Here is a 57,671-nt window from a genome sequence, read left to right on the forward strand (position 1 = left end):
GAAGGCGACGACCCGCAGCCGGTTCGGCGAATCGCTCAGCTCCAGGGCCCCGCGCGCGGCCTTCCGTAGCACCCCGAGCATCCGGTACGACCCCTTCGCGCGGGCCACGGCCGGGGAGTCGTACAGGGTGGCCTCGGCGCCGTCGACGAGCGAACCGATCGCCCGGATGGCGACCTGGCCCTCCTCGCCGAGCGACGGCAGGACGCCCTCGGTGTACGCCACGAGCAGCGGGGTGGGCGAGACGATGAGGATGCCGCCCGCGTACCGGCGCCTGTCCTGGTAGAGCAGGTAGGCGGCGCGGTGCAGCGCGACGGCGGTCTTCCCCGTCCCCGGGCCGCCCTCGACGTACGTCACCGAGGCGGCGGGGGCGCGGATCACCAGGTCCTGCTCGGCCTGGATCGACGCCACGATGTCGCGCATGGTGTGGCTGCGGGCCTGGCCGAGCGCGGCCATGAGGGCGCCGTCGCCGATGACGGCCAGCTGCTCGCCGTCGAGGAAGGCGGTCAGCTGGGGCCGCATCAGGTCGTCCTCGACCCCGAGCACCCGCCGTCCCTTGGACCGGATGACGCGCCTGCGCACGACCCGCCCCGGATCGACCGGCGTCGACCGGTAGAAGGGCGCGGCGGCGGGCGCCCGCCAGTCGATGACGAGGGGCGCGTACTCGGAGTCGAGGACTCCGATACGGCCGATGTGCAGCGTCTCGGCGATATCCGCGGTGCTGTCCTCCCGGACGGCGCCTTCGGCCGGCTCCACGGCGGTGTAGGCGCCGTCGGGCCCCTTCTTGCCGTCTTCTCCGAGCAGGAGGTCGATCCTGCCGAAGAGGAAGTCCTCGAACTCGTTGTTGAGCCGGTTGAGGTGGATACCGGCGCGGAACACCTGCGCGTCCCGTTCGGCGAGCGCGCCGGGCGTGCCGACCTGGCCGCGCTTGGCCGCGTCGTTCATGAGGAACTCGGCCTCGTGGATCTTCTCTTCGAGCCGCCGGTACACCCGGTCCAGGTGTGCCTGTTCGACGCTGATCTCCCGGTCCCGTAGTGAATCCTGGGCGGATTTGTCGGACACCGTGTCGAGCGCGGTCTCCTGTTGAGCCTGTGCGGCCACCGGGCCCCCTTCTGACGTGCTGGGCAGCCGTCAACCGTACGCGAAAAAAGGCCTCGGTAGTGAGGGGCCTGCCCGGTGGATCTTGACAAAGACGCGGGGCCCGGCACGCGCACCTTCCGCGTTCCGGGCCCCACACACCACAACCGGCCGGTTGTACCGGTGCTTACGCGTCCACTGCCACGAGCTTCTTGCCGTCGAAGGTCATGACCTCGAAGTGGTCGATCTCGTTCGGTGTGAAGGCCGCGCCGCCCTGGGCGTAGAGCGGGTTCTTGGCCTCGGCCTTGGTGGCGTTCGCGATGCCGTAACCCCAGGCCGGGACCGACCAGGAGCTCATGGTCTCGCGTTCGCCGTTCTTGCCGACGGCGATCAGGGAGCACTTCAGCGGGCCCTTGACGTTCTTGAGCTCCACGACCCCGAGGGTGCCCCAGTCCTTCTTGGACATCGCCACGGTCGCGGTGACCTTGGTGCTCGCGTCCGTCGCCGTGACCTTGTCGGACAAAGTGTCGAAGGTGGTCTTGGCGGGCGACGCGGCCACGCTGCCCTTCTGGCCCGAGCTGTCGCCACCGTTGGCCGCGATGACGGCCAGCGGTCCCGCGATGATCAGGGCCGCCGCGGCGGCGATCATGTAGAAACTGCGCCGGCGCTTCAGGGCCCGCCGTTCACCGACGTCGTCGACCAGCCGCTCCACCAGCCGTGGACTGGGTTTCGCGGCCAGGGACTCGGCGATCGCAGGGGTGCCGGTGCCCGGCAGATCCGCGAGCGCCGCCAGCATCGGTTCCATCCCGGCCAGCTCGTCGAGCTGCTGGGCACACCATTCGCAGGTGGCGAGATGGGCCTCGAAAGCGGTTGCTTCGGCGTCATCGAGAATCCCGAGGGCGTAGGCGCCGACGGTCTCGTGTTCGTTCGAGCCCTGAGATCCCTGCATGGAACCAGGACTACCCGTTCCGTATCCCCCGTAAATGCTCATGCCGTCACCCCCCGCTCCTCCAGAGCAAGCTTCATCGATCGAAGGGCGTAGAACACCCTTGAGCGCACCGTGCCACTGGGGATGCCAAGCGTCTCGGCCGCCTCATTGACGGTACGTCCCTTGAAGTACGTCTCGACGAGCACCTCCCGGTGGGCCGGGGTCAGGTCGTCCAGCGCGTCCGACAGTGTCATCAGCCACAACGCCTTGTCGATCTCGTCCTCCGCGGGGATGACCTCCAGCGGCGACGGGTCCACCTCCTGCGGCCGGGCCTGCCGGCTGCGGTGACCGTCGATGACGATGCGCCGTGCCACCGTCACAAGCCAGGGTCGTACCGATCCGGTCGCCCGGTTGAGCTGGCCGGCGTTCTTCCAGGCCCGGATGAGCGTCTCCTGCACCACGTCCTCGGCACGTTGCCGGTCACCGGCGACGAGCCGCAGCACATAGGCGAGCAAGGGTCCGGCGTGCTCTCGGTACAGGGCACGCATCAGCTCCTCATCAGGTTCCGAGGACTGGGACATGCGATGTCGGGCCCTCGGTGCGTGTTCATTGGCCACGACGGAATCCTTGCGCACGCCCACCTCCGGTGTCCGGGGGTTCCCCCGGTCGGTCGCTCAGGGAGAGGTACGCGGGCGGGTGGGCGAGTGTTCAACGTGAGGCGACAGTTTTCTGTGGAGTGACGTGACGAGCGGGACATGAGTGCACATTCCCACCGTACGATCTTTACATTTCCACCACACGAGCAAGATCACGAGAGCTGCCCGGGCCTCGCCGAAGTGAAACGCACTGTTGTCGAAATCACTTCGGCAATTGACGCCCCCTCACGTCACAGAAGCCGCATAAGGGATTCTCAGGCTCGCGCGAGTGCGGCGCGCCGCCGATGCCGGGCCACTCTTTCGCGGTTCCCGCAGACCTCGCTGGAGCACCAGCGCCGCCGACGCCCACGGGACGAATCCAGATAAACGATCGGGCAGTTGTCCCCCGCGCACTCCCTCAGCGAGGCCCGCGCGACGGGATCGGTGAGCAGTTCCACGGCGTCCCGCGCGATGACCGCGAGCAGCGCACCGCACCCCGGAGTCCCGTCCAACTGCCGCACCAGCACGCCCTCTTCATCGCGTACGGCACGGGGGGCGGGGGGTGCGGCGCGGGCGAGGTCGTTGACGCGGGCGAGGGCGAGGTCGTAGGCCCGGGTGTCGGAACCGGTGCTCCTGCGCACCAACTGGCCTACTTGCCCCCGTAGTTCACGAAACCCGACAAGCCAGCCGGAATCGACGTGCGTGAGCGGGGTGGCCGCGGGGACGAGCCCCGATCGGACGATCCACGCGCGGAGCGGCTCCGGTGCGTCGAGCCGTTCCTCGGGATGGGTGGTCGCGAGGAGATCCAGACAGATCCGCCCGGCGTCGAAACGCAGCTCGTACGGGGCCATGGTGGAACCCAGTGCCATGTGCCTGTCACCGCCTAGGGATTACCCCGGTCGTCGGGTCGGTCGGTGGGGGGGTGAGTGGGGGTGGGTGAGTGGGGCGAGGAGGGGTGCCGGGTGCGATTGCGGTTGCGGGGCGCGGTTGCGGTTGCGGTTGCGGGAAACCGTTCTCTCTACAGTGCCTGCCCGCTCGCGTGGCCGTAACCCCTTGTGCGGGGCGCTCGTGGACATCGGCGTGGACGGTCGCGTATGCGGTCGCGCGTCTCGGCGATGTCCGGCGGGGTGCCCTGTCCGTTGACTGGAGGGCATGACAGAGAAACAGGGCACGAGCGGTACGGGTTGGGTACTGGGTGCGGCCACCGTCGCGATGGGGTTGATCGCCGGGGTCTTCTACGTGTTCGCCTGCGCGATCATGCCGGCGTTGGCGCGCAGCGACGACCGGGTCTTCGTGGAGGTGATGCGCAACATCAACGACGTGATCCAGAACCCGGTGTTCTTCCTGAGCTTCATGGGGGCGTTGGTGTTGGCGGGGGTGTCGGCGTGGCAGGCGCGCGGGAGGCCGTACCGGGGGTGGGTGTGGGCGGGGTCGGTCGCGTACGCGTTGGCGTTTCTGGTGACGGTTGCCTTCAATATTCCGCTGAACGACGGGTTGGCGGACACGGGGGATGTGGGGGTGGCGCGGGAGCGGTTCGAGGGGGCGTGGGTGGGGTGGAACGTGGTGCGGGCGGTGTTGTCGACGGTGGGGGTGGGGTGTTTGGTGCGGGGGCTGGTGTTGTACGGGGGGTTTCGGCGTGGGGGCGCTTCTTAGCGCGGGACGAGCCTTCAGCGCAGGGGGTTTGTCGGTGCGGGGAGGGGGCTTGGTGTGGGGTGGCGGGTTCGGTGCGGGGTGGGCTCTTGGCGCGGAGTAGCGCCTTCGGTGCCGGGTGGGCGCTCGGTGCGGGGTAGCGCCTTCGGCGCCGGGCGGTCTCTCGGTGCAGGGCGGGGTCATTCAGCCTGCGGGGGCTCGCCTCTTGGCGCAGGGCGGCGCCTTCAGTGCCGGGTAAGCGCTCGGTGCAGGGCGGCGGCATCCAGTCTGCGGAGCCTCGCTTCTCGGTGCAGGGCTGTGGCATCCGGGTCAGCTCGTGGTGGCTCGCTCGCTTTTTAGTGCAGGCCCGCACAATCCAGCCCGTCCGGCGTTTGAGGACGAGGCCCGTTCAGGGCCGACGGGGGGGGTCTGGGGGCGCAGCCCCCAGTTACGCCCGCCCTCGCGCAGGCCCGCCCTCGCGCCGGTTCACTCGTCGGCGTACTTGGAGTCGGCCGCCGGATCCAACGCCAGCCTGTACCCCCGTTTCACCACCGTCTGGATCAGCTTCGGGGAACCAAGTGCTGTGCGGAGGCGGGCCATCGCTGTTTCTACGGCGTGTTCGTCGCGGCCGGCGCCGGGGAGAGCGCGGAGGAGTTCCGCGCGGGCGACGACCCAACCCGGGCGGCGGGACAGCGCGCGGAGGAGTGACATGCCGGCCGGTGGGACGGGTCGTAGCGCGCCGTCCACCAGAACCGCGTGGCCGCGGATCTCCACGCGGTGGCCCGCGATGGGCAACGCGCGGGCGCGGCCGGGGAGTTCCTGGCAGAGGAGTTGGACGAGGGGGCCGAGGCGGAAGCGTTCGGGCTGGACGGTGGCGATGCCGTGGTTCTGGAGCGGGAGGGCGGTGACGGGGCCGACGCAGGCCGCCAGGACCTCGTGGTGCAGGGCGGCGAGGAGTTCGGGGAGCAGGCCCCGGGTCTCGGCGCGGGAGAGGAGCGACGCGGCGGCCGGTGCGCTGGTGAACGTCAGCGCGTCCAGGCCGCGGGAGACCGTGGCGTCGAGGAGCCGGTCCAGCGGGGCGATGTCCTCGGGCGGCATCCACCGGTAGACGGGGACCACGACCACGTCCGCTCCCCCGGCCCGCAACGATTCCACGAACCCGGGCAACGGTTCCCCGTGCAGCTGGATCGCGACCCGGCGCCCCTCGACACCCTCCTCCAGCAGCCGGTCCAGCACCTCCGCCATGGACTCGGACGACGGCGACCACTCCTCCGTCAACCCTGCCGCACGCACCGCCCCTTTGACCTTGGGCCCGCGCGCGAGCAGTTCCACCCCGCGCAACCGTTCCAGGAGCGCCTCCCCGAGCCCCCACCCGTCGGCGGCCTCGATCCACCCCCGGAACCCGATCGCGGTCGTAGCCACCACGACGTCGGGTGCCTGGTCGATCAACTCCTTGGTCGCGGCGAGCAGTTCGCTGTCGTCGGCGAGGGGCACGATGCGCAGCGCGGGCGCGTGCACGACCACCGCGCCGCGCCGCTGGAGCAGTACCCCCAGCTCGTCGGCACGGCGCGCGGCGGTGACGCCCACGGTGAACCCGGAGAGGGGCCCGTGTTGCGCGCGCTCCGCTGGCTGCTGTTCCTCGTGCATGGCTCTCGTCCCGAACGTAGTCGTACACGCGGTCGTGTATGGAATGACCCGGTGCCTACATGCCGAACGAGCCTGTCAACGGTGCGTGACAGGCTCGGTTCGGCTTTGTGTCGCCGGCGTTACGTCACACCTCGGCATAGCTGAGCTGCGACTTCGCCTCCGATGCGGAAGCTTTGGCCTGAGCCTGGGCGGTCGGGCGGCGAAGGTATACGGCCCAAGTCACCCCGAAGCAGAGGCCGTAGAAGACGAGGAAGGCGACGAACGCGCCGGTCCCCGAGCCGGAGGAGAGGAACGACTGCCGGAAGGCGAGGTTGATGCCGACCCCGCCGAGCGCGCCCACGGCCCCGATGAGCCCCATGGAGGCCCCGGAGAGCCGACGCCCGTAAGCCGCGGCCTCGTCCCCTTCGAGCCCCTTCGCGAGGGCCTTGGTCTGGAAGATGCCGGGGATCATCTTGTACGTCGACCCGTTGCCGAGCCCGCTGAGCACGAACAGCACGATGAACACGGTGACGAACAGCGGCAGCGACTTCTGCATGCTGGCGACGACCAGGATCGCGGTGGCGGCGGCCATGGCGACGAAGTTCCACAGCGTGATCTTCGCGCCGCCGTAACGGTCGGCGAGCCACCCGCCGACCGGGCGGATGAGCGAGCCGAGCAGCGGGCCGATGAAGGTGAGATACGCGGCCTGCAACGGCGTACGGCCGAACTGGACCTGAAGCACCTGCCCGAACGCGAACGCGTACCCGATGAACGACCCGAACGTGCCGATGTACAGGAACGCCATGATCCAGGTGTGCCAGTCGCGCGCGGCGTCCTTGGCGGCGCCGGTGTCGTTCTTGACGGAGGTGAGGTTGTCCATGAAGAGGGCGGCGAGGACGGCGGCGACGAGGATGAGCGGGATGTAGATCCCGAGCAGCACGCGCGGCCCGCCGCTCGCCCCGATGATCGCGAGGGCGACGAGCTGGATGACGGGGACGCCGATGTTGCCCCCACCGGCGTTCAGCCCAAGAGCCCAACCCTTCTTCCTCAACGGGAAGAAGGCGTTGATGTTGGTCATGGAGGAGGCGAAGTTGCCGCCGCCGATGCCGGCCAGCAGGCCGATCCAGAGGAAGGTGTCGAAGGAGGTCCCCGGCTTCATCACCACGAACGCGGCGATGGTGGGGATGAGGAGCAGGCTGGCCGAGACGATCGTCCAGTTCCGCCCGCCGAAGACGGCGACCGCGAAGGTGTACGGCACCCGGACGACCGCGCCGACCAGCGTGACCATCGACGTCAGCAGGAACTTGTCGGCCGGGGTCAGCCCGTACTCCGGGCCCATGAAGAGCACCAGCACGGACCACAGGGTCCAGATCGAGAAGCCGATGTGCTCGGAGAGCACGGAGAACACGAGATTGCGCCGGGCGACCTTCTCGCCGGTCTCCCGCCAGAAGGTCTCGTCCTCCGGGTCCCAGTGCTCGATCCACTTGCCGGGGGCGGGAGTTGGAGCTGGGGCGGGCGCGGGGACTGGGGCTGTCATGACGCCTCCACGGTGGTCCGGGGCTCGGGGGTGCCCCTACGACGGGGTAACGAGCGGTGCTGAGTCCCGAAGGTATGGAGGGTGCGTTTCCGCGCTGTGGCTGTGAGTGACCAGAAGGGAACGTTGCTCTCACGGGCGGGAGGTGGGCGCGGTGAGGTGACGGCACCCCTGCCCCCCTGCCCCCCCCCCCCCCCGCCTACGACAAGTGCTGCTTGAGGAACGCGTCGATCCTGGCGATGGCGGGGCCGACGTACTCGGGGCGGTCGTAGAGGTCGAAGTGGGTGCCGCCCTCGATCAGGAACAGTTCCTTGGGCTCGTGGGCCTTGGCGAAGGCGGCCTCGCTCTGGGCCAGGGTCTCGGCCGCGGTCCCGGCGATCAGCAACAGTGGTGTGGGGGCGAGGAGTTCGATGGTGTCCAGCGCGGAGAACTGGACCATCTTGTCGTAGGACCACAGCAGGGTCTCGTTGCGCCAGTTCGGGTCCTGGTTGCGGTCGCTGAGGTAGAACTTCTTGCCGTTCTCCCGCCACGGGTCGAGCGGACCGTCCGCCAGGAACGGGACGTGGACGGGTCGGCCGGTGGCCCGGTAGGACTCCCGGGCGCCCTGGGCAGCGCCCATGATCGCCCGCCAGTCGCCCGCGGCCAGGACGGTGGCCCGCAGGTCGGGCAGGCCGCTGGCGGTGGCCACGGCCTTGACGCGCCGGTCGGCCACGGCGGCGGCGGGCGCGTAACCGCCGCCCGCGCAGACACCGACCGCCGCGATCCGGGCGGCGTCCACCTCGGCGCGCGAGGTCAGGAACGTGACAGCGTTCTTGACGTCCTCGATCTTGGCGAACGGGTCCTCGTCGCTGCGCGGGTAGCCCTCGCTCTCGCCGTAACCGGTGTGGTCGAAGGCGAGGGCGGCGTACCCGAGTGCGCTCAGCCGCTCGGCGTAGACCGCCGGGACCTGGTCCTTGGTGCTGGAGGCCGGGCCGACGACCACGACGGCCGGCAGCCGCTCGCCCGCGGTGTGCTCGTCGGGCAGGTACAGATGGCCGAGCAGGTGGCGGCCGTTGCTGCGGAAGCCGATGTCCTGACGCATGGTGACTCCTCTGGTCCAGGGCTCCGGGGATCCGGGGATCCAGTGATCCGGGGAGGGAAGCGGGGGGATTTCCTCCATCGTTGCTCCACTCCACACCGCTGACCAGGGCGGACTCTTTCCTGGGAAGGATTCTTCCTAGGAAGGAATTGGCCCAGGTTGCTCACTCGTCCGCGGGAGAGAATGGCGGGTATGAGCACGAGCGGCCACCGTCCCGAGGAGCCGGGGACGGAGTTGGGGGCCTTCCTCAGGGCCCGCCGCAGCAAGCTCGACCCCGGCACGGTCGGCCTCGCCGAGACCGGCGGTCCGCGCCGGGTGCCGGGGCTGCGGCGCGAGGAGGTGGCCCAGCTCGCGACGATCAGCACCGACTACTACACGCGCCTGGAACAGGGCCGCCTGCCCGGCGCCTCGCCCGCGGTCCTCGACGCGCTCGCCACCGCGCTGCGCCTGGGACCGGACGAGCGCAGCTACCTCTACCGGCTGGCCAACAAGAGCGACCGGCAGCCGCCGAGCGGCCCGCGCACCGAGCAGGTCCTCCCGCACACGCGGATGCTGCTGGACAACCTGCGCGACAGCCCCGCCGTACTGCTCGGCCCCTACCTCGACGTCCTCGCCTGGAACCGGCCGGCCGCCGCGGTCTTCACCGACTTCGCCGCCGTCCCCCGGCGCGAGCGCAACTTCCTGCGCCTGCTCTTCCTCGACCCCACCGTGCGGGGGCGCTACGTGGACTGGTCGGGCATCGCCCGGATCTGCGTCGCATACGTCCGCACCGCGGCCGAGGGCCGCGACGAGCCCCGCCTGTCAGCACTGATCGGCGAACTGTCGCTGCGCGACCCCGACTTCCGCACCTGGTGGGCCGAGCGCCACGCCACGTACCAGAGCCACGGCACCAAGACCTTCGTCCACCCCGCGGCCGGCCGCTACACCCTCCACTGGCAGACCCTCCGCATCCCCGACACCCAACAGACCCTCATGGTGATGACGGCTCCGGCCGACAGCGAGGACCTCGCGGTGCTACGGCGGATCGAACGCCTGGATACTCCCACCCCCACCGATGCGCCGTGACACAGCACCCGCCGACCTCGAAGGCGGTGCGCGGGGACGCCCGGTGTCAGGAGGGCTAGGCGCGGAAATGTGACACTCGGCGCTGAAGTGTCACATTTTCTCGGCGAGGGTCCCCTCCGGGGGCATCGGCGAAGGACCGCACCGCTCAGGTCCGAAGACCCCGTTGCTGTGGCAGGGCCTCCCACTCGGCACGTACCGCACGAGGCAATCGATGAGTTCCTGTGCACGGACCTGTCGCCGTCTAAGAAGACGCCGCCTTCCGCCGACTCCGGCCCCGCACCACCCCGTTGGGCCACAGCCTCGGACTCCGCTTGGCGGCGATGTCCTCGATCCACCCGAACGCGAGGATCGCCACCGCGATGAGCGGCCAGATCAGCAGGAACATCAGGAACGTGTCCGCCTTGTCGAGGAGCGACGTCGCCGCGTCGCTCTCCATGAACGGCAGGTTGTACAGCTGGTCGATGATCGGGACCGTGGCCATGATGAGGAGGTTGTGCCACAAGTAGATCGTGACGGCACGGTTGTTGGACAGGGTCACCAGCTTGTCCCACTTCGCCAGCCTGCCCGGCAACGTCTGCCACGACGGCGCGTACTGGAGCAGGATCACCACGACGCCGAAGGACCAGGCCGCCTGCGCGAGCGGGATGTCGTTCAAGTCCCAGCCGTCCGGGCCCAGATGACCCGACGCCCACCACAGCCCGAAGCCCATGATCAGGGTCGCGCCCGACACCGCGAGGTAGCGCGGGACCTTCTTCAGTACGCCCTCGTGGTGCGCGAAGCCCAGGACCCAACAGCCGCCGTACACCGCGAAGTCGGAGACCGCGTTGCCCGTCTCGCCGGGGATGGTCACCAGGCCCGTGCCCACAACCGCCGTCAGTGCCAAGGGCGCCAGCAGCGTCGCCCAGGGGATCCTGCGGAACGCCCACAGCAGCAACGGCGACGCGATCACGAACCACAGATACGCCCGCAAGTACCACAACGGGCCCGCCGCCTGGTCCGCCCACGTGCTCTCCAACAGACCCGACTCCGAACCCAGATGCTCGGGATACGGCGGCGCACCGAACGGCACGAGGTAGTCGAAGAGCTTCAGCACACCCCAACTGCCGCCCAGGTCAGGGTCCTTGAGCGGGTTCCAGCCGTTCGCGAACATCATCACCAGCACGACCGCGCTGAACGCCCAGAGCGGGGGCAGCAGTCGCCGTAGCCGACCCCTGATCACACCCAGCGCGGGACGGTTCAGCGAGCGGGCCATCAGCGAACCCGCAAGCGCGAACATCACGCCCATGGACGGGAACAGGACCGACAGCCACGCCCAGCCGAAGAGGTGGTAGATGACGACCCGGACGAGGGCGATCGAGCGGAGGAGGTCGAGGTAGCGGTCCCGGCCGCCCGCCCCCTTGGCCTTCTTCGGCTCCGGTGCCAACTCCCGTTCCTGCTGCCGCTGTTGGGGAATCCCGTACGCCGGCGTCGACTCGGGATCCGGGTTCGTGCCCGTCCCCGCCGTGTATCCATGGGTCATGCCACAGTCCTCCGGTCACTACTGCTACCGCTGCGCGCCCCCGGGACCGCACCCCCCGGCGTCCCCACGACCCCCGTCCGCCGCAGCTTCTGCCAGCGCAGGCGGCCTCCGGTGAGCGCGGTGATCCAGGACTGGAGCAGTACGACGTACATGAGTTGGCGGTAGAGGATCTGTTGCAGGGGCAGGGAGACGAGGTGGGTCATGCGTTCGCGGTCGAGGCGGAAGGCGTAGGCCGCGCAGAACGCCTGGATCGCCAACACGCCCAGCCAGGCCAGGAACGTCTTCTCCGTCGGGCCGAACACCAGGCCGTAGAGCAGGAACACGTCGATCAGCGGGGCCAGGATCGGGGCGATCACCATGAACAGGGCCACCAGCGGGAGGCCTACGCGGCCGAAGCGGCCGGACGGGCCCCGGTCCAGCAAGGCGCCGCGGTGCTTCCAGATCGCCTGCATCGTGCCGTAGGACCAGCGGTAGCGCTGGGACCACAACTGCTGGACCGTCTCCGGGGCTTCCGTCCACGCCCGCGCCTTCTCGGCGTAGACCACCCGCCAGCCGTCGCGGTGCATCGCCATCGTGATGTCGGTGTCCTCGGCGAGCGTGTCGTCGCTCATGCCGCCGACCCGCTCCAGCGCGCTTCTCCTGAAGGCCCCCACGGCGCCCGGGATCGTCGGCATGCAGCGGAGCATGTCGTACATGCGGCGGTCGAGGTTGAAGCCCATCACGTACTCGATGTGCTGCCAGGCTCCGATGAGGGAATCCCGGTTGCCGACCTTGGCGTTGCCCGCGACGGCGCCGACGCGCGGGTCGCCGAAGGGCTGGACCAGCTCGCGTACGGTGGCCGGTTCGAAGACCGTGTCGCCGTCCATCATGACGATGAGGTCGTGACTGGCGTTCGCCAGGCCGCGGTTGAGGGCGGCCGGTTTGCCCGCGTTGACCTGGCGTACGACGCGGACGTTCGGCAGGAACATCGCCTCCACGAGTCTCGCCGTACCGTCCGCCGAGCCGTCGTCGATGACGATCACCTCGACGGGATGCTCGCTCGCCATGAGGGAACGGACCGTGTTCTCAATGCACTTGGCCTCGTTGTACGCCGGGACGAGGACCGTGACCGGTTCGGTGACCGGTGGGCCCCACGCGAAGTCCTTGCGGCGCACCCGGCGGGCGTGGATGCCGGAGAGCAGGAGCATCAGCGCGAAGCGGGCGATGACGAGCGAGCCGGTGATCGCCAGGCCCACCACCAGGACGCCCATGATGTCGTCCGCGGCCTGGACCAGGAAGATCCACGCCTTGCCCTTCCACAGGTTGACGCCGGTCACCGGGGTGAGCGCGCTGCGCGCGCCGAGTGCCTGGGTGAGGTTGTCGAACCTGTAGCCCTTGGCCTGCATCTCCGGCAGGAACTTGTCCAGCGCCTGCACGGTCTCGTGGCGGTCGCCGCCCGAGTCGTGCATCAGGACAATGGCGCCCTTGCCGCCGCGCGGGGTCGCGTTGCTGATGATCTTCGCGACGCCCGGCTTCTGCCAGTCCTCGCTGTCCGTGTTGTTGACGACCGTGATGTAGCCGCGCGTGCCGATGTACTCGGTCACCGGCCAGGACAGGTTGTCCATCGCGTCGGCGGACGACGAGTACGGCGGGCGGAAGAGCGAGGTACGGATGCCCGCCGCGCCGGTGATCGCCAGCTGGGTCTGGGACAGCTCCCAGTCGATGCGCTTCTTGGACTGGAAGGACAGGTCGGGGTGGCTGAAGGTGTGCACGCCGACCTCGTTGCCCTCGTCCACGATGCGTTTGACCAGCTCCGGGTAGCGCGAGGTCATCGTGCCGGTGACGAAGAAGACGGCGTGCGCGTTGTGCTTCTTGAGCACGTCCAGGACCTTGGGCGTCCAGGTCGGGTCGGGGCCGTCGTCGAAGGTCAGCACGATGTCGTGGTCGGGCACGTCCAGGCTGGTCGTACGGCCGCTGCGGGTGTCGATGACCGGGCCGCCGTCGAGGATCCTGTCCGGCACCTTGTTGGTCGCCGCCTCGGGGCGGATGCGGTGGTCGGCCAGGATCTCGCTGTGCACATAGCCGCGCAGCATCATCATCGCCAGCAGCGCGACGAGGAGCAGCATCGGCAGCAGGAACCGCATGGACAGCCGGCGGCGCCGGGGATCGCGCGCGGCGCGAGGCGCGACAGCGGGCGCGACACCGGGCGCGGCACCGGGCGCGGCACCGGGCTGGTCTCCGTTCCGGGCGCCGGTCCCAACTCCCGTGGATATAACCGGAGTTGTTCCGTGACGGCCGCCCGGGGCCTGCTTCGTGACCTTGGGGCGGCGATTGTGCGATGCCATCAGACGATGTGCTCCGGGGTCTTGGACGGGGCCGGTTCCGAGGGCGCGACCGGCCCCTGCGCCACGGGCGACGGGGTGCTCGGCGCGTCGGCCACCGTGCCGGTGCCCGTCGTGGCGCTCGGGGTCGGTGTCGGATCGACCGGCGTACTCACGCTGGCGGACGGGGACGGGTCGGACGACGGCGCGGTCGACGACCGCGAGGGCTGGACGACCGGGTTGCTCGCACCGCCGTTCGTCGGCGCCGAGGCGCTCCCGCTCGCGGACGCCCCGGGCGACGCGGACGCGCTCGTCTTGCCGCCGGGCTTCGCGGACGCGCCGCCCGTGCCGCTCGCGCTCGCGCCCGGCGACGGGGTCGTACCGTCGCTCGCCGTCGGGATGTTCCCCGGCGCCACGCTGTCGCTGCCGCCGGACGGTTGCCCCGACCGGTCGGGCGACGGCGAGGTGTCGACCTTGCCCGCGGGCGCGTCGTCCTTCTGCCCCGGCACCGGCAGCCACGGCGCGTCCGAACTGCCGGACAGCAACGTGATGACGATGACGACGGCGTACACCGCGCACGCGATGCCGACGGCCATACCGAACCGCCGGTACCTACGGCTGCGACGCCCGGACTCGTCGACGAAGACGGGCCGGTCGGAACCGTCCTGGCCGGCACCGGTGCCGGTCTTGCCCCCGGCCTCCGCGTGCATGGCGCGCCCGTCGAGCTGGACGGTCACCTCGTCGGGATCGGCCGCTCCCCCTTCAGCCCCGGCCCCCGTCCCGGTCCCGGTTCCCGTCCCCGTCTCCGGTGACGCGCCCCAGGGATCGGCGAGGATTCCCGCACCGATGGCGGATACGTCCTTGCCGGCGGGCGGCTCGGGCCACCCGGTCCGTATACGACGACCGTCCTTGGCCGCACGACGGCTGTCCTTGCCCGCATGACGACCATCCGCGCCGCCATGCCGACCGTCTGTGCCGATATTTCGACCGACCTTGGCGGCATGCCGGCCGCCCTCCAGGATTTCTGGTCCTCTGGTTCCTCCGGCTGATCCGGTCACTTCGGTGTCCGGGAACGCCTCCTCGGCCTCTCCGCCTATGACCGGTACGTCTCTGGTCGCGGATGCAGCTTGGGGCCATTCCGGTTGGGCGTCTTCTCGCCACTTTTCCATGCGCACGCACATCCCCCCACGGGACTGTTCCGGGTGCGCAGACGACCCTGAGCACACGCCGCCGAACCGGGCCCCCACCCGGTCCTCGCGCCCCCCTTACCACACCGTGCTCAGGCCCTGAAGGTAGCGCACGGGGAGCACTTCATGTGACGGGATGCGTCACTTTCTCCTTTTTAGCATGTCCACGTCGATGGCTGGAACCCATCCATCAACCGGCCGACGCAGCCATCCATCGGCGTTGCCGATCTCCACCGCAGCACGTCGAAGCGCATCGAATCCGGGGTGCACCAGCCCCTTTCGCCACACGAGCGACACGGCGGACAACGGCACCGGGTCCACCAGTGGCCGCAGCACTGTCCGGGGCATGGCCGGAAAATCCACCACGGCCAGAATCGGCGTCCCCGTCTTCGCCATGACCCGTTCGAACTCCTCTTCGCCCACGGCCATGGGTGCGGGCGCCGCAACCTCGATGTCACGCCCCTCGAACAATCGACGCGCGAGATCCGTCCACTCCGGAGTACGCGGATTCCCGGCCCCCGCGTACACGACCTCCCCCGCGAGCGCGTCCACCGGCACCGCGTCGAGCGACGCCAGCCGATGCCCCTCGGGCAACAGCACCGCCATCGGCTCGTACCGCACGAGCCGATGATCGAGCCCGGCCCGCAACCCCGGCTCCAGCCCGGCGAACCGCCCGAACGACACATCGAGCCGCCCTGCCGTCAACTCCCTTACCGCGCCAGTCAGTCCGCTCTCGTAGCGAGCCATCAGCTCCTGCTCCGGGGCGAGTTCACGGGCCCGGTGCAGCACGCGGCGCCCGGTGAGGAGACCCGGCAGGTTCAGATCGACGAGCAGCGGCCGGGGCCCGGCCTCCCGGAACGCGGCAAGCAACTCCTCCTGCGCCCCGAGCACCCGCCGCGCATACGGCACCAACCGCTCACCGTCCGCCGTCAACGTCACCCGCCGAGTGGTCCGCACGAACAACTCGACCCCCAACTCCCGCTCCAGCCGCCGCACATCACGACTGAGCGCCTGCTGGGCGACATACATACGGGCGGCGGCACGGGTGAAGTGCAGTTCCTCGGCTACGACGAGAAAGGCACGGAGGAGCCGGGGGTCCAGGTGGGCAGGCATCCGGCGAACCTACAACGCGGGTGCGTGAATCGACCCGGACCAGGTGTTGGACCCGGTGATCCACTCCGGACGACGCTTGCCCCATGCCACGTCGTACGCCCCAACAGCCCACCTACGGCCGCCTGTTCACCCTCCCCGGCACCCGAGCCTTCACCGCCGGCAACCTCATCGCCCGCCTCCCCGCGGGCATGCTCAGCGTGAGCGCGGTCGTGATGATCGCCGGCACACGGGGCTCGTACGCCCTGGCCGGCGCGGTGACGGCAACGGGCTTGGCGGCGACCGCGACAACCGCCCCCTGGATCGCCCGACTCACCGACAGACACGGCCAGTCCCGAACGGCCTTACCCGCAACGGCAGTTGCGGCACTGGGCTCCCTCTCCCTCCTCCTCTGCGTCCACTACGGCGCCCCCGACTGGACCCTGTTCGCCGCGTACACGGCCACCGCGACGACCCCCAACACCGGCGGCATGTCCCGCGCCCGCTGGGCCCACCTCCTCGCCGACGACCCCGAGGCCCTCCACATGGCCAACTCCTTCGAGCAGGCGGCCGACGAACTCTGCTTCATGCTGGGCCCGGCGCTAGCGGCCTTCCTCTGCGGCACGTTCTTCCCGGAGGCGGGAACGCTGGTGGGGGCGGTCCTGCTCGTGACAGGCATCCTGATCTTCACGGCCCAGCGCGCCACGGAACCACCACCAAGCCCAACCCCAAAGGGCAGTTCACCTCTCCGCGCCCCGGGCATCCCACCCCTGATCGCCGGCTTCATCGCGACCGGTGCGGTGTTCGGCGCGATGGAGGTAGCGACGCTCGCCTACGCGGACGCGGCGGGCCACCGCACGGCGGGCGGCGCGGTGCTGGCCCTCCAGGCGGCCGGCTCCTGCGCGGCGGGCCTGCTGTACGGCAGGCTGAAACCGGCGGGCTCACCACAACACCGCCTGCGGTGGTGCCTGTTGGCGATGAGCACCCTGATGTCCCTGCCCCTGCTGGCGGCAAGCACGCTGGACTCCCTCCCCGCACTGGCGACGGCCCTACTGCCGGCAGGCATGGCAACGGCCCCCACCATGATCACCGCAATGACGCTCGTCCAACACCGCACCCCCGAGGGCAGGTTGAACGAAGGCATGAGCCTGGCGGTGACGGGCTTGCTACTGGGAATCGCGTGCGGCTCGGCGGCAGCGGGCTGGACAACGGACCATGCCTCACCAACGGCGGCATTCTGGCTGCCAGTTGCGGCAGCAACAAGCGCCCTGCTGGTTGGAGTTCAGGGCAGGACAACCCCTTAGGGGCGCGGGGAACTGCGCGACCAGCCCCCACCGGACCCGCACCCACCCACAAACCCATCGAACCGCTTGCCCCAATCCCTGCCGCACCCATTGACGCCCTCACAGCCCCTACATACCTTCCTTCATCGAAGCGCTTCGACACTCCTCGTCGAATCGATTCGATCCCCTCCGACTCCCCTGGAGGCACTGGATGCTGACGACACAACGGCGAGCAACGACAGCCGCACTGATCCTCACCGGATCCCTGCTCCTCACCTCCTGCGGCGGCTCCGACAGCAACTCCTCGGACAGCAAAACCCTCAAGCTCTGGCACTACGAGGGCCCCGACAGCGCGATGGGCGTGGCCTGGAACGAGGCCATCAAGGAGTTCGAGGCCCAACACCCGGGCGTCAAGGTGAAGTTCGAGGAAAAGGGCTTCGAGCAGATCCAGAAGACGGCGCCCATGGTCCTCAACTCCTCCGACGCCCCGGACATCATGGAGTACAACAAGGGCAACGCGACGGCAGGCCTGCTCTCGAAACAAGGCCTGCTCACAGACCTCACCGCCGAGGCGAAGAAACGCGGCTGGGACAAGAAGATCCCGGCGAGCGTAGGCACGACAGACGTCTACAACACCGACGGAGTGATGGGCTCCGGCAAGTGGTACGGCGTCACCGACTACGGCGAGTACACGATGGTCTACTACAACAAGGCCCTCTTCAAGAAGTACAAGATCGCCGAACCGAAGACGTTCGACGAACTGACCGCCGCCCTGGGCGAGTTCAAGGCGAAGGGCATCACCCCCCTCGCCAACGCCGGCGCCGAGTACGTGGCCCAGCAGTACCTCTACCAACTGGCCCTCTCGAAGGCCGACCGCGCCTGGGTCGACAAGTACGAGCTGTACAAGGGCAAGACGGACTTCCACGACCCGGCCTGGACGTACGCGGCGACCACCTTCGCCGACTGGGTGAAGAAGGGCTACATCGCCAAGACCTCCAGCGGCACCAAGGCCGAGGACGCCGGCGTCTCCTGGATCCAGGGCAAGGCCCCGATCCTCTTCTCCGGCAGCTGGTGGTACGGCCGCTTCCAGACGGAGGCCAAGTTCGACTGGGACACGACGCTTTGGCCCGGCTCGAACCTCACCCTCGGCTCCGGCGGCAACATCTGGGTCGTCCCCAAGGGCGCCAAGAACAAGCAACTCGCCTACGACTTCATCGACATCACCCTGTCGAAGAAGATCCAGAACCTGATGGGCAACAAGGGCGGCATCCCGGTCGCGGCCGACACCTCCGCGATCACCGACCCCAAGTCCAAGGAACTCATCGCCAACTTCAACACCGTCTCCGCCCGTGACGGCCTGGCCTTCTACCCGGACTGGCCGGTCCCCGGCTTCTACGACGTCCTCGTCTCCGAGACCCAGAAGCTGATCACGAACAGCGAGAAGCCGGACGCCTATCTCAGCAACCTGCAGAAGGCGTACGACAAGGGCGTCCCGTCGACATGACGGTCGCCGTCGAGAAGGGCGCGCGGGCCACCCGCAGGAACCGGCACCCCGGCCCGCGCAACCCTCACAGCCCCCACCCCCGCAACTCCTACGCCCTCTTCCTCCTCCCCGGTGCCCTCGCCGCCCTCGCCGTGATCGTCATCCCCTTCCTGATGAACACGGCTGTGAGCTTCACGAGTTGGCAGGGCGTCGGCGACCCCAAGTGGACCGGCCTCGCCAACTACCGTGACCTGCTGGACGATGCGGAGTTCTGGGCGTCGTTCCGCCACAGCCTGTTCATGGTCGTGGCAATGGCAGCCGTACCCACGATCGTCGGACTCGTCCTGGCCGCCGCCCTGTTCGACTACATAGCCAAACACTTCGGCACCCGCATCGCCGCGATCCTCCGCGCCTGCTTCTACCTCCCCCAGGTGCTCCCGATCGCGGTGGCCGGCATCGTCTGGAGCTGGATCCTCGCCCCCGACAACGGTTCACTCAACGCCCTTTTGAAAGCAGTCGGGTTGGGCTCCTGGCAGCAGGACTGGCTCGGCGACCCCGACATCGCGCTCTACAGCGTCATGGGCGTCATGGTCTGGGTCCAACTCGGCTTCCCGCTCGTGGTGTTCATGGCCGGCCTGCAACGCGTGGACCCGCAGCTCTACGAGGCGGCCGAGCTGGACGGCGCCGGCTGGTGGCGCCGCTTCTGGCACATCACGCTGCCGCAGATCCGCCCGGAGATCTACGTCGTCCTCACCTGGTGCACGATCGCCGCGCTCAAGGTGTTCGGCGCGGTGTACGTCCTCACGAAGGGCGGCCCGGGCGGCGCGACCGACGTCCCGTCCTACTTCTCCTTCACCACGTTCTTCGAGAAGACCCAGGTCGGCTACGGAGCCGCGATATCAACGGTGTTGACGGTGATCATCCTGGTGCTCTCCATCGCCTTCCTGAAACTCCAGACCCGCGCGGAGGACGCCGAGGAAGGGGCCCGAACATGACGACCGCCCTGCGCCGCTACCCCGTACTGATCGCCCTGTGCCTCGCGGCCCTCTTCATGGTCGTGCCGTTCCTGATCGTCGTCGTCAACGCCGTGAAGTCACCGGCCGAGTACTCGGAACACGGCCCTCTGAGCCTCCCCAACGGCGTCTACCTGGACGGCCTCAAGGACTTCTGGCAGCGCGTCGACTACGGCCAGAAACTCTTCAACTCGGCCCTGATCAGCGGCTCGGTGGCCCTCCTCGCCGCCGCCCTCTCCGTCCTCAACGCGTACGCGATCGGCATCGGCCGTATCCGGGGCCGTACTTGGGTCCTGGCCTTCTTCGTCCTCGCCAACATGCTGCCGCAGGAGGCGCTGGTCTACCCGATCTACTACCTGAGCAAGCAAGTCGGCCTGTACGACACGAGGTTGAGCGTCATCATCGTCTTCACGGTGATCCAGGCGGCGTTCGGCACGTATCTCCTCTCCTCCGTGCTGGGCCAGTTCCCGCGCGAGATCCTCGAAGCGGCCCGGATCGACGGCGCCAACAAGTGGCAGGTGCTGTGGCGGATCGTGGTCCCGGTCAGCCGCCCCACGATCGGCGTCCTGCTGGTCTTCTTCTTCATCTGGACCTGGAACGAGTTCCTGCTCCCCCTGGTCATGCTGATCTCCAACGACAACCAGACCGTGTCGGTGGCCCTCGGCGTCCTCCAGGGCCAGCGCCTGATGGACGCCACGATGACCAACGCGGCTGCCCTGCTCGGTGTGTTGCCCGCCATCGTCTTCTTCCTCGTCTTCCAGCGGACCCTCACACGCGGCATCGCCGTGGGTGCCGTCAAGTAGTAAGGGGACCCCCACATGAAGTTCACCGACGGCTACTGGCTGCTGCGCGAGGGCGTCACCGCCGCCCACCCGGTCGAGGTCCTCGATGTCACCGCTCCTGGGGGTACCCCCTCCGGGGGAGGTTCGTTGGAGATCCACGCCCCGACCATGCCGATCCGCCACCGCGGCGACCTGCTGAAGGGACCGGTCGTGACGATCAGCGCCCACGCCCCGATGCCCGACGTCATCGGCGTCACCTTCACCCACTTCGAGGGCGAACAGCCGCGCGGCCCCCAATTCGACGTGCGGACAGAGGAGTTCGCGATTCATACGTCCTACGACGACGAGCACGCGACCCTCACCTCCGGCGCGCTCTCGGTCAGGGTGGCCCGCACCGGCCCCTGGCACGTCGACTTCCTCGCCCACGGCCGCACCCTCACCAGCAGCGGCCCCAAGGGCATGGGCATCATGCGCGACGCGACCGGCGCCCACTACCTCCGCGAGCAGCTCGGGCTCCAAGTGGGCACCTCGGTCTACGGACTTGGCGAACGCTTCGGCCCGCTCGTCAAGAACGGCCAGGTCGTCGACATGTGGAACGCCGACGGCGGCACCGCCACCGAACAGGCCTACAAGAACGTCCCCTTCTACCTGACCGACGCGGGCTACGGCGTCTTCGTCGACCACCCCGGCCGGGTCTCCTTCGAGGTCGGCTCGGAGGCGGTGTCCCGGGTCCAGTTCAGCGTGGAGAGCCAGCAGTTGACGTACTACGTCATCTACGGCCCCACCCCCAAGGACATCCTCCGCAAGTACACCGCCCTCACCGGCCGCCCGGTCCTCCCGCCCGCCTGGTCGTTCGGCCTGTGGCTGTCGACGTCCTTCACCACCTCCTACGACGAGGAGACGGTGACGTCGTTCATCGAGGGCATGCGGGAGCGCGAACTCCCGCTCTCCGTCTTCCACTTCGACTGCTTCTGGATGCGCGAGTTCAACTGGTGCGACTTCCAGTGGGACCCGAGGGTCTTCCCCGACCCGGAGGGCATGCTCACCCGGCTCAAGTCCAAAGGCCTCCACATCAGCGTCTGGATCAACCCGTACATCGCCCAGCGCTCCCCACTCTTCGCCGAGGGCAAGGCACTTGGGCACCTCCTCCGCCGACCGGACGGCAGCGTCTGGCAGTGGGACCTGTGGCAACCGGGCATGGCCCTGGTCGACTTCACCAGCCCGGCCGCCCGCGACTGGTACGCCGGAAAGCTGGAGGCACTCCTCGCGCAGGGCGTCGACTGCTTCAAGACCGACTTCGGCGAGCGCGTCCCGGTCGACGTGGCCTACGCGGACGGCGCCGACCCCGAGCGGATGCACAACTACTACACCTACCTCTACAACCGCACCGTCTTCGACGTCCTGCGCAAACACCGGGGCGAGGGAGAGGCCGTCGTCTTCGCCCGCTCGGCCACAACCGGCAGCCAGAAGTACCCCGTTCACTGGGGCGGCGACTGCGAGGCGACGTACGAGTCGATGGCCGAGTCCCTGCGCGGCGGGCTCTCCCTCGGCCTGTCCGGCTTCGGCTACTGGAGCCACGACATCGGCGGCTTCGAGGGCACCCCGACCCCCGCACTCTTCAAACGCTGGCTGGCCTTCGGCCTGTTGTCCTCCCACAGCCGCCTGCACGGCAGCTCGTCGTACCGCGTCCCGTGGCTCTTCGACGAGGAATCCGTGGACGTACTACGGCAGTTCACCCGCCTGAAGCTGAGCCTCATGCCGTACCTCTACGAGACCGCGCGCACCGCCTCCGCCGAGGGCGTGCCGATGATGCGCGCGATGGTCCTCGAATTCCCGGACGACCCCGGCTGCGCGCACCTGGAACGGCAGTACATGCTCGGCCCGGATCTCCTGGTCGCGCCGGTGTTCAGCGACGACGGGGACGTCTCGTACTACGTCCCCGAGGGCACCTGGACCCACTACCTCACCGGCCGCACGGTCACCGGACCGCGCTGGGTGCGCGAGAAGCACGGCTTCGACAGCGTGCCGCTCCTGGTCCGGCCGGGCGCGGTGATCCCGGTGGGCGCGGTGTCCGACCGGCCCGACTACGACTACACGGACGGCGTCACCCTGCGGGCGTACGACCTGGGGCGGGGCGCGCAGGTGACGGTGTCGGTCGGTGAGGTGGCCTTCACCGTCGTACGGGAAGGGGACACGCTCCGGGCGTCCTGCAGTGATCCGTCCATCTCGTGGGCGCTGGCCGCCGGTTCGCGGTCGAAGTCGGGCAGCGGGTTCCTGACCCTGGAGCTGGGCTGATGGTGAAGATCACGGACGTGGCCCGGCACGCCGGCGTCTCCCCCAGCACCGTGTCGTACGCCCTGAGCGGCAAGCGCCCGATCTCCGAGGAGACCCGGCTGCGCGTCGAGGCGTCCATCCGCGAGCTGGGCTACCGGCCGCACGCCGGCGCCCGCGCCCTGGCCAGCAGCCGGTCCAACGTCCTGGCCCTGGTGATCCCCTTACGGACCGGCATCCACGTCCCGGTCGTCATGCAGTTCGCGGTGTCCGTGGTGACCACCGCCCGCCGCCACGACCACGACGTCCTGCTGCTCACCCAGGAGGAGGGCGAGGAGGGACTGCGGCGGGTCGCGGACACGGCACTCGTCGACGCGATGATCGTGATGGACGTCCAACTCGACGACCCCCGGCTGCCGTTGCTGCGTTCCCTGGACCGGCCGTCCGTGATGATCGGCTTCCCCGCCGAGGCGGACGGGCTGACCTGTATCGACCTCGACTTCAAGGCGGCCGGCGAGCTGTGCGTGGAACGGCTCGCGGGCCTCGGGCACCGGGTCGTCGCCCTCGTCGGCTCACCGCCCGAGGTGTACGTCCGCGGAACCGCCTTCGCCCAGCGGGTCGTTCAGGGCTTCACGGCCGCCGCCGACCGCAACCGGCTCGCCTCCTCCGTCCACCCCTGCGAGGCGGCACCGGGCGCCGCAGCTGCCGTAGCGGAGCAACTACTGCGTGAACAGCCCGCGTTGACCGGAGTCGTCGTCCACAACGAACCGCTCCTGGAACCCCTCATCGACGTCTTCGAGCACCTCGGACTGCGCGTCCCCGGCGATCTGTCGATCACCGCGATCTGCCCTGACGAACTCGCCGAGTCCGTACGGGTCCCGGTCACGTCGGTCGCGCTGCCGACCGCTGAACTCGGTTCCAGGGCCGTCGAGTTGCTGATGCGGAAACTGGGCGGCAAGACCGTTCCCGACGCGACGCTCCTGTCCCCCCGGCTGACGGAACGCGCGAGCACGGCACCGCGCGACGCGCCCTGAGGTCTCCGATTTCCGTAATGCCCGCATGCAAGGCCCTACTTGAGGAGCCGCGACATGAAAGGCAAGAGAAGAAGACACAGCACGAGAAGACACAGAACCACGCTCGTCGTCGCCTTCGCCCTGATCGCCGGCCTGGGAGCGACGGTCCCGGCGACGGCCGACACCCCGTACCCCTTCCGCGACCCGACTCTCCCGGTGGCCAAGCGCGTTGACGACCTCCTCGGCCGCCTGACCCTCGACGAGAAGATCTCCCTCCTCCACCAGTACGAGCCCGCGATCCCCCGCCTCGGCATCCAGTCCTTCCGCACCGGCACCGAGGCCCTGCACGGCGTCGCCTGGCTCGGCAAGGCCACCGTCTTCCCGCAGGCCATCGGACTCGCCTCGACCTGGGACCCGGCGCTGATGCGGCAGGTCGGTTCGGCGGTCGGCGACGAGGCCCGCGGCTTCCAGCAACAGCGCCCGGACGGCTGGGGGTTGAACCTCTGGGCCCCGGTGGTGAACCTCCTCCGCGACCCGCGCTGGGGCCGCAACGAGGAGGGCTACAGCGAGGACCCGGAACTCACCGGCGCCCTCTCGACGGCCTACGGCGAGGGCCTGACCGGCGGCGACCCGAACCACCTCAAGACGGCCCCCACCCTCAAGCACTACCTCGCCTACAACAACGAGGCCGACCGCGCGACCACGTCCTCCGATCTCCGCCCCCGGGTGGAGAAGGAGTACGACGAGGCGGCCTTCAAACCGGCGATCGAGGCGGACGCGGCCACGGGCGTGATGACGTCGTACAACCTGGTCAACGGCCGCCCCAGCACGGTGAATCCGGACCTGAACGACGTCGTACGCAAGTGGACCGACCAGAGCCTGCTGAACGTCACCGACGCCTTCGCCCCGGGCAACCTCGTCACTCCCCAGCAGTACTACCCCACGATCGCGGAGGGCGACGCGGCGGCGTTGAAGTCCGGCATCGACAGCTTCACGGACAACAGCGCGGACCCGGGCCCGACGACAACGGCCATCAACTCAGCGCTCCAGCAAGGCCTGTTGAAACCCTCGGACATCGACACGGCCGTCTCCCACATCCTCTCCGTCCGCGTCCGACTCGGTGAGTTCGACCCGGGCGGCGGCAAGTACGGCTCGATCGACGCGTCGGTCATCAACAGCCCGGCGCATCAGCGGTTGGCGCGCAAGGCGGCGGCCGAGGGAATGGTGCTGCTCAAAAGAAATGTGACACTTCCGCTGAAAGTGTCACAGAAAAACGTAGCAGTGGTCGGCCCCCTCGCCGACACCCTCTACACCGACTGGTACTCGGGCACCCTCCCCTACGCCGTCACCCCCACACAGGGCATCGCCACGAAACTCGGCACCGGTGTCACGACCAGCGAGGGCGTGGACCGCATCGCCCTGCGCGACACGGCGACCGGCAAGTACGTCACGGCAGGCACCAGCGACACAGGCGCCCCCTTGCGGGAGACCGCGAACACCCCCACAGCAACTGCCCAGTTCGACGCGTTCGACTGGGGCTCCGGCATCGTGACCCTGCGCTCGGCCGCCAACGGCAAATACGTCGGCTACAACTGGTCCAACTTCGTCAACGACCAGACGCAGCCCAATGGTTGGTACGTCCAGCAGCAGTTCAAGCTGGAACAGCAGGACGACGGAACGTACTTGATGAAGTACGCGGGCTACGAGACGTCGGAGTCCTGGTGGTCGAGCCCCCTCTACCTCGGCCCGACCGACACGAACGGCACCCTCGGCCTGGTCCCCAAGGACCAGGCCGCGCACTACGCGAAGGACGTGGTCCGCAGCGGAGTCGCCGACGCGGTGGCAGCGGTCAAGGGCAAGGACACGGCGGTCGTCGTCATCGGCTCCATGCCGTCGATCAACGGCCGCGAGGCCCACGACCGCAGCGACATGGCCCTGGCCCCGGCCCAGGAGGCCCTGGTCAAGGCGGTCCACGCGGCCAACCCGAAGACGGTGGTGGTGGTCGAGAACAGCTACCCCACCACGCTGGGCGCGTTGCGGAAGGAAGTCCCGGCCCTCCTCTGGACCTCCCACGCGGGCCAGGAAACGGGCAACGCCCTCGCCGACGTCCTCTACGGCGACGTCAACCCGTCCGGCCGCCTCACCCAGACCTGGTACCGCTCGGAGTCGGACCTCCCGTCGATCCTCGACTACGACATCATCAAGTCCGACCGCACGTACGAGTACTTCCAGGGCACCCCGCTCTACCCCTTCGGCTACGGCCTCTCGTACACGACCTTCCGCTACGGCGCCCTGAAGCCCGTCCCCGGCGGCTACGAGATCCCGGTGACGAACACGGGAACGCGGTCGGGCGACGAGGTCGTACAGCTCTACACTCACCAGCGAACGTCCCGCGACAAAGAACCCCTGAAGCAATTGAAAGCCTTCCAGCGGGTTTCCTTGAAACCGGGCGAGACAAAAACGGTCCGCCTGGAAATCCAGCGGAAAGACCTCGCGCACTGGGACGTCACCCGCTCGAAATGGGCGGTGGAAAGCGGCACGTACGACGTCATGGCCGGAGCGTCGTCGGCGGACATCCGCGCCCGTACGACCTGGCGCGTCCACGGGGAGACCATTCCACCCCGGAACCTGTCCCGAACGACCCGCGCCGAGAACTTCGACGACTACTCCGGCATTCACCTCGTGGACGAGTCGAAGGCGAGCGGTACGGCGGTGGGCGCGGCTGCGGACGGGGCGTGGCTGAAGTTCGCGGACACGCAACTGGGTGCGGGGGCAGGGAAGTTCACGGCCCGGGTGGCGGGTACGGGTGCCGGCACGGTCGAGGTCCGGCTCGGCTCTCCGACCGGCAGGCTCGTCGGTACGGCACACGCGGGCGGGACGGCGTCGTCGTACGACTATGAGACGGTGACCGCCGGCCTGTCGGGTGCGGCGAAGGGTCGTACGGACGTGTATCTGGTCCTGAGCAATGGGTTGCGAATGGCGGCCTTCACTGTCCGGTGACAGGAAAAAGCCCCCGCTGCCGAAGCAGCGGGGGCTTTGCCGTTGTGCTCAATTACAAACATGGGATGAGTGGAGATGGCGGGAATCGAACCCGCGTCCACCGGTGCAGAATCAGGGCTTCTCCGTGTGCAGTTCGCTGTGATTTTCTCGGCCCCGGTGATCACGCGAACAAGTCGCCGACGGGCCCAGTCACTGTTTGATTTCCCATCGAACCCCGTGACCGGGCTCGATGGTTTAGTTCCCTAGATTATGCCAGGGTCCGGGTCGGGAACACTCCCGGGCTGACACCCTTTTAGGGTCCTTCAGTCGCTGTTATTAGGCAGCGAGGGCGAAGGACTGGGAATCGCTCTTGGAATTGGCGATTATTGGTTGCGACATATGGTTAACGAGATCATTGCCGCTTCCTCGACACGCTTCACCTGCTTCGACATCCGCTGTCGAAACCGATCATCCCCATGTTGTTTTTTCAAACCGCTACACACCCGCTGTGGGGTGCAGTAGCCATCGTACGTGACCAACGCTCGGCGATGCCACCGTATTCCTGGTGGCTACTCGCCGCGCTGCTTCCGCTTCGCCGCCGCGATCGCGCGGTCCGACTCCCGGCGGTCCTGCTTCTCGCGCAGGGTCTGCCGCTTGTCGTACTCCTTCTTGCCTCGGGCGAGGGCGATCTCGGCCTTGGCCCGGCCGTTGCTGAAGTACAGGGCGAGGGGCACGATCGTGTGGCCCGTCTCCTGGATCTTGGACTCCAGCTTGTCGATCTCCTCGCGGTGCAGCAGCAGCTTGCGCTTGCGGCGCACGGAGTGGTTGGTCCAGGTGCCCTGGTGGTACTCGGGGATGTGGGCGTTGTGCAGCCACGCCTCGCCCCCGTCGATCTGGACGAAGCCGTCGGTCAGCGAGGTCCGGCCCTCGCGCAGCGACTTGACCTCGGTGCCGGAGAGGACGATCCCGGCCTCGTAGGTGTCGATGATCGCGTAGTCGTGCCGGGCCTTCTTGTTCTGGGCGACGATCTTGCGCTTGCCGCCCTTCTCGCCGTCCCTGGCCTTGCCTGCGGCAGCCCCACCGCCCTGCTTGGGCTGGGACTCCTTGGGTACGTACATTCCCTTGCTCATAGTGCTGCCCATTTTCGCACTACAGGGGGGTCCGAGGGAAAGGCGATTACAGACGGGCGCCGGAAACGCCTACGACGCGTCCCCGAGCCCGCTCAACACCGTCTCGGCGCGCTCCACGGCGGCCTGTCCCTGTGCGGTGACGTCGAGGTCGGGGGTGATGCCCCGGCCGTCGACGGTATGGCCGGAGGGGGTGCGGTAGTGGCCGACGGTCAGTTCGGCGACGACGCCGTCGGGAAGTTTGCTCGGCATCTGGACCGAGCCCTTGCCGAAGGTCCTGGAGCCCACGACGACCGCACGGCCGCGGTCCTGGAGGGCGCCGGTGAGCATCTCGGCGGCGCTCATCGTGCCGCCGTCGACCAGCGCGACCAGGGGTCTGGTGGTGTCGCCGCCGGTGGCCGCGTGCAGGGCGCACTGCCAGCCGTCGACGTCGTACGTGGCGACGAGGCCGCCGTCGAGGAAGGCGGAGGCGGTGGTGACGGCCTCGGTGACCAGTCCGCCGGAGTTGCCGCGCAGGTCGAGGATGAACGCGGAGTCGGCGGGCGCCTGCCGTACGGCGGTGCGGACGAGGTCGCCGACGCCCTTGGTGAACGCGGCGATCTTGATGACGGTGACCTCACCGGCGAGCTTGCGGACGGTCACGGAGTCGGTGGAGAGGCGGGCGCGCCGTACGGTCTCGCTCCACGCGTGCGTGCCGCGTTCCAGGCCGAGGGTGACGGCGGTGCCGGCGGCGGCGTCCTGGGCGTCGCCCCGTAGTAAGGACACGACCTCGGTGACGGGCTGCCCGTCGACGTTCTCCCCGTCGACGCTGCGCAGCCGGTCGCCCTTGCGGACCCCGGCGGTGGCGGCGGGCGACCCGGACTGCACACGGGTCACCTCGATCCGGCCGTCCCGCTCCCGGCGGGCCCAGAGCCCGACGCCGGTGTACTGGCCGTCGAGGGCCTCCTCGAACTCCTCGTACTCCCCTTGGGAGTACACGGCACCCCACCGGTCCCCGCTGCGGCTGACGGCACGCTCGGCGGCCTCCATGGGCGACTTGCCGTCGGCCTTGGCCTCGGCGGCGGCCTTCGCGACCTCTTCGGTACGTCCGAGGTGCGCCGAACGCGCCGTACCGGAAGCCGATTTCCGGTCGGCCCGCCCGGGTTCGTCGAACGACCCGGCCGCCGCACCGGCCACCAGCACACTCGCGAACACCAATGTCAGGGCGGCCCCGCGGCGGATGCGGCGGGGCTGACAGAACAGGTCACGACCTGACATGGCGGTGAGTCTAGGACAACGCGAAGGACCGCACGGGCGGTTGCCCGTACGGCCGTCGTGGCATGCGTCACCGAGGCGCCTGGGGCGGGGCGCTGTGAAATCGCCCGGAAGTGATCAGACGTACGGGCATTCGCTCGTCGGTATGAAGCGGACGGGATGCGGCCCAGGTGTTCGAGCATCGTGCGTACGGTCTGCCGTGAACGGGGGTGAGGACTTGAACGGGGGTGAGGACTTGGTCGCAACGCGGGATGCCGCCCGGGTCGGGCGTGCCCGGTTCACGTACCGGTTGCGGGTCTCATCCACCGCCCGCGGGGCGCTGTTGGCCGAGTGGGGGCGCTGCCGGTGGGTGTGGAACGAGTGCGTCGCCCGTTCCAAGAGGGCGTTCCGGAATGGGGAGTTGTGCGGTCCAGGTCGTCTGGACAAGATGCTGACAGCGAGCCGCGCGGTCACGCCGTGGCTGGCCGAGGGCGCATCCGTCCCGCAGCAGCAAGTGATCCGCGACTTCGGCACCTCCCGTGCGAAGGCCCTGAAGGACATCGAGGAACGCCTGTCGGCGACGCGACGGGCGGGAATGCCCGGCTACAAGAAGAAGCACGACAGCCGTCCGAGTCTGAGCTGCACACGGCGCGGTTTCCGGTTGAGGGACGGGCGGCTGCACTTGGCAGGCGGGGTCGTCCTGACCGTGGTGTGGTCGCGTCACCTGCCCGCCGAACCCTCGTCGGTGCGCGTGTACCGGGAGAGTGCCGGCGACCGGTACGCCTCCTTCGTCGTCCCCGCCGAGATCGCGCCGCTGCCCGCGACCGGCCGGGTGCTCGGCGTGGACTGGGGTGTGCGGGAGATCGCGACCACCACCTCGGACGCCCACGACCTCCCGCATCCCGGACACGGCAGGAAAGCGAAGCCGTCGCGGTACGACCGGATGATGGCCCGCCGCAGGCCGAAGCGGGGTCAGGCTGCGTCCAAGGGCTACCAGGAGGCCAAGAAGTGGCGCGCCAGGACGTACCGGAAGATCGCGCGGCAACGGCAGGACACCGCACACAAGTGGGCCAAGAAGGTCGTGCGGGATCATGACGCGATCGCGGTGGAGGACTTCAGGCCGAAGTTCCTCGCGAAGACGTCCATGGCACGCAAGGCGGCGGACGCCGCGATCGGAGCGACGAAGACGGCCCTGATCGAGATGGGGCGCAAGCACGCGCGGGAGGTACGCCTGGTGCATCCCGCGCACACCACCATGGACTGCGGCCGGTGTGGAGCGAGAACCAAGCACGCCCTCCCGCTGTCGGAACGTACCTACACCTGCACCACGTGCGGAATGGTGTCCCCCAGGGACAAGAACTCCGCGCGCGTGATGCTGGTCCGGGCTGGTCTGAACCCGGCTGGTGTCGAAGGCACAAGACCTCCTGGAGCACTGCTCCAGGAGGCGGCCTGAGCCAGGAATCCCCTCCCCCGCAGGGGAGGGGAGCTGTCAAACCTTCAGGTACTTGCGCAGCGCGAAGAACGCCGCGAGCGCGGGCATCAGGAGGCTCGTCGCGAGGATGAGCGGGAGCTTCGTCAGGACGGCGTCCCAGCCGATGAAGTTGATCAGATTCAGCTTGTGGGACAGGTCCAGGCCGTGGTCGATGATGAAGTACCGGCCGACCACCAGGAATCCGCAGGCGACCGTGCCGCCGATGAGGCCGGCGACCGCGGCCTCCATGATGAACGGGGCCTGGATGTAGAAGCCGGAGGCGCCGACCAGGCGCATGATGCCGGTCTCGCGGCGGCGGCTGAACGCCGAGACGCGCACCGTGTTGACGATCAGCATCAGGGCGACGACCAGCATCAGGGCCATGACCGCGCGGGCGGCCCAGTTCATGCCGTTCAGGAGGCCGAAGAGGTTGTCCAGGATGCCCTTCTGGTCCTGCACCGACTGGACGCCGCCGCGGCCGTCGAAAGCCGTCGCGATGACCTGGTACTTCTCCGGGTCCTTGAGCTTGATGCGGTACGACTCCTGCATCTGGTCCGGTGTGAGCGAACTGGCCAGCGGGGAGTCGCCGAACTGCTGCTTGTAGTGCTTGTACGCCTCGTCCTGGGACTCGAACACGACCTTCTGGACGACGGCCATCTTGTCGAGGTCGGAGACGATCGACTTCTTCTGGTCGTCGGTCACCGCGCCCTTGGCGCAGTTGGGGTCGGACTCGGCGTCGCTCTTGTTGCAGAGGAAGATCGAGACGTTGACCTTGTCGTACCAGTAGCCCTTCATCGTGGTCACCTGGTCGCTCATCAGGAGCGAGCCGCCGAAGAGGGCCAGGGACAGGGCTACGGAGACGACGACCGCGAAGGTCATCGTCAGGTTGCGGCGGAGACCGACACCGATCTCGGAGAGTACGAACTGGGCGCGCATGGCGGCTTCTTCAGGCCTTTCCGTGGACGGACATCAGACGGCGGTCGGTCGGCTGTCAGTGCTGGTAGCCGTAGACGCCACGCGCCTGGTCACGGACGAGGCGGCCGCCCTCCAGCTCGATGACGCGCTTGCGCATCTGGTCCACGATGTTCTGGTCGTGCGTCGCCATCACCACAGTGGTGCCCGTCCGGTTGATCCGGTCGAGCAGCTTCATGATGCCGACGGAGGTCTGCGGGTCGAGGTTGCCGGTCGGCTCGTCCGCGATGAGGAGCTTGGGGCGGTTCACGAAGGCTCTCGCGATGGCCACGCGCTGCTGCTCACCGCCGGAGAGTTCACCCGGCCTGCGGTCCTCCTTGCCGCCGAGCCCGACGAGGTCGAGCACCTGCGGCACCGACTTGCGGATCTCGCCCTTGGACTTGCCGATGACCTCCTGCGCGAAGGCCACGTTCTCGGCGACCGTCTTGTTCGGCAGCAGGCGGAAGTCCTGGAAGACGGTCCCCAGCTGGCGGCGCATCTGCGGCACCTTCCAGTTGGAGATGCGGGCGAGGTCCTTGCCCAGCACGTGCACCTGGCCCTGACTGCACCGCTCCTCGCGGAGGACCAGCCTCAGGAAGGTGGACTTTCCGGAGCCGGAGGACCCCACGAGGAACACGAACTCGCCCTTCTCCACTTCCAGGGAGACGTCCCTGAGGGCGGGGCGGGTCTGCTTGGGGTAGACCTTGGAGACACTGTCGAATCGGATCACGGGTGCACCACGGGTAGCCGGGGGTAGGTGAGCGTGACCATACGCGACCCGGGTGTGCCCGCGCAGTCGGCGTCCGGGGTTGTGCGAGGCTTGCACGTTTTGTCGCCGATTTGAAGGGCTGGAACGCACAAGGTCGGGGCAGGATAAGGCGAGCCGCGCCGAATCCCGCGGAACCTGGCACAGTGGAGGGGAACGTTCGGGAACGTTCTCGTATCCCGCGGCGTTGTGTCTGTGATAGCCGGTGCAAGGAGGGCGAGCGCATGACGTACGACCGGTTGGTGTGCGCGAACTGCGCGGCGCCCGTGAACGAGGGCCGCTGTCCCGTCTGCCGCGCGAGCCGCGAGCGGCTGCAGCAGGAGAACAACCCGTGGGGCAATCTGAACCCCATGGCGCTGATCGCCCTGCTCGCGGTGTTGATCGCGGCGCTGGCGCTGGTGGCGCACCAGACCGCGTAAGCGGCCTGTCACCGCGTGGGCGGCCTGTACAAGGACATGCAGAAGGGCCCGGAGCGACACGCTCCGGGCCCTTCGTCGTACGACGTGCGCACGGTCCGTACAGGGACGGCTACCGTCAGGCGATCGTGCCGCCGCGGTTGCTGCTCCCGAGGCGCGGGAGCACGCGGAAGGCGATGCCGCCGGCGATCATCGTCGCGGCGCCGAGCAGCAGGAACGTGGTCTGGCCGGCACCGGTCTCGGCGAGCTCACCGCCCTTGCCCTGGGCCGACGTGTCGGAACCGGTGTCGGTGAGCGCGGAGGTGCCCGCCTCCTGGGCGGAGGAGCCGCCGTCGGGGTCGGCGTTGTTGCCGCCGGTGGAGCCGGAGCCGCTGGTGCTGCCGTCCGACGGGGTGTCGGTGGGCTCGTCCGTCGGCTCGGTGGGGTTGCCGGTGGGCTCGGTCGGCTCGTCGCTCGGCGGCGTCGAGACCGGAGGCGTCGGGGTGGGCGGCTGGGAGGTCGGCGGCTGAGAGGTCGGCGGCTCGCTCGTCGGCGAGTTCGGAGCGGTCGGGAGACTGGTGTCGGTCGGGGTCGGGGTGCCGGTCCCGTCGCCGGGCGCGTCATCGGTGGTGGTGCTGGCGCTCAGCGTCACGCCCAGGTCGAGCGCCGATGCGGCACCCGCGGCGGTCAGCGAGGCACCGGCGGCGATGATCGCGCCGGCCGCTATGCGCGCGACACGGATCCGCGTCTTCTTGGTCATCAGGTTGCTACCCCCAGTAGCTCGTCATCAGAGTGGCGCGTCGGTGCCCGGGGCCGTGATCGACGGGGGTGGCGGCTGGCGAAAGCTGAGATCCCCCGGTTCACATGCGCCCCGCAGACACGCATGCCACGCTTCAGCCTTCCCAGTTTTCACAGCAACGTCAAGGCCGTTGCGAGCGCAATGTCCACCTACGGGTTCTTTGCTGGGGGATGGAACCTGTGAGTGTGATGCAAAACCCAGACATCCGGATACACGAATGGCAACTGCCGCCCGGTGGGCGGCAGTTGCCATGTCGACAAAGTAACCCTTGAAGCTACTTCTCCTGCTGCTTGCGCCAGCGAATTCCGGCCTCCAGGAAGCCGTCGATCTCGCCGTTGAACACAGCCTCGGGGTTACCGACCTCGTACTCGGTGCGCAGGTCCTTGACCATTTGGTACGGGTGCAGGACGTACGAACGCATCTGGTTGCCCCAGGAGTTGCCGCCGTCGCCCTTGAGGGCGTCCATCCGGGCCTGCTCCTCCTGACGGCGGCGCTCCAGCAGCTTGGCCTGGAGCACGTTCATCGCGCTGGCCTTGTTCTGGATCTGCGAGCGCTCGTTCTGGCAGGAGACGACGATGCCGGTGGGGAGGTGGGTCAGGCGCACCGCGGAGTCGGTGGTGTTGACGCCCTGGCCGCCGGGGCCCGAGGAGCGGTACACGTCGACGCGCAGCTCGGACTCGTCGATCTCCAAGTGGTCGGTCTGCTCGACGACCGGGAGGATCTCGACACCGGCGAAGGAGGTCTGACGGCGCCCCTGGTTGTCGAACGGCGAGATCCGCACCAGCCGGTGGGTGCCCTGCTCGACGGAGAGCGTTCCGTAGGCGTACGGCACGTGCACGGCGAAGGTGGTCGACTTGATGCCGGCCTCTTCGGCGTACGACGTCTCGTAGAGCTCCGTCTTGTAGCCGTGGCGCTCGGCCCAGCGCAGGTACATGCGCTGGAGCTTCTCGGTGAAGTCGGAGGCGTCGACGCCGCCGGCCTCGGCGCGGATGGTGACGACGGCCTCGCGGGAGTCGTACTCGCCGGAGAGGAGGGTGCGGACCTCCATCTCGTCCAGTGCCTTCTTGACGGCGGTCAGTTCGTTCTCCGCCTCGGCGCGGGTGTCCGGGTCGTCCTCCTCCTCGGCCATCTCGAAGAGGACCGAGAGGTCGTCGATCCGGCTGCGCAGGGCCTCCGTCTTGCGGATCTCGGCCTGGAGGTGGCTCAGCTTGCTGGTGACCTTCTGCGCCGCCTCCGGGTCGTCCCACAGGGAGGGCGCTGCCGCCTGCTCCTCAAGGACGACGACTTCTGCCCTCAGCGTGTCCAGGTCCAGGACGGCCTCGATCGACTCCATGGTCGAGGAGAGGGACTTGAGCTCTTCGGATACATCGACGACTGCCACGCCTCCAGCGTAACGGCTCCGCCAAGCGGGGAGCGCCGGGCCTGAACCCGGCCCTCTCAAGCGCCGGTCCGCGTCACCCGGCCCGTCCGGCGTTCGAGGACGAGGCCGTTCAGGCCGACCGGGGGTCCAGAGGGCGGAGCCCCCTGGGACGGGACGGGCAGGGGCGGCGGGGGCGAGAACCCTTACGGCGAAGCCGGTGCCGAGTTCTTCGTGTCCGGGGAGTCCCCGCCGGAGTCGCCCGACGTCGCCGCCCACGTGCCGACCCCGACCGCCGCGACCAGCACCACGCCCGCCGCCGCCAGCGTCAGCCGCCGGCGGCGCGTGGCCGCCCGGTGCCGGGCCGAGCCGGGGCGCGGGGCGCCCGCCGGGCGCGGGGCGCGGGCCGTGCCGCGGGGGCCGCCCGCCAGTTCATCGGGGGCCGGGACCCGCATCGACGTGTGGGTGTCCCGGTTGGAGTCGGCGGGCTTGGCGCCCGGTACGAGGGGCACGGCGCCCCGGCGTACCCGCTCGCTGCGCGCGGGCGTGGCCGCCGGGGTCTCCTCCCGCTCCGCCTCCTCCTGCTCGGTGTCCGGCTCGTCGACGTCCAGCGGGGGCATGCCGGCCAGCAGGGGCAGTTGTTCGCGGAGGCGGGCGGCGAGTTCGGAGGCGCGGAGGCGGGAGGCCGGGGCCTTCGCCAGGCACTGGACCATCAGCTGCCACAGCTCGTCGGGGATCCCGGGCAGCGGTACGACGGTCTCGGTGACGTGCCGCCGTAGGACCGCGCCGGGGTGGCCGCCGCCGAACGGGGTGAATCCCGCGAGGAGTTCGTACAGGACGGTCGCCAGGGCGTAGATGTCGACGGCCGCGCGCGGGGGCAGGCCCTCGACGATCTCGGGGGCGAGGTAGTCGGGTGTGCCGATGATCTTCGTGGCGCGGGTGCGGCGCGGGGAGTCGATGAGTTTGGCGACCCCGAAGTCGGTCAGCAGGGCGGGGTGCGCGCCGCCGGGGCCGAGCGGGCCCTGCATGTCGAGGAGCACGTTCTCCGGTTTGACGTCCCGGTGGACGACGCCTGCCGCGTGGGCCGCCGCGAGTCCGTCCGCGATGTCGGCGACGATCGCGACCGCCGCCTCGGGGGAGAGCCGGCGTTCCCGGTCGAGGCGGGTGCGCAGATCCGTGCCCCGGACCAGGTCCATGACGAGGGCGAGGTCGTTGCCGTCGACGACCAGGTCCCGTACGGACACGATGTTCGGGTGCTCCAGGCCGAGCAGGGCCGTGCGCTCCTGCACGAAGCGTCCGACGAGTTCCTGGTCGGACGCGAGGTCCTCGCGCAGCAGCTTGACGGCGACGGGCCCCTCGGGTCCCTCGCCCAGCCACACCGTGCCGGCACTGCCCCGCCCCAGGATCTGGTTGGCGGTGTACCGGCTGCCGATCTTCCGTGCCAAGGCTGCTCCTACCGACGCGTGTGTCGCTAAAACTACGCGTCGGATGAGCCAACCTTCACCGCCGAGGCGGAAATCACCCACTGGGTGTCGACAAATCCCCAACCCGGCGTCCGACAAGGGCGATTCGGGGCTCAGTTGCCGACCGCGTGGAGGGTCAGTTGCCGGTCGCGGAACTCAGATCCTTGACCCAGCCGCTCACCTGTCCGGCGACATGGCTGATCTCGTGCCAGTAGCTCCTGCCCGTGCCGATCCAGTCCTGAAGCGGGGTCAGCTCCCAGACCAGCCAGCCCGCGACGAAGAGCAGGACGATCGTGAACAGGCAGCCCTTGAGGCAGCCCAGTCCGGGGATCTTCATCGGGTTGGCGCTGCGCTGCCGCGGCTGGCGGGGCTCGCGGGCGGGCTCCGGCTGCCGCTGGGGCTGCTGGCGGCTCGGCGGGGCGTACTGCTGCGGCTGGTGCTGCTGCGGATGGCCGTAGCCGCCGCCCTGCTGCTGCGGTTGCTGGCGCTGCGAGGGGCGCTGTTGCGGGCGCTGCTGGGCGGCCTGGCGGGGTTGCTGCGGCTGCTGCGCGCGGGAGACCTGGCGCTGGGGGCGGCGGCGCAGCGGGTCCTCGCCCGGGTCGAGGTAGGGCTGGAACTGGGTCTGTTCGTTGCGGTCGCGGGCCGCGCGGAGCTGGTTCTGCCAGGGGTGCGGCTGCTCGGGGCCGCCGCCGGACTGGTTCTGCTGGTTCTGCTGGCCGTACTGCCCTGCCTGGCTCTGCGGCATGACCGTGGTCGGGTCGGCCGCGCCGCGGTTCGGCATCACGGTGGTGGGGTCGGCGGCGCCCACCGGGCCGCTGGTGTGCGGGAGGACGCTGGTCGCCGCGTTCGGGTCGTAGGCGCCCGCGCCGTGCGACAGGACCTGCGTCGGGTCGGCGGCGCCGGGCACGCCCGGTACGGCGGCGGGGGCCGGGTCGGGGGCCAGCAGCCTGCCCACGTTCTCGGCGGCGGCGATCTGGGCGGCGTTCGCGTGCACGCCGACGCCCTCGGCGACGACGCGCAGGGCGCGGGCGAGGTTCTCGGCGCTGGGCCGCTCGTCCGGGTTCTTGCGCAGGCAGCGCTCGATGACCGTCCACAGCGGGTCGGGGACCGTCGAGGGGCGGCGCGGTTCGGCGCTCAGGTGCTGGTGGAGGACTTCGAGGGCGGAGCCGCCGGAGAACGGCGGGTGGCCGGTGACCAGCTCGTACATCAGGATGCCGGCGCCGTAGATGTCCACGGCGGAGGTCTGCGGGCGGCCCTCGGCGGACTCCGGCGCGATGTACGCGGGCGTGCCGACGAACTCCTGCGTGCGGGTCAGGCCCGGGGAGTCGGCGAGGCGGGCGATGCCGAAGTCGGTGAGCAGCGGGTACATCTGGCCGCCGCCCTGCTTGAGCAGGACGTTCGCCGGCTTCAGGTCGCGGTGGACGACGCCGTCGGCGTGGCTGGCGGCCAGCGCGTCGGCGATCTGCGCGGTGAGCAGGGCCGCGCCGACGGGGCTGAAGGGGCCGTTCTCGCGCAGGTAGTGGTGCAGGTCGGGGCCCTCGACGAGGTCCATGACGAGCGCCAGGAGATCACCCTCGACGACCAGGTCGCGGACCCGGACGATGTTCGGGTGGGTCAGGCGCAGCAGCACCGACCGCTCGCGCAGGAACCGCATCACGATGTCGGGATCGTTCGCGAGTTCTTCTTTGAGGACCTTGATCGCGACGGTCTCGCCGGGCTGTCCCTGGACGGCTGCCTCGGCGCCCGCGGTCTCACGCTGGCGGGCCCGCCAGACGGTGCCCGTGGCGCCGCGTCCGAGTGGCTCCTCCAGGAGGTACTTGCTGCCTACCGGCCGCACGTCTGCGCTCCCTGCTGCTTGCCTGTGTTCCGGTCCACTGTAGTGCCGCCCTTCTCGCGGCTACCTACGTAAGCATCGCCGTACATGTTCGAAGGAAAGACGCTCTCCCCGGTCTCCCGGTTGCCCCAATGGTCACCGAAGGCGGACATGACCGGTCTCACTCGATCACCGGTGCGGCACTGGTCAGGCACTTTTGGGGACAGAGCTGACCAATCAAGATCACTTGCCACCGGGCCCCGGGCGAGTTGTCAGTGGCAGGTGCGAGGATGCGTGCAGTACTGGCCGATTGCTCGCGCGGGGTGGGGGAAATTCCGTGTCCGGGCAGAAGGGACCGCTGACGGCGATGCAGATCCGGCTGACCGTCGTAGACCCGTTGGGGCCGCCCGCGCAGCCGCGGGGCCGCTCCGCGAGTTGCGATGTGCTGGTCACCGCGCCCGCCGGCACGGCCCTGGCCGCGGTGGCGTCCGCGCTGGCCTCGGCGGTCTCCGCCGACGGGGCCGCGTCGCAGTCCGAGCGGAGCCGTGAGTCCGGCGGCCCGATCGTGCTGTACGCGGGCGTGGAGCGCCTCGACACCCAGCGCTGCACCCTCGGCGAGCCGCCGCTGACGGACGGCGCGGTGCTGTCCCTGGGCGCCCCCGCCGAGCCCGAGGCGCATCCCGAGCTGGACGACGCCCCGACCCAGCTCCATGTGGTCGCGGGCCCGGACGCGGGCGGGGTGCACCTCCTGCACGGCGGCCAGATCCATATCGGCCGCTCCGCCGACGCCGACGTCCCGCTGGACGACCCGGACGTCTCCCGGCTGCACTGCGCGGTGACGGTCGACCCCGGGGGCCGCGTCTCGGTCGCCGACCTGGGCTCGACGAACGGCACGACCCTGGCGGGCACGCGCGTGGGCGCCCGCCCGGTGCGCTTCGCCCCGGGCGTGCTGCTCCGCATCGGCGAGTCGGCCCTGCGGCTGACCCCGTCCGGCGGCCCGGGAGCGCGCGCCGAGACGGCCCCCGACGGCGAGGGCCACGTGCGCGTGTCCCCCGGCACCCCGGCCGCCGCCCGCGCCGAACCCCTCGTGGTGCCCGGCCAGGGCAGCGCCCCGAGCATCGAGCACCACGTCGTGCACGAGGGCGGCGACACCCACGCGGGCCGCTTCGGAGTCTTCGGCGAGCCTCTCGGCGACGAGCGGGCGGAGGGCGCCGAGGACCTGTTCTCAGCGCCTACGACGACCTCCCGCATCCCCCCGTACGACGACTCCGACGACGCCCACAGCGGACGCAAGGGCACCCCGCTCCGGGGCACCGACGTGCCGCAGGGTGTGCGCAGGCGCGGCGGCATCGGCAAGTGGGCGCGGCGCCTGACGGGCGGCCGGGGCGAGTCGACGGCCGAGGGCCCCGAGTCGTCGTACGACGAGGAGGTCGCCGACGAGAGCGTGCCGCCCCCGCCCGTCGTCCTCCAGCAACCCGACACCTGGCCCGACCCGGCGGCCCTGCTGCTCACCGCCCTGGGCCCGGGCCCCCGCCTGTGGGAGCGCGCCCCCGGTCACCCCGAGGCGCTCACGGTGCGGCTCGGCACGGCGGACCGGGCGACTCCGGACGGCTCGGCGCTGCTGCCCGCGGTGCCGGTGACCTCCGGGCTCCGCGAGGTCGGCGCGCTGGGCCTGGCCGGTCCGCGCGCGCGGCTCTCGGGGCTGGCCCGCGCGGTGGTGGCCCAGCTCGCCGCGCTGCACTCCCCCGACGCCCTGGAGATCGTGCTGATCAGCACGGACCGCGCGCGTACGGTGGCCGAGCGCACCGCCGAGTGGTCCTGGCTCGGCTGGCTGCCGCACCTGCGCCCCGGACACGGCCAGGACTGCCGGCTGCTGCTGGCCTACGACCGGGAACAGGCGACGGCCCGGACCGATGAGCTGCTGCGGCGGCTTGAGGACCACGTCATGGATACGCGGGGCGGGAGCCGACCGGGTATCACCTCAGGCGCCTCCGGCACCTCGGGCCGTCGTACTCCGGGTATCGGCGCGCAGCGCGGCTCGGCGGAGGGACGGTCGGGTCTCCCCGCACCACACGGTTCGCTCGCCTCACAACACGGTTCCGCCGAAGGCCAGTTGAGTGCCGCCGCCCGGCACACGGCCGACGACCGCCAGCAGCGCGGGGCGACGGGCACCTCCGGCACCCCGACCACGTACAACACCACCGACGACGCCCACCACCACCGCTCCGGCACCACCGACGACCCGGTCTCCGGCGCCACCCGGCCCCGGCCCGCCGGCTCCGACGGCTCCGCCGATTCCCTCCGCGGCGCCGCCCACCGCCCCGCGTGGGCCCGCACCGACGACGGTGACGGCTCGGCGGACGGTTTCGCGGGGCCGTACACCGTGCTCGTGGTGGACGGTGATCCCGGTGGCGCCGATGTGCGCGAGGCGGTGGCTCGGCTGGCCCATGACGGGCCCCGGGCCGGTATCCACGTCGTGTGCCTCGCCGAGACGGAAGCGGCCTCGCCCGTGTCCCCCGTGACGGAGACCTACGAGGCGGCCTGCGCGGCGGCGCCGACGTTCCGGGAGTGCGGGGCGGTCGCGCTGCTGAGCGGTGATGTCGCCACGGCGCTACGGCTGTTGCGGGTCGCGCACGGCGGTACGGGGGCGACGCGACCGGGTGCCGGAGCAGCGCGGACCGGCGCGGAAGCGGCGCGACCCGGCACAGCGGCATCGCTCCCCAACCAGATCGCCCCCGATCAGACCAGCCCCGGTCAGCCCTACTCCGACCATGCGTACCTCGGCCAGAACGACCCCGCCCCCTCCGGCCCCGGCCCGGTAGGCAACGGCACCATCGCCGCCGTGGACGCGGTGTCCCTCGCCTGGGCCGAACGCTTCGCGCGGGCGCTGGCGCCGCTCCGGGCGGACGGGCCCGCTAACGAGCGGCACGCGCGTGTGTCGGCGCCGTTGCCTCAATCGGCGCGGTTGCTGGACGAGTTGGGGCTGGCACGGGCCACCCCGGCCTCGCTGCTGACGCGGTGGGCGGATGCCGGGGACGACAAGGACGCGGTCGGCGGGCGGGCCTGGGCGGTGCTCGGGGCCGGGCCGCGCGGGCCGGTCACCGCGGACCTCGCCGCCGAGGGGCCGCATCTGCTGATCGAGGGCCCGCCGGGCAGTGGCCGTACGGAGTCGCTGCGGGCGGTCGTCGCGTCCCTCGCCGCCGCCGAGCGTCCGGACCGGCTCGGCATCGTGCTGATGGACGGGCGGGACAGCATCGGCGCGAGCGGGGGGCACGGTGAGGGACTGCGGGTCTGCACGGACGTACCGCATGTCACCACCCATCTCACCGCCAACGACCCTGTGCGCATGCGGGAGTTCGCGCAGTCGCTGAGCGCGGAGCTGAAGCGGCGGGCCGAGTTGCTGGGCCGGATCGGCTTCGTCGAGTGGCACTCGCGGCACGAGGTGTCGGGGCGGATCATCTCCCAGCGCGGCACGTCCGGTGCCGGGGATCTGGAGTCCCCGACCAGTTCGACGATCCGGCTGCGCCCGTCGGCGGCGGCCCGTCAACAGACCGAGGCGGCACCGCCGTTGCCCCGGCTCGTCGTGGTGGTCGACGATCTGGACGCGCTGGTGAAGCCCCCGCTGGGCTCCCCCGGGCGTCCCGCCGCCGGTTCGGTGATACGCGCACTGGAGGCGGTGGCCCGCGAGGGCGAGCGGCTCGGCGTGCACCTGGTGGCGGCTGCCGCCGTAGAGGCGCGTACGTCCGAGACGGAACCCGCGCGGCACATCACCCTCCGGGTCAGCCTCGACGCGACGACTCAGGGGCCGGACGAACCCGCCCCGGGGCGTGGCCGGTTGACGCTGCCGGACGGGCGGGCGACTCCGTTCCAGGGTGGCCGTGTGACGGGCCGTATCCCGCGTACGGCGACGCTCCGGCCCACGGTCGTGCCGCTGGAGTGGCAGCGCATGGGCGACCCGCCGGCCCGCCGCCCGGTCCGCGAACTGGGCAACGGGCCGACGGACTTGGCGCTCCTGGCCAGCGCGCTGGAGCGGGCCACGCGCTCGGTGTCCGCGGCGGAGGTGCCGTCGCTCCTCTGATCGTTCACAGGTTGCCCACACAACCCCACGTCACGACCCAATCACGATCGCGTACTTGACAGCGAACGCCATCTTGCCGCGTTCAAGTACCGGGCGTAGACCAGTGCGCACGGAAGCGTTCGAGCGTTCGACGAGGAACGAAGAACGGGGCAGTGATGCGCAGCACGAGCAGCACACACCGGACACGGACCCGCAAAACCGTACGTACAGCGGCAGTTGTCGCCGCGGGGGCACTGACGCTCTCGCTCGCCGCCTGTGGAGGCAGTGACAAAAAGAGCGACAGCGGCAAGTCGAGCAGTCCTTCGGAGACCGCCGGAACCGTCACCCTCCCGAAACTGAACGGCGCGAGCCTCGAAGTGGCCGCCGTGTGGACGGGTGCCGAGCAGAAGAACTTCAAGGCGGTGCTCTCCGAGTTCGAGAAGCGCACGGGGGCCAAGGTCACCTTCGTGCCCGCGCAGGACCCGATCATCAACTTCCTCGGCTCGAAGATCGCGGGCGGCCAGCCGCCGGACGTCGCGATGCTCCCGCAGCCCGGCGCCATCAAGCAGGCCGTCGACAAGAAGTGGGCCAAGCCCCTCGGAGCCGACGCGCTCGCGGAGTTGCAGAAGAACTACTCGCAGGGCTGGCAGGACATCGGCAAGGTCGACGGCAAGCAGTACGGCGTCTACTACAAGGCCGCCAACAAGTCGCTGATCTGGTACAACGCCAAGGTCTTCGCGAACGCGGGCGCCAAGGAGCCCAAGACCTGGGCGGAGTTGCTGACGACCGCGCAGACGATCTACGACTCCGGGGTCACCCCGTTCTCGATCGCGGGCGCGGACGGCTGGCCGCTCACCGACTGGTTCGAGAACGTCTATCTGTCGCAGGCCGGGCCCGAGAAGTACGACCAGCTCGCCCAGCACAAGATCAAGTGGACGGACCCCTCCGTCAAGCAGGCCCTCACCACGCTCGCCCAGATCTGGGGCAAGAAGGCCTATATCGCGGGCGGTCAGAACGGCGCGCTGCAGACCGAGTTCCCCGCGTCCGTCACCCAGACCTTCAACGGCGGCGACCAGCCGAAGTCCGCGATGGTCTACGAGGGCGACTTCGTGCAGGTCAACATCGGTGAGACCAAGGCGAAGGTGGGCACCGACGCGAAGGTGTTCCCGTTCCCGTCGGTCGGCTCGACCGCGCCCGTGGTCTCCGGCGGCGACGCGGCCGTCATCCTGAAGGACTCCAAGGCGGCCCAGGCGCTGGCCACCTTCCTCGCCTCACCGGACGCGGCGACGATCCAGGCGAAGCTCGGCGGCTATCTCTCCCCCAACAAGAACGTGCCGGACTCGGCGTACCCGAACGCGGTGCAGCGGACGATCGCCAAGTCGCTGGTCGCGGCCGGTGACGACTTCCGCTTCGACATGTCCGACCAGGCCCCGCAGTCCTTCGGCGGTACGCCGGGCAAGGGCGAGTGGAAGGACCTCCAGGACTTCCTGAAGAACCCGACGGATGTCGCGGGCACGCAGGCGCAGTTGGAGAAGGACGCGGCGGCGGCGTACGCGAGCGGGAGCTGAGCCCCGGTGGCATCGGCTGCGGCGGAGGCCCCCGGGGCCTCCGTCCCTCCCCGCAACCGCAAGAGCGTGACCGGCACCCGCAGGACCGTGGCAGTGCTGTTCCTGCTGCCCGCTCTGGTGCTGCTCGGCGCGCTCGTGGTCTACCCGATCGGGTACTCGCTGGTCCGCAGCTTCGGCAACCAGGCCGGTGACGGCTTCGCCGGATTCGACAACTACAAGGCCCTGTTCACCGACGACGGCATCCGTACCGCCCTGAAGAACAACGTCATCTGGGTGATCTTCGCGCCGACGGTCGCCACCGCCCTCGGTCTGATCTTCGCGGTGCTGACCGAACGGGTGCGCTGGGGAACGGCGTTCAAGCTGGTCGTCTTCATGCCGATGGCGATCTCGATGCTGGCCGCCGGCATCATCTTCCGGCTCGTCTACGACCAGGACCCGCACAAGGGCGTCGCCAACGCGGTCTGGGTCGGCGTCCACGACACGTTCGTCTCGTCGTCGGCGTTCCCCAACGCCCACCCGGGCCGCGAGTCGCCGCTGAAGGCGGACCACGGCGGCTTCATCACCAGTACGACGGTCCACACGGGCCAGACCGTCGTCCTCCCGCTGGTCGGCGTCGCCCCCGACCAGATGCCCGACGGCGCGAAGAAGGCCGTAGCCGCGAAGGCCGAGCCGGGGAAGATCACCGGCACGACCTGGCAGGACTTCACCCGCGGCAAGGGCGTCGGCAAGCTCGGCGGGGTCGACCCGTCCGAACTCGGCTACGGCGGCATGAAGATCGAGGCGGTGAAGGACGGCAAGGTGGTCGCCTCGACGAAGGCCGCGGGCGACGGCACCTTCACCTTGCCCGCCAAGGCCGACGGGGCCCAACTCCGGCTCCCGGCAGGCAACTTCAAGGCGCCCTACAACGGAGTGGAGTGGCTGGGCCCGTCGTTGGTGACGCCGGCCATCATCGGGTCGTACGTGTGGATGTGGGCCGGGTTCGCGATGGTGCTGATCGCGGCCGGACTCGCGGGTGTGCCACGGGAGTTGCTGGAGGCGGCGCGGGTCGACGGCGCCAACGAGTGGCAGGTGTTCCGGCGGGTCACGGTGCCGCTGCTGGCGCCGGTGCTCGCGGTCGTCGCCGTCACGCTGATGATCAATGTGCTGAAGATCTTCGACCTGGTCTTCATCATCGCCCCGGGCTCCTCGCAGGACGACGCGAACGTGCTGGCCCTGGAGCTGTACCGGAAGGGCTTCTCGGAGGACCAGCCGGGGATCGCCAGCGCGATCTCGGTGTTCCTCCTGCTGCTGGTGATTCCGGTGATGCTCTTCAATGTGCGGCGGCTCAGGCGGGAGGTGCGGCGATGACCACGGATGCCGGAACTCTGGGAAAACCAGGGCCCGTTGAGGTCGTCAAGGCGCGGGAGTCGCTCGGCTCCCGGCTCGCGGCGGCGGCCAGCGGGGGTCTGGTCAGGGTGTTCCTGATCCTCGTCGGCCTGTTCTGGCTGGTGCCGACGCTCGGGCTGCTGCTGTCCTCGCTGCGCAGCCCGGAGAACATGAGCGCGAGCGGCTGGTGGAAGGTCTTCAGCCAGCCGTCCCAGCTCACCCTCCACAGCTACAAGACGCTGCTGGAGAACAGCGATATCACCAACTCGCTGTGGAACACCGTCCTGATCACCGTCCCGGCGACGATCCTCGTCGTGGTGATCGGCTCGCTCGCGGGCTACGCGTTCGCGTGGATGGAGTTCCCGGGCCGCGACTGGTGGTTCCTGGGCGTGGTCAGCCTGCTGGTCGTGCCGGTGCAGGTGGCGCTGATCCCGATCGCCGAACTCTTCGGGAAAATCGGCCTGTTCGGGACCATCTTCGGGGTGATCCTGTTCCATGTCGGCTACGGGCTGCCGTTCGCGGTGTTCCTGCTGCGGAACTTCTTCGCGGAGATCCCGCGCGAACTCCTGGAGGCGGCCCGGCTGGACGGCGCGGGCGAACTGCGGCTGTTCGCGCGGGTCGTGATGCCGCTGGGCGGGCCCGCGATCGCGAGCCTGGGCATCTTCCAGTTCCTGTGGGTGTGGAACGACATGCTGGTCGCGCTGGTGTTCACCAAGTCGAGCACCCAGCCGATCACGGTCGCACTGCAGACGCAGGTACGCCAGTTCGGCAACAACATCGACGTGCTGGCACCCGGTGCGTTCATCTCCATGGTGATCCCGCTGGCCGTGTTCTTCGCGTTCCAGCGGCAGTTCGTGACCGGTGTGATGGCAGGAGCGGTCAAATAGCCGCAAAACGCGCATAGTTCGAAGGGGTGGGCCGTCACCGGCCCGCCCCTTTTCGTTCACCGTGCGTCCCCCGTATGCCGTACCCGGCGTAACCAAGTCACTCCATCGGCCGTTCCCGGGCAGAACGCCCGCGCCGACCGACCCATGGATGTCCCTTGCCCAGGTTCAGTGTCATTGTCCCCGCGTACAAGGTGCAGGCGTACCTGCACGAATGCCTGGAATCGGTGCTCTCCCAGTCGTACCCCGATCTGGAGTTGATCGCGGTCGACGACTGCTCGCCGGACGCCTGCGGCGCGATCATCGACGAGTTCGCGGCCCGCGACGCCCGGGTGCGCGCCGTCCATCTCCCCGAGAACCAGGGCCTCGGCCGCGCCCGCAACGCCGGTCTGGAACAGGCGACCGGCGACTATCTCGTCTTCCTCGACAGCGACGACACGCTCACGCCCGACGCGCTGCGCGCGATCGCCGACCGTCTGAAGGAGACCGGCGAGCCGGACGTCCTGGTCTTCGACTACGCGCGCACCTTCTGGTCCGGCGAGGCCCAACGCAACAAGGTCGCCGCCCAGTTGACCGAGCAGGGCCCGGCGCCCTTCCGGCTGGAGGACCGCCCCGGGCTCCTGCGGGTCATCATGGTGGCCTGGAACAAGGCGTACCGACGGGAGTTCGTCGAGCGCGAGGGCTTCGCCTTCCCGCCCGGCTACTACGAGGACACCCCGTGGACCTACCCGGTCCTGATGACGGCGGAGACGATCGCGACCCTCGACCGGGTCTGCGTCCACTACCGCCAGCGCCGCCAGGGCAACATCCTCGGCACCACCAGCCGTAAGCACTTCGACGTCTTCGACCAGTACGACCGGGTCTTCGCGTTCGTCGACGCGCGCCCCCAACTCGCCCAGTGGCGGCCGGTGTTGTTCCGCCGCATGGTCGACCATCTCGCGACGGTGTTCACCAAGCCCGACCGGCTCCCGCGCGGCACACGGGCCGAGTTCCTGCGCAAGGCCCGCGCCCACTACCGCCGTTACCGCATCCCCGGCACCCCGGTCCCGCTGCGCACCCGCACGCGCCACACGCTCGTCCACTTCGGCGTCCACCGCACGTTCCGCGCCCTGCAGAAGGCGATGAGCTGGCGCCGCAGCGCGGTCAAGCTCACCGCGAAGGCCCTGCGCGCACTCAGGGCGGCGGTCCTCCAGCTCCACTACCGCGTCCAACTCCGGCTCCCGCTGAGGGATCGCGCGGTCTTCGCCGCCTACTGGGGGCGCGGCCACAGCTGCAACCCGGGGGCGCTGGAGAGCGCGTTCCGCACCCACGCCCCGCACATCCGCACCGCGTGGATCGCCCGCCCCGAGCACCACCACACGATCCCGGCGGCCACCCGCAGGCTGCGCCCGGACACCGCCTCCTACTGGACGGCGCTCGCCCGCTCCAAGTACCTGGTGAACAACGTCAACTTCGACCGCCGGCTGGTCAAGCGCCCCGGCCAGGTCATGATCCAGACCCAACACGGCACCCCGCTCAAGCACATGGGCCTCGACCTCCAGGAACGCCCGGCCGCCGCACGGGACATGGACTTCGCCGAACTCCTCAAGGGCGTCGACAAGTGGGACCACGTCCTGTCCGCCAACCGCCACACCACCCTGACCTGGGAGCGCGTCTACCCCGGCCGCTACACCACGCTCGCCCACGGCTACCCGCGCAACGACGTGTTCCAGCAGGCGACTTCGGCCGACGTCGCCCGGCTGCGCGAGTCCCTCGGCATCCCGCAGGACACCATCGCCCTGCTCTACGCCCCGACCCACCGTGACTACCGCCGCGTCCAGCGCGCCCACCTCGACCTCGACCGCGTCCTGCGCCGCCTCGGCCCGCGCTTCGTCGTGCTGGCCCGCGCCCACTACTGGCACGAGGGCCCCCTCGCAGCCCACGCGACCGGCCGGATCATCGACGTCACCGACCACCCCAGCGTCGAGTCCCTCTGCCTCGCCTCCGACGCGCTGGTCACCGACTACTCGTCCCTGATGTTCGACTACGCCAACCTCGACCGCCCGATCGTCATCCACGCCGACGACTGGGAGGCCTACGAGGCCGCCCGCGGCACCTACTTCGACCTGCGCGCCTTCCCGCCGGGCGCGGTCGCCCGCAGCGAGGACGAACTGATCGACATCTTCGCGACCGACCACTGGCGCGGCTCCCGCTCGGCCCAGCTGCGGGCCGCGTTCCGCGAGCGTTTCTGCCCCTACGACGACGGCCGCGCCGCCGAACGCGTCGTACGCCACGTGGTGTTGGGCGAGACCGACCTCCCGCCGGTCGTGCCGCTCGCCGAGCGCCACCCGGTGCCGTCGGCCGCCGCGAGCCCCACGCGCTCCCCGCTCGCCACCGTGCCGCAGCCCGCGGCGTCCCAGCCCGTCACCGACCGCCTCTGAACACCGTTCCCACACCGGGGAGTTCACATGCCCTCAAGCCCGTCACGTCCCACCCCGACCCGCCCGACCACCTGGCGCCCGACCGGACGCCCCAGGGCCTGCCGCGCGCACTGACCCGGCCCCCTCCGCACCACTGGAGAAAGAGCAGAATGCCCCGCTTCAGCATCATCGTCCCGTCCCACGGGGTCGCCGGCCGGCTGTCCCTGGCCCTGGACTCGGTCCTCGCCCAGTCCTACGGCGACTTCGAGCTGATCCCGGTCTGCGACGCCCCCGGCTCCCCGGCCGCCGACGTCGCCACCGGCCACGCCGGGCGGGACTCCCGGGTGGCCCCGGTCGACTCGCCACCCTCCGCAGGCCTGAGCGGGGCCCGCAACACCGGGCTACGGGCGGCGACCGGGGCCTACGTCCTGTTCCTGGACGGCGACGACACCCTCGCCCCGGGCGCACTGGCCGCGCTGGACGCCCGGCTGACAGAGACCGGTGGAGTCGACGTCCTGTACTTCGAGCACGAGCGGACCCCGTGGTGGGAGGGCGAGCCCACCAACCCGGCCGCCCCGCTGCTCGCGAAGACCCCGGCGGGCGCCCTCTCCCCCGCCCAGGCACCGCAGTTGACCGGCGTGCAGCTCCCGGCGTGGAGCGCTGCCTACCGCCGCGCCTTCCTCGCCGAGCACCAACTCACCTTCCCCGACGGCAGGTTCACGGACCTGGGCTGGGGCGGCCTGGTCACCGTCGCCGCCGAGCGGGTGGCGGTCCTGCGCTCGGTGGTCGTACGGCATCTGCTGCGCAGGCAGGGCAGCCGGCTCAACCTGCCCGGCGAGCACCACCATCAGCTGCTCGACCAGGTGGAGTTGGTGCTGACGGCGGCCCAGGGTCTGCCTCCCGAGCGGTCGCACGCGCTGTTCGAGCAGCTCTTCGCCGTGGTGCTGAAGACCGCCTCCCGGCCCGAGCGGCTCCCCTCCGGACACCGCGCCTTCTTCCGCCGGGCCGGGCGGCTGTACCGGAGTCACCGGCCCGCCGACTTCCCTGCTCCGGGCGGGAGTCTGGGAGTGCAGCACCGGCTGCTGGCCTCGGGGGCGTACACGGCGTTCAAGGCGCTGCGCGGTGTCAACCGGTCGGCGTCGGGCGCGGCCGAGCGGGTCCCGCGCCCCCGGATGCTCCGCACCCGGCTCCTCTACGCCCGCGCCCTGCGCCGTCGGATCGACCCCAACCTGGCTGTGTACTGCGCCTATTGGGGACGCGGCTACGCGTGCAGCCCGGCCGCGATCCACGCCAAGGCTCGTGAACTCGCCCCGCACATCCGCTCGGTGTTCCTGGTGGAGCCGGACGCGGTGGACGCCGTACCGAAGGGCGTCGAGCACGCCGTCATCGGCAGCCGGAAGTACTGGGAGGTGCTGGCGCGGGCCAAGTACCTGGTGAACAACGCCAACTTCGCGGAGGGCGTCGTCAAGCGGCCCGGCAGCGTGCACGTCCAGACGCAGCACGGGACCCCGCTGAAGAAGATGGGCGTCGACCAGTCGACGTACCCGGTGGTGGCCGCCGCGACCGGCAGCTTCGCCAAGTTGCTTGGCCGGGTGGACCGTTGGGACTACAACATCTCCTCCAACCGCCACTCCACCCAGATGTGGGAGCGCGCCTTCCCCGGCTCGTACGAGGCGTTGGAGTACGGCTATCCGCGCAACGACGTCTACTACACGGCGACGGCGGACGAAGTGGCGCGTGTGCGCCGGGAGTTGGGCGTCCCGGAGGGCAAGACGGCCGTCCTGTACGCGCCCACCCACCGCGACTACCAGACCGGCTTCGACACGGGCCTCGACCTGGATGCCTTCTGTGAGGCGGCCGGCGACGACGTGGTCGTGCTGCTGCGCGCCCACTACTTCTACGACCAGGGCCGCGCGAAGAGCAGCGGCCGGATCATCGACGTGACCGGGCACCGCTCCTCCGAGGACGTGTGCCTGGCCGCCGACGCGCTGGTCACCGACTACTCGTCGATCATGTTCGACTACGCCAACCTCGACCGGCCGATCGTCGTGTACGCCGACGACTGGGAGGTCTACCGGGAGACGCGGGGCGTCTACTTCGACCTCATGGAGGCGCCACCGGGACCGGTCGCCCGCACGCCCGAGGAGCTGGCGCAAGTGTTCCGCGACGGCTCGTACGCGGGGCCCGAGTCCACGGCTCTGCGGGCCGAATTCCGTTCCCGTTTCTGCGAGTTCGACGACGGACTCGCCGCCGAGCGGGTCGTACGCCGGGTGTTCCTCGGCGAGCCGCCGGAGACCGTGCCGCCCGTGGTCCCGCTCGCGGAGCGCGTCCCGGCCCCCGCCGCCACCCTCGTAAGGAGCTGAACCCGAAGTGCCCCGCTTCAGCGTCATCGTCCCCGTCTTCAAGGTGCAGGGCTTTCTGCGCGAGTGCCTCGACTCGGTTCTGGAGCAGTCGTACCAGGACATCGAGGTGATCGCCGTGAACGACTGCTCGCCGGACGGATGCGGCGCGATCCTCGACGAGTACGCGGCCCGCGACCCGCGCGTGCGGGTGCTGCACCTGCCGGAGAACGTCGGCCTCGGCCGCGCCCGCAACGCCGGAACGCCCCTGGCCACCGGCGACTTCCTGTTCTTCCTCGACAGCGACGACACCCTCACGCCGGGCGCCCTGCGCGCGATGGCCGACCGGCTCGACGCGAGCGGCGACCCGGACGTGCTGGTCTTCGACTACGCGCGCACCTACTGGTGGGGCGGCACCCGGCGCAACGTCCTCGCGCACGTCCTCACGGAGGTCGACGGCACCTTCACGGTCGCCGAACACCCGGAGATCCTCGACCTGTTGATGGTCGTGTGGAACAAGGTGTACCGCCGGGAGTTCGTGCACAAGCACGGCTTCGAGTTCCCGCCGGGCTACTACGAGGACACGCCCTGGACGTTCCCGGTGCTGCTCAGCGCCGAGCGGATCGCCACCCTCGACCGGATCTGCCTGAACTACCGGCAGCGGCGCCAGGGCAACATCCTGTCCACCACCAGCCGCAAGCACTTCGACATCCACGACCAGTACGAACGGGTCTTCGCGTTCGTCGACTCCCGCCCGGAGCTGGCGAGTTGGCTGCCGTACCTGCACCGCAAGATGGGCGAGCACTGTCTCGACATCCTCGGCAAGCCGGACCGGCTGCCCCCGTCCGACAAGGCCGAGTTCTTCCGCCGTACGGCCGAACTGTTCGCCAAGCACAAGCCGGCGGGCGCGAAGGCAGACACCGAAGTCCGCGCCCTGGAAGGCAGTTACGCGCGGTACCGGGTGCGGCGGCAGGCGGGGCGGGCCGCCCGGCAGCTCGAACGCCGGGCGTCGCAGGCCCGCAAGGCGGCGGCCGGACGCGTCAAGGGCGGTGTGTCCGCGCTGTACGCGCGCCGGTCGCTGGACCCCAACCTCGTCGTGTACTCGGCCTTTTCGCACCGCGGGGTCCTCGGTGACCCGGGCGCCGTCTACTACAAGGCGCGGGAGATCGCCCCGCACCTGAGGGGCGTGTGGGTCGTACAGGACGCGGAACAGGCCGCGTTGCTGCCGCCGGACGTCGAGCACGTCCTCCTCAACACCCTGCGGTACCGCCAACTCACCTCCCGCGCCAAGTACTTCGTGAACAACGTCAACTGGCCCGGCACCCTCACCAAGCGCCCCGGCAGCGTCCACATCCACACCCACCAGGGCACCCCGCTCAAGTACATGGCGGCCGACCTGCTGGACAAGCCCGGCGGGCGCTTCGGCGTCGACGTACCGCAGATGCTGCGCCGGGCCGACCGCTGGGACCACAGCCTCGTCGCCAACCGGCACTCGGAGCTGGTGTGGGAGCGGGCGTATCCGTGTCACTTCGCCTCGGCGCGGACGGGGAGCCCGCGCAACGACGTTCTCGTCGGCGCGACTCCCGCAGCGGGGGCGGCAGTTCGGGAACGGCTCGGCATCCCCGCCGGGAACACCGTCGTGCTGTACGCGCCGACCCGCCGCGAGTACGTCCGGGGCGGGCACGTCGACCGGCTGGACCTGGCCCGGTTCGCCGAGGATCTCGGCCCGGAGCACACCCTCGTCGTACGGCTGCACCCGTCCCTCGCGACCGGACCCGCGCGCGGGATGGGCCTCGCGGACCTGCACCGGCGCGGGGTCCTGGTCGACGCGACCGACGAACCCTCCGTAGAAGACGTCATGTTGGCGTCCGACGCGCTCGTCACCGACTACTCGGCCCTGATGTTCGACTACGCCACCCTCGACCGGCCGATCGTGCTGCACGCCGACGACCGGGAGGCGTACGCGGCCAGCCGGGGCACCTACTTCGATGTCACCGCCGCGCCACCGGGTCATGTGTCCGGTTCCTACCGGGAGTTGGCGTGGGTGTTCGCGTCCGGCGCCTGGCGGGACGAGGACTCGACGCGGCTGCGGGCCGAATTCCGGTCGCGGTACTGCGAGTTCGAGGACGGGAGGGCCGCCGAGAGGGTCGTACGGACGCTGCTGCTGGGTGACGAGGGCTGGCTGCCGCAGGCCGAGTCCGGTGCGCGGGTGCCCTCTCCCGCCGCCGGTCACGACCAGTTGGCGTCCTCATGAGGCCGCGTACCTGGGTGCTGGTGCTGGCCGCGGTGTTCGCGGTGCTCCAACTCGCCAATGTCACCGGGCGGGCGACCCCCGACACGAAGAACTACCTGTCGTACGCGATGAGTCTGCGCGGGGCGAGCGAGCGGGAGGCGGCGACCGTCGCCATCGACTACAGCTGTGCGAGCCAGGGGGCGGACGCGCGGCGCGACCAGAGCGTGAACCCGCTGAACTTCCACGGCAAGGACCCGGCCGCGCGGGTCGCGAAGAAGTGCCGGGACGCGGAGTGGCGGGGGGTGAACGCGCGGCTGCGGGCCGGGCAGACGGGCGGGTTCATCACGCCGTTCACGTCCGAGCGGTTCATGCGGATCTTCGAAGTGCGGCCCGGTTACCCGGTGTTCCTGGTGCCGTTCGTGACGCTGCTCGGGCCGGTCTGGGGGATGTGGTCGGCGAGTGTCGTCCTCACGGTCGGGGGCGGGATCCTTGTCTTCCTGATCCTGCGCACGTTGTCCGTGTCGGTGCCGCTCGCGCTGACCGGGCAGGCCCTCTACTACGTGCTGCCGTGCGGGACGACCTCGATGCGGCCGATGACCGAGGGGCTGATGACGGCCCTGACACTGGCTGGGGTGTGGGGTTGCGCGTTGGTGCTGAACGGGCGGCGGACGCGTGCCGGACTCGCTCTGGTGGGTGGTTCGTTGGTGCTTCTCTTCGCCGTCAAGCACTCGCAGTCCCTGTTCCTCGGGCTGTGTCTGGCCGGTGCGGGTGCGGTGGTCGCCGTAGGGCGCTTGCGGCGTGGGCGGGCGCCGGGGCGGGCCTTGGTGACGGTCGCCTTGCTCGGCGCAACTGCCGCGCTGGGCACGCTGGTTCTGGCGAGTGCGCTGCGCTATCCGTCCCAGACCGACAGCCTTCAGGACCTGCTCACCGATCACTATGCCCGGCCCGACCGCACGCGGCTGTGGCCCGAATTCCTGCACCTGGAAGCGAACTTCTGGGTGGAGTGGACACGGCAGCAGTTGTGGCAGCCGATGCTTGTGGCCGCGCTGGGTGCGGGGGTGTGGGGTGCGGTGCGGCGGCCGGCGTTCGGGGTGTTCCTGATCGGGGCCGCGTTCACGGGGATTCTCACGCAGGCCGCGCATCCCGATATCAGTGTGTGGGGTGGGCGGTTGATCGTGCTGGTGTGGTTGTTGCCGGTGGTGGGGGTGCCGTTGTTGCTGGAGGGTGTGGTGCGGGGGAAGGCGGTCCTTCCGGTGCCGGTCCAGGCGCAGGGGCTCGGGGAGCGGGCCCACTCGGCGACTTGAGAGGCGCAGCGCGATGAGGCGGCCGGTGGCAAGTGCGCCACCGGCCGCCTCATTTCCGGGTCACGGGAGAGTCGTAGCGACTACTCGACGACGAGGTCGACCTCGATGTTGCCGCGGGTGGCGTTCGAGTAGGGGCAGACCTGGTGGGCGGTCTCGACCAGCTTGCGGCCGGTCGCCTCGTCCACGGTGTCGGGGAGCTCGACGCGCAGGGTCACCTTGAGGCCGAAGCCCTCGCCCTGCTTGCCGATGCCGACCTCGGCGGTCACGGCCGCGTCGGTGACGTCGACCTTCGCCTGGCGGCCGACGAGGCCGAGGGCGCTGCCGAAACAGGCGGCGTAACCGGCGGCGAACAGCTGCTCAGGGTTGGTGCCCTGGCCGTTGCCGCCCATCTCGACCGGAATGCCGAGCTGAAGGTCGATCTTGCCGTCGTTGCTGACCGCGCGGCCGTCACGGCCGTGGGTGGCGGTGGCTACGGCGGTGTAGATCGCGTCCATTGGAAACCATCCCTCTCGGAAGTCCTGGTGGGGGTGACCGGTCCGGGTGTCCGAACCGCCTCACGAAGAGAAGTAGAGCACACAATTCAATTGCACACAACTAAATGGCCCGCTAGCGCTATCCTGGGGACATGACCACCACTCCCGCCGCCTCCCCCAGCACCGACTGGCTCCGCCTCGACCAGCAGATCTGCTTCTCCCTGAACGCCGCGTCGCGCGCCTTCGGCGGTGTGTACCGGGTGATCCTCAAGGATCTCGGGCTCACGTATCCGCAGTACCTGGTGATGCTGGTGCTGTGGGAGCACGGCGAACTGCCCGTCAAGAAGCTCGGCGAACACCTGCGGCTCGACTCCGGCACGCTGTCCCCGCTGCTCAAGCGGCTGGAGACGGCGGGGCTGGTACGGCGTGAGCGCAGCGTCCGTGACGAACGGTCGGTGGAGGTGCGGCTCACGGACGAGGGGGTCGCGCTGCGCGAGCGGGCGGTCGAGGTACCTCGGCGCATCCTGGGGGCGACGGGGTTCGACCTCGATGAGATCCGGGCGCTGCGGGAACGGCTTGACCAGCTCACGGGGGCGTTGGATTCGGCGACGTTGGACGAGGCGTAGGTGTAGGTGTAGGCGTCGGTGTCGGTGTAAACACCGGCTGGATCGGCTGCGTGGATTGCGGGGGCATCCGGCGGATGTAGAGGGCGAGCTTCACTCGCCCTCTTACGTACTCCTGCCTTCGCGCGAACTCCCCGTCCACGACGTCGAGTTTGACCCGGTCGGTCGGGTCGCCGGGTACCCAGCGCGAGGGCAGCAGATTCGACTGCGCGACGATCCAGACCCGGTCCACCCCGGCGAGCCGCGCCCGCAACTCCCCCGGCCTCACCTCCCGCCCGCTGAGCGTCCCCGACCTCGCCCCCGACTCCCCCAACGCCAGATCCCGGGCCCCTACGAACGGTCTCGGATACGCCAGCGCCGTCACCCGCCAGAACGACGGCAGGAACAACACCGGGTCACCGGGGTGCAGTTCACGCCCGGCGAGCGCGGAGACGGCGGCGAGATTCTCGGGGCGGTGTGCCGCGGAGCGGTCGTCGCGGTAGGCGGGGAGGCCGTGGAGGAAGGGGGCGGTTGCGGCTAGGACGCCGGCGAGGGTGATGAGGTTGGCGCGGGTGGCGAGGGGGGTGCGGCGGGGTGGGTGGGGGTTGGTCGCGGGGGCGGCGGTCGGGGGGCGGCGGGCGTCGGGGCGCGGGAGGCTCGTACGGTCAACTCCGCTGAGAGATGGGCGGTTTGTGGCTGCGGCTGCGGCTCGGATCCCGCCTCCAGCTCCGGCTTCGCCTGCGCTTCCGGCTCTGTCTCGGACGTCGGCTCGGGCGCCGGCTCGGGCTCCGACTTCGACTGCGGCTCCGGCTGCGGCTGCGGCTCGGGCGCCGCCTCCAGCTCCGGCTTCGCCTGCGCTTCCGGCTCTGTCTCGGACGTCGGCTCGGGCCCTGGCTCCGTCTAGGGCTTCGGCTGCGGCAGCGGCTCCGTACCGAGCGTCGGCTTGGGCTCCAACTCCGGCCCCATCCCCGGCTCCCTCTCGGGCTCCAACTGCGGCTGCGGCCGCGGCTCTGTGTTGGGCGTCGGCCCCGACTCCAGCCCCGACTCCGACAGCAGCTCCGCTTCGGGGCTCCGTTCCCACTCCCAATCCGGCCCCGGCTCGGACTTCAGCTCCAACCCCATCTCGGGCTCCGACGCCACCCCCGCCCCCTGCTCCGACTCCAGTCCTACGGTCGCCCCCCAGTCGGTGACCACCCCCGCTCACCGCACCCACCAACTCGCGGCGACTCCCAGCCCCAGCCACCACCCGCTCGACCACCGCACGCCGCCCGCTCGGCACGCCCCGTCCCTCCAGCCACAGCCACCTCAGCGCCCCCACCACCCGATCCGCCCCCGCCGCCACCAGCAACGGCGCCCCCGCGAGCGCGTACAGCACGTACCGCTCGTGGAACAAGGGCCGGAATTGAGACACCGTCAGCAGGAGCACCGGCGGTACCAGGAGCAACGGCAGGGCTACCGAGGTGAGGCGGTTGGAGCCTAGGCCTAGGAGGATCAGGAGGAGTGAGGTCCAGAAGACGATGCCGGTCGGGGTGACGGCGAGGAAGTCGCGGGCGAGGCGTTCGGTCGTGTCCCAGTCCGGAATCCTCAGCCAGGCCACCTGCGCGGACTGGCGTTGGGAGACCCAGGCCAGGGGCAACAGGGCGGCCCCCGCCACACCCACCGCACGGGCCCAGCCGAGCCACGTCGCCCTGGGCGCCCGCGCCGCCGCCAGCGTCAGTACGTGGGCGCAGAGGATCAGGACCGCGAACTCGTGAAGGAGGAAGGTCACGGCGAGGACAGCGCCGTACGGCCACCAGGACCGGCCGCGTCCCGGTCGCTCCTCCAGCGCCCTCACCAGAAGCAGCGTCGCCCACGCCACGCCCGCCGCGACGAGGGCGTAGGAGCGGCCCTCCTGGGCGTAGTGGCCGGTCAGTGGGGTGATCGCGTAGAGGAGGCCGGCCCAGAGGCCTACGCGGGGGCGGGCCAGGCGGACGCCGAGGGCCGCGACGAGGCCGGTCGTCGCCGCCGCGCCGCACACCGACGGCAGGCGGAGGGTCACCTCACCCGGGTGGACGCTGAGGACGGCGTGCATGAGGAGGTAGTACAGGCCGTGCACCGCGTCGACTCCGTGCAGCAGGTGCCAGATCTGCGGCACCGTGCGCCGCCCGACCAGGAACGTGACGCCCTCGTCGCCCCACATCCCGCCGCGGTCGAGCCCCCACAACCCCAGCGCGAGCATGACGACCACCGGCACGACCACGGCCACGACCCCCGCACGCGTCCGTCGCCCGTGCCTGTACTCACCCTCACCTTGGCTGTCCACCTGGCTGATTTTGTACTGTTAGCAAGCTCTTACCGACGATTGACGGTGTATTAGCATTCCTGCGGCATTCACCCGGCTTACGATCCGCCATGATGAACGCCGCCCGCAGACACCGCCTCCTCGCCCTCACCCTCGCCTGGCTCGCCACCCGCGCGGGGATGCTCCTCCTCCTCGCGTACAACGGCCTCCCCCTGCTCGGTCATGGCGGGGTCGCACGGGAGGTCTGGCGCCTGTACCACCACTGGTACGGCGTCCTGGCGCACGGCGCGTTCCCGGCGCACG

At 70.0% G+C, this 57,671-nt stretch carries 42 protein-coding genes and 1 other RNA gene (2 of these 43 only partly in view); 21 read left to right on the plus strand and 22 right to left on the minus strand.

Features of this window, described 5'->3' with window-relative positions; all coding sequences use genetic code 11:
• The 4 genes from OG407_RS21115 to OG407_RS21130 all read right to left on the minus strand — a co-directional run.
• Positions 1 to 1,098, minus strand: the beginning of a protein-coding gene (locus OG407_RS21115) for a HelD family protein (RefSeq protein WP_405860195.1). 1,215 nt of this gene lie to the left of the window's left edge; the window shows 1,098 of its 2,313 coding nt (coding positions 1–1,098); the start codon lies at positions 1,096 to 1,098; its stop codon lies off the left edge, out of view.
• Positions 1,099 to 1,261: 163 nt separating this feature from the next.
• A complete protein-coding gene (locus OG407_RS21120; RefSeq protein WP_405860197.1) occupies positions 1,262 to 2,023 on the minus strand; it encodes an anti-sigma factor family protein in 762 nt (253 codons plus the stop codon).
• A 38-nt stretch (positions 2,024 to 2,061) separates the two neighbouring features.
• Positions 2,062 to 2,583, minus strand: coding sequence for a sigma-70 family RNA polymerase sigma factor (locus OG407_RS21125; protein WP_019056398.1), 522 nt, complete (start codon positions 2,581 to 2,583; stop codon positions 2,062 to 2,064).
• A 329-nt stretch (positions 2,584 to 2,912) separates the two neighbouring features.
• Positions 2,913 to 3,506, minus strand: a complete 594-nt coding sequence (locus OG407_RS21130) for a CGNR zinc finger domain-containing protein (RefSeq protein ID WP_405860199.1) — start codon at positions 3,504 to 3,506, stop codon at positions 2,913 to 2,915.
• A gap of 283 nt (positions 3,507 to 3,789) precedes the next feature.
• Between OG407_RS21130 and OG407_RS21135 the strand changes: the two genes are divergently transcribed.
• The gene (locus tag OG407_RS21135) at positions 3,790 to 4,290 is read left to right on the plus strand and encodes a DUF1772 domain-containing protein (protein WP_405860201.1); all 501 of its coding nucleotides are present in this window, start codon (positions 3,790 to 3,792) and stop codon (positions 4,288 to 4,290) included.
• Positions 4,291 to 4,752: 462 nt separating this feature from the next.
• On the opposite strand, the gene OG407_RS21140 is transcribed toward OG407_RS21135, so the two are convergent.
• From OG407_RS21140 to OG407_RS21150, 3 genes are all read right to left on the minus strand, one after another.
• The gene (locus tag OG407_RS21140; RefSeq protein WP_405860203.1) at positions 4,753 to 5,913 is read right to left on the minus strand and encodes a uroporphyrinogen-III synthase; all 1,161 of its coding nucleotides are present in this window, start codon (positions 5,911 to 5,913) and stop codon (positions 4,753 to 4,755) included.
• Positions 5,914 to 6,037: 124 nt separating this feature from the next.
• Positions 6,038 to 7,429 carry a nitrate/nitrite transporter gene (locus tag OG407_RS21145; RefSeq protein ID WP_405860205.1) on the minus strand — a complete coding sequence of 464 codons (1,392 nt, stop codon included), beginning with the start codon at positions 7,427 to 7,429 and terminating at the stop codon, positions 6,038 to 6,040.
• A gap of 196 nt (positions 7,430 to 7,625) precedes the next feature.
• On the minus strand, positions 7,626 to 8,507 hold the full coding sequence (locus OG407_RS21150) for an alpha/beta hydrolase (RefSeq protein WP_405860207.1): 882 nt from the start codon (positions 8,505 to 8,507) through the stop codon (positions 7,626 to 7,628).
• 189 nt (positions 8,508 to 8,696) lie between these two features.
• Between OG407_RS21150 and OG407_RS21155 the strand changes: the two genes are divergently transcribed.
• A complete protein-coding gene (locus OG407_RS21155; protein WP_405860209.1) occupies positions 8,697 to 9,569 on the plus strand; it encodes a helix-turn-helix transcriptional regulator in 873 nt (290 codons plus the stop codon).
• Between the two features lie 241 nt (positions 9,570 to 9,810).
• On the opposite strand, the gene OG407_RS21160 is transcribed toward OG407_RS21155, so the two are convergent.
• The 4 genes from OG407_RS21160 to OG407_RS21175 all read right to left on the minus strand — a co-directional run bounded on the left by OG407_RS21160 (position 9,811) and on the right by OG407_RS21175 (position 15,688).
• Positions 9,811 to 11,088 (minus strand): acyltransferase, encoded by a 1,278-nt coding sequence (locus tag OG407_RS21160; protein ID WP_405860211.1) that lies wholly within the window; start codon positions 11,086 to 11,088, stop codon positions 9,811 to 9,813.
• Positions 11,085 to 13,211: a glycosyltransferase gene (locus tag OG407_RS21165; protein WP_405868515.1), complete on the minus strand. Its 2,127-nt coding sequence runs from the start codon at positions 13,209 to 13,211 to the stop codon at positions 11,085 to 11,087. Before OG407_RS21165 ends, OG407_RS21160 begins: the two co-directional genes overlap by 4 nt.
• A gap of 200 nt (positions 13,212 to 13,411) precedes the next feature.
• Positions 13,412 to 14,125: a hypothetical protein gene (locus OG407_RS21170; RefSeq protein ID WP_405860213.1), complete on the minus strand. Its 714-nt coding sequence runs from the start codon at positions 14,123 to 14,125 to the stop codon at positions 13,412 to 13,414.
• A gap of 591 nt (positions 14,126 to 14,716) precedes the next feature.
• Complete coding sequence (locus OG407_RS21175) at positions 14,717 to 15,688, minus strand: LysR family transcriptional regulator (RefSeq protein WP_405860215.1); 972 nt, start codon at positions 15,686 to 15,688, stop codon at positions 14,717 to 14,719.
• An 83-nt stretch (positions 15,689 to 15,771) separates the two neighbouring features.
• Between OG407_RS21175 and OG407_RS21180 the strand changes: the two genes are divergently transcribed.
• The 7 genes from OG407_RS21180 to OG407_RS21210 all read left to right on the plus strand — a co-directional run bounded on the left by OG407_RS21180 (position 15,772) and on the right by OG407_RS21210 (position 26,509).
• Positions 15,772 to 16,968, plus strand: a complete 1,197-nt coding sequence (locus OG407_RS21180) for an MFS transporter (RefSeq protein WP_405860217.1) — start codon at positions 15,772 to 15,774, stop codon at positions 16,966 to 16,968.
• 190 nt (positions 16,969 to 17,158) lie between these two features.
• Complete coding sequence (locus OG407_RS21185; RefSeq protein ID WP_405860219.1) at positions 17,159 to 18,451, plus strand: ABC transporter substrate-binding protein; 1,293 nt, start codon at positions 17,159 to 17,161, stop codon at positions 18,449 to 18,451.
• Positions 18,448 to 19,425: a carbohydrate ABC transporter permease gene (locus OG407_RS21190; RefSeq protein WP_405860221.1), complete on the plus strand. Its 978-nt coding sequence runs from the start codon at positions 18,448 to 18,450 to the stop codon at positions 19,423 to 19,425. The genes OG407_RS21185 and OG407_RS21190 overlap by 4 nt, the downstream gene beginning before the upstream one ends.
• Positions 19,422 to 20,246 (plus strand): carbohydrate ABC transporter permease, encoded by an 825-nt coding sequence (locus tag OG407_RS21195; RefSeq protein ID WP_405860223.1) that lies wholly within the window; start codon positions 19,422 to 19,424, stop codon positions 20,244 to 20,246. The genes OG407_RS21190 and OG407_RS21195 overlap by 4 nt, the downstream gene beginning before the upstream one ends.
• A 15-nt stretch (positions 20,247 to 20,261) precedes the next feature.
• Entirely contained in the window at positions 20,262 to 22,520 is a 2,259-nt protein-coding gene (gene yicI, locus OG407_RS21200; RefSeq protein WP_405860225.1) for an alpha-xylosidase, read from the plus strand.
• Positions 22,520 to 23,530 (plus strand): LacI family DNA-binding transcriptional regulator, encoded by a 1,011-nt coding sequence (locus OG407_RS21205; RefSeq protein WP_405860227.1) that lies wholly within the window; start codon positions 22,520 to 22,522, stop codon positions 23,528 to 23,530. Before yicI ends, OG407_RS21205 begins: the two co-directional genes overlap by 1 nt.
• Positions 23,531 to 23,584: 54 nt before the next feature.
• On the plus strand, positions 23,585 to 26,509 hold the full coding sequence (locus tag OG407_RS21210) for a glycoside hydrolase family 3 C-terminal domain-containing protein (RefSeq protein ID WP_405860229.1): 2,925 nt from the start codon (positions 23,585 to 23,587) through the stop codon (positions 26,507 to 26,509).
• A 67-nt stretch (positions 26,510 to 26,576) separates the two neighbouring features.
• Here the strand turns inward: OG407_RS21210 and ssrA are convergent.
• From ssrA to OG407_RS21225, 3 genes are all read right to left on the minus strand, one after another.
• Positions 26,577 to 26,964: a transfer-messenger RNA gene (gene ssrA / locus OG407_RS21215) on the minus strand.
• A gap of 93 nt (positions 26,965 to 27,057) precedes the next feature.
• A complete protein-coding gene (gene smpB / locus OG407_RS21220) occupies positions 27,058 to 27,606 on the minus strand; it encodes an SsrA-binding protein SmpB (RefSeq protein WP_328686472.1) in 549 nt (182 codons plus the stop codon).
• An 81-nt stretch (positions 27,607 to 27,687) separates the two neighbouring features.
• Positions 27,688 to 28,872, minus strand: a complete 1,185-nt coding sequence (locus OG407_RS21225; RefSeq protein WP_405860231.1) for a S41 family peptidase — start codon at positions 28,870 to 28,872, stop codon at positions 27,688 to 27,690.
• A 232-nt stretch (positions 28,873 to 29,104) separates the two neighbouring features.
• Between OG407_RS21225 and OG407_RS21230 the strand changes: the two genes are divergently transcribed.
• Positions 29,105 to 30,301 (plus strand): RNA-guided endonuclease InsQ/TnpB family protein, encoded by a 1,197-nt coding sequence (locus OG407_RS21230; RefSeq protein ID WP_405860233.1) that lies wholly within the window; start codon positions 29,105 to 29,107, stop codon positions 30,299 to 30,301.
• 36 nt (positions 30,302 to 30,337) lie between these two features.
• Here OG407_RS21230 and ftsX read toward each other — a convergent pair whose 3' ends face one another.
• Together ftsX and ftsE are read right to left on the minus strand one after the other, a co-directional pair.
• Complete coding sequence (gene ftsX / locus OG407_RS21235; RefSeq protein ID WP_327403619.1) at positions 30,338 to 31,255, minus strand: permease-like cell division protein FtsX; 918 nt, start codon at positions 31,253 to 31,255, stop codon at positions 30,338 to 30,340.
• A 55-nt stretch (positions 31,256 to 31,310) separates the two neighbouring features.
• Positions 31,311 to 32,000, minus strand: coding sequence for a cell division ATP-binding protein FtsE (ftsE, locus tag OG407_RS21240; RefSeq protein WP_019065989.1), 690 nt, complete (start codon positions 31,998 to 32,000; stop codon positions 31,311 to 31,313).
• Positions 32,001 to 32,260: 260 nt separating this feature from the next.
• On the opposite strand from ftsE, the gene OG407_RS21245 reads away from it, so the two are divergent.
• Positions 32,261 to 32,455, plus strand: coding sequence for a hypothetical protein (locus OG407_RS21245; protein WP_365308187.1), 195 nt, complete (start codon positions 32,261 to 32,263; stop codon positions 32,453 to 32,455).
• Between the two features lie 115 nt (positions 32,456 to 32,570).
• Here the strand turns inward: OG407_RS21245 and OG407_RS21250 are convergent, their stop codons facing one another.
• The 4 genes from OG407_RS21250 to OG407_RS21265 form a co-directional block, all read right to left on the minus strand.
• Positions 32,571 to 33,191, minus strand: a complete 621-nt coding sequence (locus OG407_RS21250) for a hypothetical protein (protein ID WP_405860236.1) — start codon at positions 33,189 to 33,191, stop codon at positions 32,571 to 32,573.
• Positions 33,192 to 33,504: 313 nt separating this feature from the next.
• Positions 33,505 to 34,611: a peptide chain release factor 2 gene (gene prfB / locus OG407_RS21255; RefSeq protein WP_405860238.1), complete on the minus strand. Its 1,107-nt coding sequence runs from the start codon at positions 34,609 to 34,611 to the stop codon at positions 33,505 to 33,507.
• Positions 34,612 to 34,793: 182 nt separating this feature from the next.
• Entirely contained in the window at positions 34,794 to 36,032 is a 1,239-nt protein-coding gene (locus OG407_RS21260; RefSeq protein WP_405860240.1) for a serine/threonine-protein kinase, read from the minus strand.
• A 154-nt stretch (positions 36,033 to 36,186) separates the two neighbouring features.
• Positions 36,187 to 37,887: a serine/threonine-protein kinase gene (locus OG407_RS21265; protein ID WP_405860242.1), complete on the minus strand. Its 1,701-nt coding sequence runs from the start codon at positions 37,885 to 37,887 to the stop codon at positions 36,187 to 36,189.
• Positions 37,888 to 38,230: 343 nt separating this feature from the next.
• Between OG407_RS21265 and OG407_RS21270 the strand changes: the two genes are divergently transcribed.
• The 8 genes from OG407_RS21270 to OG407_RS21305 all read left to right on the plus strand — a co-directional run bounded on the left by OG407_RS21270 (position 38,231) and on the right by OG407_RS21305 (position 54,012).
• Positions 38,231 to 41,941, plus strand: coding sequence for an FHA domain-containing protein (locus tag OG407_RS21270; RefSeq protein WP_405868517.1), 3,711 nt, complete (start codon positions 38,231 to 38,233; stop codon positions 41,939 to 41,941).
• Between the two features lie 155 nt (positions 41,942 to 42,096).
• Positions 42,097 to 43,488 (plus strand): ABC transporter substrate-binding protein, encoded by a 1,392-nt coding sequence (locus tag OG407_RS21275; protein ID WP_405860244.1) that lies wholly within the window; start codon positions 42,097 to 42,099, stop codon positions 43,486 to 43,488.
• Between the two features lie 66 nt (positions 43,489 to 43,554).
• Positions 43,555 to 44,835 carry a carbohydrate ABC transporter permease gene (locus OG407_RS21280; RefSeq protein WP_405860246.1) on the plus strand — a complete coding sequence of 427 codons (1,281 nt, stop codon included), beginning with the start codon at positions 43,555 to 43,557 and terminating at the stop codon, positions 44,833 to 44,835.
• Positions 44,832 to 45,740: a carbohydrate ABC transporter permease gene (locus OG407_RS21285; protein ID WP_405860248.1), complete on the plus strand. Its 909-nt coding sequence runs from the start codon at positions 44,832 to 44,834 to the stop codon at positions 45,738 to 45,740. Before OG407_RS21280 ends, OG407_RS21285 begins: the two co-directional genes overlap by 4 nt.
• A gap of 155 nt (positions 45,741 to 45,895) precedes the next feature.
• Complete coding sequence (locus tag OG407_RS21290) at positions 45,896 to 48,157, plus strand: CDP-glycerol glycerophosphotransferase family protein (protein WP_405860250.1); 2,262 nt, start codon at positions 45,896 to 45,898, stop codon at positions 48,155 to 48,157.
• Between the two features lie 149 nt (positions 48,158 to 48,306).
• Entirely contained in the window at positions 48,307 to 50,499 is a 2,193-nt protein-coding gene (locus tag OG407_RS21295) for a CDP-glycerol glycerophosphotransferase family protein (RefSeq protein WP_405860252.1), read from the plus strand.
• A gap of 7 nt (positions 50,500 to 50,506) precedes the next feature.
• A complete protein-coding gene (locus tag OG407_RS21300; RefSeq protein WP_405860254.1) occupies positions 50,507 to 52,729 on the plus strand; it encodes a CDP-glycerol glycerophosphotransferase family protein in 2,223 nt (740 codons plus the stop codon).
• A complete protein-coding gene (locus tag OG407_RS21305) occupies positions 52,726 to 54,012 on the plus strand; it encodes a hypothetical protein (RefSeq protein WP_405860256.1) in 1,287 nt (428 codons plus the stop codon). The genes OG407_RS21300 and OG407_RS21305 overlap by 4 nt, the downstream gene beginning before the upstream one ends.
• 80 nt (positions 54,013 to 54,092) lie before the next feature.
• Here OG407_RS21305 and OG407_RS21310 read toward each other — a convergent pair whose 3' ends face one another.
• A complete protein-coding gene (locus tag OG407_RS21310; protein ID WP_366490449.1) occupies positions 54,093 to 54,506 on the minus strand; it encodes an organic hydroperoxide resistance protein in 414 nt (137 codons plus the stop codon).
• A 131-nt stretch (positions 54,507 to 54,637) separates the two neighbouring features.
• On the opposite strand from OG407_RS21310, the gene OG407_RS21315 reads away from it, so the two are divergent.
• The gene (locus OG407_RS21315; protein WP_328682921.1) at positions 54,638 to 55,111 is read left to right on the plus strand and encodes a MarR family transcriptional regulator; all 474 of its coding nucleotides are present in this window, start codon (positions 54,638 to 54,640) and stop codon (positions 55,109 to 55,111) included.
• Here OG407_RS21315 and OG407_RS21320 read toward each other — a convergent pair.
• Positions 55,071 to 57,305 (minus strand): glycosyltransferase family 39 protein, encoded by a 2,235-nt coding sequence (locus OG407_RS21320; RefSeq protein ID WP_405868519.1) that lies wholly within the window; start codon positions 57,303 to 57,305, stop codon positions 55,071 to 55,073. The genes OG407_RS21315 and OG407_RS21320 overlap by 41 nt on opposite strands.
• 176 nt (positions 57,306 to 57,481) lie before the next feature.
• On the opposite strand from OG407_RS21320, the gene OG407_RS21325 reads away from it, so the two are divergent.
• Positions 57,482 to 57,671, plus strand: partial view of a glycosyltransferase 87 family protein gene (locus OG407_RS21325; RefSeq protein ID WP_405868521.1) — the start only. Its footprint extends 1,082 nt past the window's final position; only the first 190 of its 1,272 coding nucleotides appear in the window; its start codon is at positions 57,482 to 57,484; its stop codon lies off the right edge, out of view.

The sequence above is a fragment of the Streptomyces sp. NBC_01515 genome (assembly GCF_045040345.1).
Taxonomy (GTDB): domain Bacteria; phylum Actinomycetota; class Actinomycetes; order Streptomycetales; family Streptomycetaceae; genus Streptomyces.

Coding starts and splice junctions, on each gene's coding strand:
- OG407_RS21185 (WP_405860219.1), top strand. CDS start 17,159: ATGCTGACGACACAACGGCGAGCAACGACAGCCGCACTGATCCTCACC.
- OG407_RS21130 (WP_405860199.1), bottom strand. CDS start 3,506: ATGGCACTGGGTTCCACCATGGCCCCGTACGAGCTGCGTTTCGACGCC.
- OG407_RS21175 (WP_405860215.1), bottom strand. CDS start 15,688: ATGCCTGCCCACCTGGACCCCCGGCTCCTCCGTGCCTTTCTCGTCGTA.
- OG407_RS21205 (WP_405860227.1), top strand. CDS start 22,520: ATGGTGAAGATCACGGACGTGGCCCGGCACGCCGGCGTCTCCCCCAGC.
- ftsX (WP_327403619.1), bottom strand. CDS start 31,255: ATGCGCGCCCAGTTCGTACTCTCCGAGATCGGTGTCGGTCTCCGCCGC.
- OG407_RS21315 (WP_328682921.1), top strand. CDS start 54,638: ATGACCACCACTCCCGCCGCCTCCCCCAGCACCGACTGGCTCCGCCTC.
- OG407_RS21155 (WP_405860209.1), top strand. CDS start 8,697: ATGAGCACGAGCGGCCACCGTCCCGAGGAGCCGGGGACGGAGTTGGGG.
- OG407_RS21210 (WP_405860229.1), top strand. CDS start 23,585: ATGAAAGGCAAGAGAAGAAGACACAGCACGAGAAGACACAGAACCACG.
- OG407_RS21285 (WP_405860248.1), top strand. CDS start 44,832: ATGACCACGGATGCCGGAACTCTGGGAAAACCAGGGCCCGTTGAGGTC.
- smpB (WP_328686472.1), bottom strand. CDS start 27,606: ATGTACGTACCCAAGGAGTCCCAGCCCAAGCAGGGCGGTGGGGCTGCC.
- OG407_RS21305 (WP_405860256.1), top strand. CDS start 52,726: ATGAGGCCGCGTACCTGGGTGCTGGTGCTGGCCGCGGTGTTCGCGGTG.
- OG407_RS21120 (WP_405860197.1), bottom strand. CDS start 2,023: ATGCAGGGATCTCAGGGCTCGAACGAACACGAGACCGTCGGCGCCTAC.
- OG407_RS21245 (WP_365308187.1), top strand. CDS start 32,261: ATGACGTACGACCGGTTGGTGTGCGCGAACTGCGCGGCGCCCGTGAAC.
- OG407_RS21190 (WP_405860221.1), top strand. CDS start 18,448: ATGACGGTCGCCGTCGAGAAGGGCGCGCGGGCCACCCGCAGGAACCGG.
- OG407_RS21145 (WP_405860205.1), bottom strand. CDS start 7,429: ATGACAGCCCCAGTCCCCGCGCCCGCCCCAGCTCCAACTCCCGCCCCC.
- yicI (WP_405860225.1), top strand. CDS start 20,262: ATGAAGTTCACCGACGGCTACTGGCTGCTGCGCGAGGGCGTCACCGCC.
- OG407_RS21125 (WP_019056398.1), bottom strand. CDS start 2,583: ATGTCCCAGTCCTCGGAACCTGATGAGGAGCTGATGCGTGCCCTGTAC.
- OG407_RS21160 (WP_405860211.1), bottom strand. CDS start 11,088: ATGACCCATGGATACACGGCGGGGACGGGCACGAACCCGGATCCCGAG.
- OG407_RS21270 (WP_405868517.1), top strand. CDS start 38,231: ATGCAGATCCGGCTGACCGTCGTAGACCCGTTGGGGCCGCCCGCGCAG.
- OG407_RS21140 (WP_405860203.1), bottom strand. CDS start 5,913: ATGCACGAGGAACAGCAGCCAGCGGAGCGCGCGCAACACGGGCCCCTC.
- OG407_RS21295 (WP_405860252.1), top strand. CDS start 48,307: ATGCCCCGCTTCAGCATCATCGTCCCGTCCCACGGGGTCGCCGGCCGG.
- OG407_RS21275 (WP_405860244.1), top strand. CDS start 42,097: ATGCGCAGCACGAGCAGCACACACCGGACACGGACCCGCAAAACCGTA.
- OG407_RS21180 (WP_405860217.1), top strand. CDS start 15,772: ATGCCACGTCGTACGCCCCAACAGCCCACCTACGGCCGCCTGTTCACC.
- OG407_RS21310 (WP_366490449.1), bottom strand. CDS start 54,506: ATGGACGCGATCTACACCGCCGTAGCCACCGCCACCCACGGCCGTGAC.
- OG407_RS21195 (WP_405860223.1), top strand. CDS start 19,422: ATGACGACCGCCCTGCGCCGCTACCCCGTACTGATCGCCCTGTGCCTC.
- OG407_RS21250 (WP_405860236.1), bottom strand. CDS start 33,191: ATGACCAAGAAGACGCGGATCCGTGTCGCGCGCATAGCGGCCGGCGCG.
- OG407_RS21225 (WP_405860231.1), bottom strand. CDS start 28,872: ATGTCAGGTCGTGACCTGTTCTGTCAGCCCCGCCGCATCCGCCGCGGG.
- OG407_RS21320 (WP_405868519.1), bottom strand. CDS start 57,305: ATGCTCGCGCTGGGGTTGTGGGGGCTCGACCGCGGCGGGATGTGGGGC.
- OG407_RS21165 (WP_405868515.1), bottom strand. CDS start 13,211: ATGCGGTTCCTGCTGCCGATGCTGCTCCTCGTCGCGCTGCTGGCGATG.
- OG407_RS21150 (WP_405860207.1), bottom strand. CDS start 8,507: ATGCGTCAGGACATCGGCTTCCGCAGCAACGGCCGCCACCTGCTCGGC.
- OG407_RS21135 (WP_405860201.1), top strand. CDS start 3,790: ATGACAGAGAAACAGGGCACGAGCGGTACGGGTTGGGTACTGGGTGCG.